This window comes from Glycomyces endophyticus, from assembly GCF_039531525.1.
Taxonomy (GTDB): Bacteria; Actinomycetota; Actinomycetes; order Mycobacteriales; family Micromonosporaceae; genus Glycomyces; species Glycomyces endophyticus.
This window is the reverse complement of sequence record NZ_BAAAQF010000016.1, coordinates 1-54955: the sequence shown is the minus strand read 5'-3', so window position 1 is coordinate 54955 and position 54955 is coordinate 1. Positions and strand designations below refer to the sequence as shown.

Genomic DNA, 54955 nt, shown 5'->3' with positions numbered 1-54955 from the left:
AGGCCGCCGCCCCGGCGACGCCGGGCCCCGTCGACGTCCCCGCCGCCCCGGCGCAGGTCCCGCCGCCCGCCTTCGAGGCGCCCGCGCCCGCGTCGCCCCCGCCCGGCCCGCAGTTCGACGAGGACGGGACGCAGATCCTGCGCCTCGGCCCCTCGCAGCCGCAGCCGCCCGCCGCGCCGCCCGCGCCGGACCCGGTCGAGGAGAGTACCCAGGTGCTCCCGCCGCAGGGCATCTCGGGGTTCAACGCGCCCGCGCCGTACGGCGAGCAGCCGCCGGCCGCGCAGCAGCCCCCGCCGTCCCCCTCGGCCTGGCCGTCCCCGCCGCCGAACCCGCTCGCGAACCAGGGCCAGCAGCCCGGCGCGGTCCCGCCGCCGCCGATGCAGCCCTACCAGCAGCAGCAACCGCCGCCGCACCCGCAGCAGCCGGTCTACCAGCCACCGGCCGCGCAGCAGCCCCCGCCGCCGCCCGTGCACTCGGACGACACGCAGAAGCTCATCATCGGCGCGCACAACCCGTACAGCGAGCCGCCGGCCCCGCCGTCGGCGTACGGCTCGCCCGCGCAGCCGGCCCAGTCGCAGCCGCCGCTGGCCCCGCAGTACACGCAGCCGGGCCTGGCGACCGGCTCGGTCCCGCCCGGCCAGTACCCGCCCGCGCCGGCCGAGACCGGTGGCGGCGGCCGCAAGAAGGGCCTCGTCCCGATCCTCGCGGTCGTGGGCGTCCTGGTGCTCGTCGGCGCGGCGGTCGGCGTGTACTTCCTGCTGTTCGCGGCCCCGAAGTTCGAGGACGGCGGCTGCGTCCGCCACACCTCCGGCGACCAGGCCGAGGCGATCGAGTGCGACGAGGCCGTCGACGGCGAGGACTACGAGATCGTGGAGAAGGTCGGCGACGGCCAGGAATGCGCCGACCAGGGCCGCGAGACCCTCACCGTCGGCGAGGACGTCTACTGCCTGAGCCTCCTCGGCCAGCCCGCCGAGGACGAGGGCGCCGAGGAGTCCCCCGCCGACGAGTAGCCCGGCAGCAGCCGCATACCGGCTGAAAAACCGATATATGGCGATAAATCCGGTCTAAGGGACCCCTGGTGCAAAAATACTCCTAGGGTCCGACACGACGCACAGGGCCGACGGGCGCATCCGTCGGCCCTCGCCGCGTTGTGAAAAGCGTTCGCGAACGCGTCCACCGGGGCGTCGGCGCAGGCCGCGCGAGCTAGGCTCGCCGGGTGACATCGTTCCCGAAGGCCACGTCCCGCGTCCGCGCCGCCCGGCTCGAAGGCCGCGGCTGGCTCAACACCGGCGGCGCGCGGCTCGACCTCGACGGCCTTAAGGGCAAGATCGTCGTCCTCGACTTCTGGACGTTCTGCTGCATCAACTGCCTCCACGTCCTCGACGAGCTCCGCCCGCTCGAGGCGAAGTACGGCGACGCGCTCGTCGTCGTCGGCGTCCACTCCCCGAAGTTCGAGCACGAGCGCGACCCGCAGGCGCTCGCCGCCGCCGTCGAGCGGTACGGCGTCGAGCACCCCGTCCTCGACGACCCCGACCTGAAGACCTGGGACGCCTACGCCGCCCGCGCCTGGCCGACCCTCGTCGTCATCGACCCCGAGGGCTACGTCGTCTCCCACATGGCCGGCGAGGGCCACCTCGAGGCCCTCGACGCGATCGTCGGCGGCCTCGTCGCGACCCACACCGCCAAGGGCACCCTCGAGCCCGAGGGCGGCCCGTACGTCCCCGCGCCGCCCGCCGAGACCGCGCTCCGCTTCCCCGGCAAGGCGATCGAGCTGCCCGGCGGCGACGTCCTCGTCTCCGACTCCGCCCGCCACCGCCTCGTCCGCCTCGCCCCCGACCTCGCCACCGTCACCGGCGTGATCGGCACCGGCGCGCGCGGCCGCGTCGACGGCGCCGCCCCCGAGTTCAACGAGCCGCAGGGCCTCGTCCTCCTCCCCGCGGACGTCGCCGCGGCGGTCGGGTACGACCTCGTCGTCGCCGACACCGTCAACCACCTCCTGCGCGGCGTCCGCCTCGCGACCGGCGAGACGACCACCGTCGCCGGCACCGGGAGGCAGTGGCGCACCGACGCCGGGACCGACGCCGCCCTCGGCGTCGACCTCTCCTCCCCGTGGGACCTCGCCTGGTTCGACGGCAGGGTCGTCGTCGCCATGGCCGGCATCCACCAGCTCTGGTCCTTCGACCCCGCCGCCGGCACCGCCGGCGTCTACGCGGGCACCACCGTCGAGAGCCTCAAGGACGGCCCCCTCGACCAGGTGTGGATGGCCCAGCCCTCCGGCCTCGCCGCCGACGGCGACCGGCTCTGGATCGCCGACTCCGAGACCTCCGCGCTCCGGTACGTCGAGCACGGCGAGATGCGCACCGTCGTCGGCCAGGGCCTGTTCGACTTCGGGCACGTCGACGGCCCCGCCGCCGACGCCCTCATGCAGCACCCGCTCGGCGTCGCCGTCCTCCCCGACGGCCGGATCGCCGTCGCCGACACGTACAACGGCGCCCTCCGCGCCTACGACCCCGCCACCGGCGAGGTCGCGACCCTCGCGTCCGGGCTCGCCGAGCCCAGCGACGTCGTCGTCCTCGGGGACCGGGTCGCAGTGGTCGAGTCCGCCGCGCACCAGCTCACCGTCCCCGACCTGTCCGAGGCCGCCGTCGCCGGGCAGCACCACCGGGTCACCCGCAAGCGCACCGCCGTCGCCCCCGGGCGGCTCCGCCTCGACGTGCTCTTCGAGCCCGCCGCCGGCCAGAAGCTCGACCACACGTTCGGATCGCCCGTCCAGGTGACCGTGACCGCGGACCCGCCGCACCTCCTCGCCGCGGGCGCGGGCCGCACCGAGGACCTCTCGCGCGAACTCGTCCTCACCGACGGCGTCGAGCAGGGCGTCCTCCAGGTCGTCGCCCAGGCCGCGACCTGCGACGCCGAGGCCGAGCACCCCGCGTGCCACCTCACCCGCCAGGACTGGGGCGTGCCCGTCACCGTCACCCGGGACGGGGTGTCGACCCTGAACCTCGTCCTGCGATCCTGAACCGGGCGGTCCGCGTTTTTCGCCGCGCCGCAGGCGTGTCATGAATCCGTGCGCGGCTCACGGCGCATTACGTTGTTCCGGATCGCACCATTGACCGCAGGCACACCAGGAAGGACGCCGCAGTGACCTTGGCTCCGGTCGAAGCACGCCACGCCGAGTACGAGCACTGGCTCGTGCTCAACGCCGCCGACCAGATCGTCACCGTCGGACGGCTGCTCGAGCAGCAGGTCCGCACCCTCGAATACCTGACCCCCGACTACCTCGGCAGCCTCGCCGAGTTCGAACCGGACCTCTCCGGTATTCGATCGAACGGATAGCCGAACCCGGCCGTTCGGTCGATATTCACCGGTATCGATCGGAGTAACGTCGGCCCGGACGCGACGGGCGGCGCCCCAAGGGCCGCGGGCAGGATCCGCGGCGGCGGGCCCGCCGCGCCAGGGCCGTCCCGGCGCAGGCGCGCCCCACGGGACCGCCCGCGAGGGCGGACCCACCGGGGGCGGGCCGTCGAACGGGCACTCAACGGGCACTGAGCAATACCTGGTATCACCGCACCGGGACGGCTCCCTCCGCGCCGCTACGCTGAAAGCGAAGTCGCGTCCCGGCGGCGCGGCCGCGTCGCCCCGCGCTGATACGGTCGATGCGTGGAATCTTTCGAGCGGCCCTTCGGTGACGAGTCCGGCCCGGTCCAAGCCCCGATGCACCCCGCGTGGATCCGCATCATGCCGTGCAGCATCGAGCTGTTCCGCACCGTCCCCTCGCTCAACCCGTTCCCCGCCGGCTGGTGGGCCGACGCCTTCCCCGAGGACGACATCTGGAACGAGCCCGTCTGGTGCGACCCGGGCGACGTCGACGACTGGATCGCCGAGGCGTCCGAGCACCACCTCGGCGCCTCCGCCGAAGTCGTCGAGAAGGAGGCCCGCGAGGAGTACGACCGGGCCACCGCCGAGCGCTCCGAGCGCATCGACACCTTCACCACCCACTGCCGCCGCGCCGGACTGCCCGTCCCCCACACCGTGCGCGACCTCCTCGAGTTCCTCCTCGCCCTCGGCCTGTACCGGTCCGAGCATCGCGACGGCGTCCTCCACGTCGCCCCCCAGCTGTACATCAACCCGTTCGACGTCCTCTCCTTCGACAAGCTCGAGGCCATCGAGGAGGCCGCCGACCAGCGCGGCGACCTCGAAGAGCTCACCGCGATCGCGATCCGCCGCGTCGGCGGCGTCGACTACGAGTTCGACGACGAGGGCCGCTTCACCCTCCCCGGCAACGCGAAGTCCGCCACGGTGCAGGTGACCCTCGCGGCGCTCGCCGAGGACGCCGGCGTCCCCGCGCCCGTCGTCCGCGGGATGCTCATGGAGCTCGCCGAGGACGGCGACGTCGCCGGCTCGGTCGACCTGGGCGCCGTCCCCGTCGCCGACGAGTTCACCCTCACCGCCTCCGACGACCTGCTCGGCGGGTACCCGAACGACGAGCTGCTGCCGCCCGAGCACGCCTGAGCGCGCCCCGCGGGGCGTGACCGCCACCGCACTCCATTCACCGCCAGTTCACCTGATGGCCGCTCGTCGTGCACCTGCATGGCGTTCCATGAGGGCAGGACACGTTAACAGCGGTTGACGATCGGTGATTGGAGCACGCGTGACCGTGAACGAGACTGGTGCCAGGGCCAAGGCGCCCCTCGCGGGCCTGGCCCCGCAGGGCCGGACGGCCTCGCCCGTCGCCACCGAGACCGTCATCGAGCTCAAGGGCGTGGGCGTGCACTACGGGAAGGCGCACGCGGTCCGCGACGTCTCCCTCCCGGTCGCCCGGAACCAGATCACCGCGATGATCGGCCCGTCGGGCTGCGGCAAGTCGACCGTGCTGCGGTCGCTCAACCGCATGAACGACCTCATCCCCGGCGCCAAGGTCTCCGGCGAGATCACCTACCACGGCAAGGACATCTACGGCTCGGGCGTCGACCCGATCGCCGTGCGCCGCCACATCGGCATGGTGTTCCAGAAGGCGAACCCGTTCCCGAAGTCGATCTTCGACAACGTCGCCTACGGCCTGCGCATCAACGGCATGAAGGACAACCTCGCCGACCGGGTCGAGCAGGCCCTGCGCGGCGCGGCCCTGTGGGACGAGGTCAAGGACAACCTGAAGAAGTCCGCCCTGGCCCTGTCCGGCGGGCAGCAGCAGCGCCTGTGCATCGCCCGCGCCATCGCGGTGCAGCCGGAGGTCCTGCTCATGGACGAGCCGTGCTCGGCCCTCGACCCGATCGCCACGGCCCGCATCGAGGAGCTCATGAACGAGCTCGTCAAGGACTACACGATCGTCATCGTCACGCACAACATGCAGCAGGCGGCGCGCGTCTCCGACGCGACGGCGTTCTACTCCGCCGACGTCGACGACGCGGGCGAGCGGTTCGGCTTCCTCGTCGAGTTCGACGAGACGCAGCGCCTGTTCTCCAACCCCTCGGACCCGCGCACCGAGGACTACATCACCGGCCGCTTCGGCTAGGTCTTCAGCAGTACGCCGGAACGGCGGCGCGGCCCCGAGGCCGCCCCGCCGTTCCGCTTCCCGCGCGCAGACGGCGGCNGGGCGGCCCCGATGGGCCGCCCCGCCGCCGTCGCCTCGTCAGACGTCGTCGCCGCAGAGGATCGCGGAGGTGCGCCCCTCGGGGTCGGTGACCTGCCAGTACCAGGAGCCGCCGCAGGTGGCCTGGTCGGCGGCCTCCTCCTCGGTCATCGCGACGGGCGTGTCGAGGTTGACGACCCCGACGACCACGTACTGCGCGAGGGAGGAGCCGCAGCCGACGGTCCACCACGAGTCGGCGTCGTAGAAGCAGTCGCCCTCGGCCGGGACGTACGGCGTGTTCTCGGGCTCGCTCGGGTCCGGCGCGCCGGTCGCCTGGATGCAGTACAGCGAGTCCAGGGTGCCCGAGGAGTACACGTAGTGCCAGTTCGACCAGGCCTCGCCCGGGTGGAGGACGGCCCAGTCGTCGCCGCACAGGGCCTTCGCGGCCGTGAAGTCGGTCAGGTTGCCCTCGTCGTCGACGGCCACGTCGGTGACGTCGTAGGACTGGGCGGTGATCTCCCAGAACGCGGCCGCGTCGGCGCAGTCGATGAGCTCCAGGCCGTCGCCGTAGCCGTCCTCGGCGATGACCGGCTCGTACGGCAGGCACTGGCCCACCTCGGAGTCGGTCTGCGCCTCCTCGGTGGCCTCCTCGCTCGCGGACGCCTCGTCGGAGGGCGACGCCTCCTCCTCGGTGGTCGGGTCTGCGGCGACGTCCTTCCCGTCGTCCTTGTTCATGTTCAGCACGACCAGGAGCACCCCGCCGAGGATCAGGACGAGCACGCCGACGACGACGCCGCCGATGAGCCCGTAGTTCCGCTTCGGCGGCTCGGGCGGCAGCACCGGCCCGCCGTACGGCGGCGGCTCCGCCCCGTATGGGGGCTGCCCGCCGCCAACCTGGCCCGCGGAGTACTGCGGGCCGGCGCCGAACTGGGGCGGCTGCGGCTGCTGCGGCTGGCCCCCGTACGGGCTCGGGCCGCCGTTGAAGGGCGACTGGTAGCCGTACCCGGGGGTCTGCGGCTGCTCAGGCGGTGGGCCGTAGTTGGGAGGGACCGTCATGCAGCCCACGCTATAGCCCTTTGTCAACAGCGGCCACTCGGAGGGGGGAACCCGTGCAGGAAAGTCGCAGGTCGCGGGGTGGAACGGGCCCGTACGGCCCGGCCCGTCACCGGTGCGTGGTGACGCACCTCGCGGCGGCTTCGTCGCCGGGGCCCGGTTCGGGCCCGGTCAGAGCACCTCGGGGAGGACGAGGACCTTCTCGACCGTGTAGTCCTCCATCGCCGACCGCACGCCCTCGCGGCCGACGCCCGAGGCCTTGACGCCGCCGTACGGCATCTGGTCGGCCCGGAACGAGGGCACGTCGCCGACGACGACGCCGCCGACGTCGAGGGTCCGGTGGGCGAGCATCGCCTGCGGCAGGCTCTCGGTGAACACGCCCGCCTGGAGCCCGTACCGGGAGTCGTTGACCGCCGCGAGCCCCGCCTCGAACCCGTCGACGCTCACCAGCACCAGCACCGGCCCGAACACCTCCTCGCGCAGGACCTTCGCGTCCGCGCGCACGTCCGCCAGGACCGTCGGCTCCACCAGCGCCCCCCGGCGGGGGCCGCCGCCGCACAGCACCTTCGCGCCCTCGTCGACGGCCTCGTCGATCCACGACTGGACCCGCTCGGCCGCCTCGGCGCTCACCAGCGGCCCGACCTTGCACGAGGGGTCGTTCGGGTCGCCCGAGGGCAGGGCCTCGACCTGCTCCACGATCCGGTTCGCCATGTCCGCGTAGGCGGGCGCCTCGATGAACACCCGCTGCACCGCGATGCACGACTGCCCGGCCTGGTAGTTCCCGAACATCGCGATCCGCTCGGCCGCCCAGTCCCGCTTCGGGTACTCGGCGGCGACCAGCGCCGCCCCGTTCCCGCCCAGTTCGAGCGTCACGTGCTTCTCGGGGACGCGCGCCCGCACCAGCTTGCCCACCGGGGCCGACCCGGTGAACGACACGACCTTCAGCCGCGGGTCGTCCACGAGCTGCTCCGCCCGGTGGTTCGGGACCGGCAGCACCGACAGCATCGCCGGCGGCAGGTCCGTCTCCGAGAACAGGGCCCCCAGGTGCAGCGCGGACAGCGGTGTCGCCGGCGCCGGCTTCAATACGATCGGGCAGCCCGCCGCGACCGCCGGGGCCACCTTGTGCGCCACCAGGTTCAGCGGGAAGTTGAACGGGGTGATGCCCAGGACCGGGCCGCGCGGGAACCGGCGCACCAGCGCCAGCCGCCCCTCGCCGGTCGGGTCCGTGTCGAGCCGCTGCACGTCGCCGCCGAACCGCCGCGCCTCCTCGGCCGCCCACCGGAACGTGGAGACGGCCCGGCGCACCTCGACGCGCGCCCACGCGATCGGCTTTCCCGACTCGGCGGTGATGAGCTCCGCGCACGTCTCCGCCTCCTCGTCGAGGCGCCGGCGCACGTGCTCGAGCGCCTCGGCCCGCACGTGCGCGGGCAGCGCCGCGCACTCCGCGGCGGCCCCGGCGGCGGCCGCGACGGCGGCCTCCACCTGACCCGCGGTCGCCCACGAGGTGGCGCCGACGGGCGAGTCGTCGTAGGGGTGGGTGACGAAGAACTCCTCCTCGCCGTGCTGCGGACGACCTGCCACCCAGATCGGCGACACGGGACGGAGACGTTGCGACATGGCTCCAGCCTACGGGTTCGGGTCGTCGCGCCGCTGCGTTCGGGGCCCGCGAAATCCGCCCGGTTCCCGCGCCCCGCACCGCTGTCGGGCCCGCATCGGACCGGTGACCGGCCCCGCAACCCGGGTGCGCCCATTTGCCCGACCAAGGCATGATGAGGGCATGAGTGAACAGCAATCAGGTGCGGGGTATCCGCAGCAGCCCGTCTCCGCGCAGCCCGGGCAGCCCTACGCCCAGGCCCCCTACGCGTCCCCCCAGGCGCAGTACCAGGCCCAGCAGCAGTACGCGGCGTACGCCCCTCCGGCTCCGTCGCTGTTCGACAAGCTGGGCGTGCCCTCGCTCCCGGCGATCCTGGGCCTGTCCGGCCTCGGCGCCCTGGCCCTGTCCGGCCTCATCACCGGCACCTCCGACTCCACCGAGCTCCAGGTCGACGTCGCCTCGCACCTGTTCGGGCTCCCGTCGGTGCTGACCGCGGTGATCGTGATGTTCGCGCTGGCGCTGTTCACCGGCGAGCGGTTCCGCTCGCTGTGGAAGGCGCTGACCGTGGCCGGCACCGCCGTGTTCCTGGCCGGGTTCCTGTACGACCTGCTGTCGCTGCCGGACGGCTCGTCCGGCTCGGACGCGTCGGCGTGGATCGGGGCGCTCCTGCTCATCGGCGCGTACGCGCTGTTCGTGTCCGGTGCGCTGATGGTGCCCGGGAAGGCCGTCGCCGGCCCGGCCGCCGCGCCCGCCCCGGCGTACCCGACCGGCCAGCAGCCCGCGGTCCCGCCGGCCGCCCCGCAGACCCAGCAGAACCAGTGGCCCCAGGCGCCGCAGCAGTAACCGCTCCCCGAGCAGCCGAAGAGGCGGCGCGACCGGACTCGTTCGAGTCCGCGGTCGCGCCGCCTCTCTTCGTGCGTATTGGATATCGCGTCGTCCGCCGACATCCGAAGTCTTTGCTCCAGGGGCCGCTCCGAGGCCTGGACTCGAGGCGAGGCCGGGCGGCGGGAGCGGTGACCGGCCCGGCGCAGTGGAGGCGCCGGTCCGTTCTGGATATGGAGATTGCGGAGATCGGTCGGGCGGGCCCGCCGGCTCACGGCCGACGCCCGTTCGTGCTGGCACGATCCGGGGTCCCCGTGGGCCGCAGTGCTAACTGCTTCTTCGGCGGGAGCCAGTCATCCTCGCGGAGATCGTCTTCGTCTCCGTCGTACCGATCGTCGGCATAAGCGGCGTACGGGTCCGGCTCCTCTTCAGGAGGAGGCTCAATGTCGTCGACCTCGTCCTCACGACCGGTGCCCAGCTCGCGCTCGAGCGCGCGCAGGTCGGTGTTCGGAGCATGGTACTTGAGCTTCCGGGCCACTTTGGTCTGCTTTGCCTTAGCTCGGCCGCGCCCCATATGGCTCGACCCCCTCGCACAGAAATCATCGGGGCAGCCGTTACGGCGCCCCGGAATGCTTGCAATCTCTTCGTGGCTCCTACGGTACAGCCTCGCGGCGCCGGACTGCATCCCGGCCCATGAGTTGGATGCCACAGATTACCGGCGATGACCACCAGACCGGGACGAACATCCGTCCGAATCGCGAGATTCGTTCTCACCGTCCGGAACCGTCCCGCGACGCTGCGCATGTGACAATTCGGTAGATCCTATAGGATGTGCCGCACATCCCATAGGACCGGCCCGGCCGCCCCGCGACTAGCGGAACACCCGCAGCCGCTGGAGCCGCCCGACGGCGGCCATGCGCTCCTCGGCCAGGGCGTTCGCCGCGGCCACCGGGGTGGTGCCCTCGCCCTTGGCGCGGTCGAGGATGCGGCCGGTGGTCTCGAAGATCCCGGCGGTGCGCCGCTCGGCCCGCTTGAAGTCGAACGCGCCGTCGTACTCGTCGGCGACCTGGATGACGCCGCCGGAGTTGACGACATAGTCGGGGCAGTAGAGGACGCCCGCGCGCTCCAGCTCGTCGGCGATCTCGGGGGACGCCAGCTGGTTGTTGGCCGCGCCGCAGACGATCTCGGCGTCGAGGGCCTTCAGGGTGCCCTCGTTGAGGACCCCGCCGAGGGCGCAGGGGGCGTACACGTGGATGCCGGAGGCGATGAGCTCGTCGGCGTCGGCGACGAGGCGCACCTGCGGGTACCGCTCCTGCGTCCACCGGATCGCCGCGTCGTTCACGTCGCACGCGACGACCTCGGCGCCCGCGTCGAGCAGGTGCGGGAGGAGGTGGCGGCCGACCTTCCCGAGCCCGGCCACGCCGACGGTGCGCCCGGCGAGGTCCACGGCGCCCCAGCGGTGCTGGGCGGCCGCGCGCATCGCCTGGAACACGCCGAAGGCGGTGAGGATCGAGGAGTCGCCGGCGCCGCCGGCCTCGGGGCTGCGCCCCGACACGTGGCGGGTCTCGCGCGCCACGTGGTCCATGTCCTCGACGTAGGTGCCGACGTCGCACGCGGTCACGTAGCGCCCGCCGAGCGACTCGACGAACCGGCCGTAGGCCCGCAGCAGCGCCTCGCTCTTGTCGGCGAGCGGGTCGCCCCAGATGACGGCCTTGCCGCCGCCGTGGTCGAGCCCGGCGATCGCGTTCTTGTAGGCCATGCCCTCCGACAGGTGCAGCACGTCGGTGAGGGCCTCCTCCTCGGAGGCGTACGGGTAGAAGCGGGTGCCGCCGAGGGCGGGGCCGAGCGCGGTGGAGTACACCGCGATGATCGCCCGGAGCCCGGTGTCCGGGTCGTGGCAGAACACGACCTGTTCGTGGCCGGTCGCGTCGAAGATGCTCATGGCTTGCTCTCCAGTTCTTCTCACAGGGGGTTCGGGCCCCGGAGCGCGGTGCGCGCCGGGCGGCGCCCCAGGGGCGCGGCCGGGTCTCGGCCGCTTCCTCGTCGTAGCGCGGGTATGCCTACGCCACCAGCATATGACTATGGAAGTATCTGCCTCGTGCACGCACCGAACGCGTCCTATCTGCGCGTCTACGAGCCGGCCGCAGCCTTCGCCGACGCCGGCTACTGGCGCGCGTACGCCGCTTCGGGGCGCGCGGTCGACCCGCTCGAGGGCCCCAGGGTCCGACGGGAAGCACTGTACGAGCGCATCGGATGGCCCTGGCGGGGCGTCCCCTCCTTCGGCCGCGAGGCCTACATTGTCGACCGCGGCGAGGGCGACCCGCTGGTGTGCCCCTGGAACCTCCGCTACCGGATCGCCTCCGCCGCCCTGGAAGTGCGCCGCCTGACGCCCGAGGCCGTGGCCGAGGCCCTGTTCCCGCCCGAGTTCCTCTCCTCCGCCGCCGAGGTCGTCGCCCTCGACGACGGCGCCGACCGGCACGAGGCCCCCGCCGACGCCCACGAGCACGTCGCCTCCTGGTCGGTGCCGCTGCGCTGGTTCGCGTGCGTCCGCCCCGAGGACCGCGAGCTGGTCATCCAGCCCGGCCTCAGCCTGCTCCGCTACCGCACCCCGATCGCCAAGTCCCGCACCGGCCTCGCCGTCGCCCGCAACCTGGTGCGGGCCGAGTTCGGCGAGGGCGCCGAGCTCGCCGAGGCCCTCACCGAGACCGGCCGGTGGCTCGACGGCTTCCACCGCGACTCCGTCGTCGAGCTCGACTACGGCGGGCTCGTCTCCCGGCTCGGCCCCGAGGAGCTCCGCGAGGAGGACTCGGTCGACCTCACCTGGCAGGCCCTCGACCACCTCGGCGCCTCCGAGCCCGAGGAGGCGCAGGAATGCTATGCGCGCCTTGTCGACCGCTGGCGTGATCGTCGTCTCGCGGAACGGCTGAACTGACCTCGCGTCCCGTCCGGGCCCGAGCCCGCTGCCAGCTCGTTCGCTTGTGGAGTGATCACTCGGATGAGCGGTCCGAGCGGAAAGTCCAAGCAAAATCGGCCGTTCGGCCTATGTCGGACATCTACGACAGGCCGGACGATTGCAGAAGGAACGAATCAAGGCTCGGCAGCCGGTGATTCGCAGCCCGTGTGTGGAGGAGAACGAACGATGACGACAGAGCTGAACCTTCCGGTGGAATCCGAAGCCCTGCTCACCCCCTCTGAGGTCGCCGCGATGTTCCGCGTCGACCCCAAGACCGTGACGCGCTGGGCCAAGGCCGGCAAGATCTCCGCGATCCGGACGCTCGGCGGCCACCGCCGCTACCGCGAGTCCGAGATCCGGGCGCTCATCAACGGGGACATCCCCGTGCAGCGCGAAGCCGCCGACTAGCCCCCCGACCACGCCTCCCGCCACCGACCAGGCGACGAGGCCCGAGGAACCAGACCGAGGCCGGACCACCCTTCCGGCCGACGCCCCATCGAAGCCGCGGTCGACGGCACCGGTCGACCGACCGGCGAGGCAGCGGGCCCTCCCTCAGGGCCCGCCCCGACGACCGCACGCGGAACGCGACGCCGGCCGCAGGACCCCTGAACCAGGTCCCGGCCGGCAAGGCGCCCCCGCGGACCCCGACCCCCTGCAGCCGCCGCGCCCCGGCGGCTGCCGCCGTCTCCGGACCGCCCCGCCCCGGGCATGGCAGCGCCCCGGCGGCCACGGGCGGAACGCGCCGCGCCGACTCCGCCCGGACCCGGGCATTACGGATGCGACGGCGCTGACCGCATGCGACGCTTGCGGTGTGTCCCGTCTGAGGAGTCTCGCGGTCGCCGCGGCCGTCACCGCCACGGTCCTGCTGTTCGCGCTCGCGGTCCCGCTGCTGAACAAGGCCGTCTCCCCCACCGCCGACGTCGGCGGCGAGGAGTTCGTCCTCGCGGGCGTCACCGTCACCGCCCCCGACGACACCCGGATGCGCCCCGGCCAGTACCGGCCCGGCTCCGGCCGCGCCGAGTTCCTCGTCGGCGGCGCCGAGGTCGACGTCGCGGTCGCCGGCCCCTACGGCTTCGACGCCGAGTACCTGGCCGACGAGATGGCCCGCCTCCTGGAGGCCCAGCCCGGCGTGCGGCTCACCGAGCCGCGCGCGTGCGCCGCCGACGGCGTCGAGGGCGCCGGGCGGGGCTTCACCACCGAGACCGGCGCCGGGTTCGCGTGCGCGTTCGTCCACGGCGACACCAGGGCCGAGGTCACCGCCCGCGGCTCCACCCTCGACCCCGGCACGGTCGACCGCGTCGACGAGCTCATCGCGCAGCTGTCCTTCGAGGCGGTCTGATGCCGCGCCCCGACCCCGCCTCCCCCGTCCAGTGGGCGGCCGCGCTGCTCATCGGCGCGGCCGCGATCCTGCTGCTGTACAACACGCTCCCGGTCGCGCTCGCCTACCCGCGCGCGGGCACGGCGGCGCTGGTCCTGTTCTCGCTCTTCGCGGTCCCGTTCTGGGCGGTGCGCCGCCGCGTCGCCGCGCGCCTCGCCCTCCCCTGGGCCGCGCTCCTCGTCGGGGGCCTGTGGGGCGCGACCGTCGCCGTCATGGCGTCCCTGTTCGGGTCGCGGGCGCTCCACGGGCTGCTCGCGACCGCGCATGGCCCGGCGTGGGCGGAGCGGTGGGCGCCGGTCCTGGCCGCGCCCGTCGTGGAGGAGGTCGTCAAGGCCGCCGGGGTGGTCCTGGTGGTGGCGATCTTCTGGGGCCGCCTGCACGGCGTGCTCGACGGGATCGTCCTGGGCGCGTGCTGCGGCGTGGGATTCCAGATCGTGGAGGGGTACGCGTTCGCGATGTCGAGCACGGTCCTGAACCGGGCCGGGGACGCGGTCGAGCCGGTGGTCGCGGTGTTCGTCGTCCGCGGCGTCCTGGCGGGCCTGTGGAGCCACGCGGTGTTCACGGCGATCGCGGGCGCGGGGATCGCCTACGCGGCGACGCGCCGGACCCGGCGGGCCGCGTGGGCGGCGGCCGCGGCGGTCGCCGGCACGGTGGTGCTGCACGCGGTGTGGAACTCGCCGCTGCTGCGCGACGGCCTGGGCCTGGGCGTGCTCGGGGTCCTCGGCGGGATCCTGCTCAAGGGCCTGCCGGCGGTGCTCGTCGTGTGGTGGCTGGTGCGCTGGGCCGAGCGGACGGAGGCGCCGGTGGCCGCGGCGGCGGACGCATAGCAATGCCGCCCGGGTCTGAGCGCGCGGTACCCCGGCGGCATTGCCGTTGCCCGGTCGCGTGCGCCGCTTCCGGCGCCCGCTCCTGCGCGGCCCGCTGTTCGGGCGGCCGGTCCGCGGTCGACGCGACGGTTGATGGCGCGAGCCGCGTCGTCGTGTTCCTGGCCGGCCGCTCGGGGGCGGCCGCGCGGTAGGCGGTCGGTCCCGGCACCGGCGGTGAGCCGGACCCGGAGGTCCGCCCGGTGCCCCGCCGCGGTGACCGGCGGGGTTGGACCCGGGGCCGCCGGTCCCTGGGGACCGGTGCCGACCGAGCTTCGTGAAGTTCTCTCAACTCCCACGCTAGCAGCGGCCGGAGGGTTTGTCACCGACTCGGGAGTTCGAATCGGCCGGTCTCGTCGGTGCCGATCAGGCCGTCCTCGATCAGCTGCGCGACGGCCTCGCCGACCATGCGCGGGTCGGTCCAGACCGCGTCGACGCGGGCCCGCTCGACCGGTCCGTCGGCGTCCCGCAGCAGCTTCATGATCTCGCCGCGCACGTGCCGGTTGGTGCCCTGGTACCGCTGGCGCTTGCGGCTGGGCCCGGCGGGGATCTCCTTCCCGGAGAACCCGCAGGCGTCGCTCACCGGGCACGCGCCGCACTCGGTCCTCCGGGCGGTGCACATGAGCGCGCCGAGCTCCATGAGCGCCAGGGAGACCCGCGCGGCGGTGGGGGCGTCCTCGGGGAGGAGGGACGCGGCGGCGGCGAGGTCGGCCTTGGAGGTGGCGGTCCCGGCGTCGGGGCGGCCGCCGAGGCGGGCCACGACGCGGCGGACGTTCGTGTCGACGACGGCGTGGCGGCCGCCGTAGTGGAAGACGGCGACCGCGGCCGCCGTGTAGTTCCCGATCCCGGGGAGCTTCTCGAGCTCGGCCGGGTCGGAGGGGACGGTCCCGCCGTGCTCCTCGGCGACGATCCGCGCGCACTCCTGCAGGCGCAGGGCCCGGCGCGGGTAGCCCATCCGGTCCCAGGCGCGCAGCACGTCCGCGGTGGGGGCGGCGGCGAGGTCGGCGGGCTCCGGCCACCGCGCCATCCACGCCTCCCACACCGGCGCGACGCGTGCGACCTGGGTCTGCTGGCTCATGATCTCGGAGACGAGCACCCCCCACGCGGTGGTCCCGGGCCGCCGCCAGGGCAGCTCGGTGCGGTGGTGGGCGTCGAACCAGGGGAGGAGGCGCTCGGCCAGCAGGTCCGGGGAGGGCAGGGCCGGTTCGGTCGTCTCAGTGGCGGCGCGCATGGACCCATTGTCGGCGCGGGGTCCGACACCCGCCCCGGCGGGTGCGGCGCGGCGGCGGTGCGTGTAATTCCGCCCGGGCGGGGCCCGGCTGCGCTAGCGTCCCCGCGTGCAGGGATTCAAAGGCAGGTTCGTGAAGGGCTCGGAGCCGGAGTCGGTCTACTGGCGGCGGCGGGGCATCGTCGCCGGGGCGGTGCTCGCGCTCGTCCTCCTGGCGGTCGTGGGCGCGAGCGCCCTCGGCGGCGGCGACGAGGAGGACGCGGGCGTCGAGGCCGATCCCGCCCAGCAGGAGTGGACGCCGCCGACGTCGACCGCGTCCGCGCAGCGCCCCTACATCCCCGAGCCGTCCGAGTCGCCGAGCCCCTCGCCGTCGCCGACCGCCGCACCGGTCGAGGCGTGTCCGGCCGAGGAGCTGATGCTCCAGGTGGTGGCCGCGTTCGACGAGGTCCGCTCGGGCGCGGAGGTCCCGGTGAGCGTCCTGGTCGCGAGCGGCGCCGACACGCCGTGCACCGCGGACCTGCGCTCGGTCGCGGTGGAGCTCGCCGCGGGCTCCGACGTCGTCTTCTCGACGGCGCACTGCGAGACCCCGCGGGGCGAGGAGGTCGAGCTGAGCGGCGGCGCGGGCCAGACCGTGGAGTTCACCGTCGACGGCCTCGCCTCGGACGAGGGCTGCCGGGGCGCGCGCCGCGAGCTGCCCGCCGGGGACTACGAGCTGCGCGCGCGCCTGGGCGATGCCGTGTCGTCCCCGGCCGCGCTGCGCCTCACCTGATCACAGGTACCGGTCGAGGATCGAGACCTCGGCGAGGCGGGTGAGCGACTCGCGGATGCTCTGGGCCCGTCCGGGCCCGACGCCGTCGACGTCCTGGAGCTCCTCCACGGTCACGCCGAGGAGCTCGGGGAGGGCCCCGAACCGGTCGACGACCCGTTCGATGACGGCCTCGGGGAGCCGCGGCACCTTCGCGAGCATCCGGTACCCGCGCGGGCTGACCCGCCGGTCGAGCACGTCGGGGGAGTTCGGGTACCCGAGCGACCGGGCGACCGCGATGAGGTCGAGCAGCTCCGGGGAGCTCATCTGGTCGACGGCCCGGAGCGCCTTGCGGTGGTCGGCGTCGTCGGGCAGGTAGTCGCGGACCACGAGCTCCCGGTCGGTGTCGACGCCGGCCATGAGCTCGTCGAGCTGGAGCGCGAGCAGCCGCCCGTCGGTGCCGAGCTCGATGACGTGGCCCTCGACCTCGTCGGCGATGTGGCGGGCCATCTCCAGCCGCTGGAGGACGGTGACGGCGTCGCGCACGGTCACCAGGTCCTCGATCTCCAGGCTGGACAGGCTCGCCGCGACCTCGTCGAGGCGCAGCTTGTACCGCTCCAGGGTCGCGAGCGCCTGGTTCGCGCGGGAGAGGATCTGCGTCGACGGCTCCACCAGGTGGTGGATGTCCCCCATGTACAGCCCGATGGTGTGCATCGACTGGCTGACGGAGATCACCGGGAGCCCGGTCTGGATGGCGACGCGCTCGGCGGTGCGGTGCCGCGTCCCCGACTCGTTCGAGTGGATCGACGGGTCGGGCATGAGGTGCACGCCGGCGCGGACGATCCGCGCGCCGTCGGTGGTGAGGACGACCGCGCCGTCCATCTTGCACAGCTCGCGCAGGCGGGTCGCGGAGAACTCGATGTCGATCTCGAACCCGCCGGTGCAGATCCGCTCGACGATCGCGTCGCAGCCGACGACGATCAGCGCGCCGGTGCGGCCGCGGAGGATGCGCTCCAGGCCGTCGCGCAGGGCGGTGCCGGGTGCCATGGTGGCCAGGGTCGCGCGCAGGCCCTCGTCCGGGATCGACGCCACGGGTACCCCCAATGCTGGACGGTCCGCCGGCGGTCGCTGCCGGACGGTTGAGACGACCCCGCGCTCAGGGGCGGAGCGGTCGGGTCGACTCCAGTGTACGGATCGGCCGCCCGGGGCAGGGACCGGCATTTGGGGCAAGCCGCGCATCCCGTCCGGCCGTGATCGCCCGGACGGAGCTGTTGCGGTGGGGCCGACGGGGTTTCGCCGGCGGCGAACAGCCGCCGCGGGCGGAGCGGCGGCGTGTCTCAGAGGCGGTCGACGACCTGGACGTGACCGGGCGCGTACGACGCGAGACGGGCGAGCAGCTGCTGCGGCTCGGGCGCGAAGTCCTTGCAGCGCACCGCGAGGTCGAACCCCGCGACCAGGCCCTCGGTGGCCCGGTTCGCCTCCCGCAGCACCGACCGGCCGAGGAACCCGGGCCGGTCGGACCCGCCCCGCCCCAGGTACACGTCGGCCGCGAACAGCAGGTACGAGGTGCCGCGCCGCTTCGCGCCCACGTGGATCGCGGCCAGCTCCTCGACGTTGCTCCACGGGATCATGAGGGCCTTCCCGAAACTGGGGCGCACCCGCAGCCCGAAGTGGTTGACCATGAGCTTCGGGGGCCGCACCAGCGGCACCAGGAAGCAGACCGCGCCGATGACCGCCATGACGGTGAAGAACCCCGGGAGCGCCGCCACCGGGTTCGGCTCGCCGGTGTCGAGCACCGCCGGCTCGGTGCGCACCAGCCAGGACAGCGCCGCGATCCCGGCCGCGCACGCCAGCGCGTACAGGGCGAGGGACGAGATCCGGCGGGTGGGTGAACTGCGCTCGACGACGACCCATTCCGAGCTCCTGCGCACGGCTCACCTCCGATCCGCAACTGTAGTCAGCCGCGTCGAATCGCGCCACGGCCGAACGGCGGAACGGGAAGCGGGCCCCCGTCAGGTCCGCAGCCACACCGCCGCGTCCGGCGGCAGGAGGCGGCCCGCCGGCCCGCCGAGCTCGGCGCTGGCGACGAGCGGCGCCCCCTCCGGCAGCGCGGCGGGGCGGCCGCTCAGGTTGACGACGCACGCGAACCCGGGGTCGCGGGCGAACCCGAGGACGCCCTCCCCGAGGTCGAGCCAGCGCATCGGGCCGTCGCCGAGGGCCGCCTCGCCGCGGCGGACGCGGAGGGCGAGCCGGTAGAGGGAGAGCATGGAGGCGGGGTCGCCGAGCTGCCGTGCGGCGGTGAGGTCGCGCCAGTCGGCGGGCTGGGGGAGCCAGGAGCCGCCGGCGCCGAACTCGAACGGCGCGGCGTCGCCGCCCCAGGGGAGCGGCACCCGGCAGCCGTCGCGGCCGAGGTCCGCGCCGCCGGTGCGCCGGAACACGGGGTCCTCGCGGGCCGCCGCGGGCAGGTCGAACACCTCGGGGAGGCCGAGCTCGTCGCCCTGGTACACGTACGCGCTGCCGGGCAGCGCCATGCTGAGGAGGGCCGCGGCGCGGGCGCGGCGGACGCCGAGGGCCCGGTCGGAGGGGACGTCGTGGACGCGCTTGACGAACCCGGTGTCCGCCCTCCCGTAGCGGGTGGCGTGCCGGGTGACGTCGTGGTTGGAAAGCACCCACGTCGGCGGGGCGCCGACGCCCGCGTGGGTCGCGAGGGTGCGGTCGACGACCTCGCGCAGCGCCCCGGCGTCCCACGCGCACTTGAGGAACGCGAAGTTGAACGCGGTGTGCAGCTCGTCGGGGCGCAGGTACATGGCGAACCGGTCGGGGTCGGTCACCCACATCTCGCCGACGAACGCCCGGTCGGGGTACTCGTCGAGGACGCGCCGCCACGCCCGGTAGATCCCGTGGACCTCGGGCCGGTCCTTGTCGGGCTGCGGGCGGGGCCCGTCGGACCCGAACCCGGGCGCGCCGGTCTCGCGGACGGGCCGGTCGGGCAGGCCGGCCTCCTTGACGAGGCGGTCGGCGACGTCGATCCGGAAGCCGTCGACGCCGCGGTCGAGCCAGAACCGCAGCACCGCCTCGAACTCGGCGCGGACCTCCGGGTGGTCCCAGTTCAGGTCAGGCTGGGCGGCGTCGAACAGGTGCAGGTACCACTGGCCGTCGCCGAGGCGGGTCCAGGCGGGGCCGCCGAAGCGGGACCGCCAGTTGTTCGGCTCGTCCCGGAAGTGGAACCGGGCCCGCTCGGGCGAGCCGGGGGCGGCGGCGAGCGCCGCCCGGAACCACGGGTGCCGGTCGGAGACGTGGTTGGGGACGATGTCGGCGATGATCCGCAGGCCGTGCCGGTGCGCGGCGCGGATGAGCCGCTCGGCGTCCCAGAGCGTCCCGAAGACCGGGTCGATCGCGCGGTAGTCGGCGACGTCGTACCCGCCGTCGGCCATCGGCGAGACGTACCACGGGTTGATCCACAGGGCGTCGACGCCGAGGTCGCGCAGGTACGGCAGGCGCGACTCGATCCCGGCGAGGTCGCCCACGCCGTCGCCGTTCCCGTCGGCGAAGCTGCGCGGGTACACCTGGTAGACGACGGCGCCCCGCCACCAGCTCACGTCAGGCCCCAGTGGACGGTGACGCCGTCGAGGCGGGACCGCTCGGCGGCGAACGCCATGCGGTGGCTGTCGAGCGAGGCCTCCAGGTCGGGCGCGGCGCCGCCGTCCCGGCCCTCCTCGAGCGCCGTGACGAACGCGTCGATCAGCGCCTCGTCGCCGCCGGAGTGCCCGCGGTGGTCCGGCTCCCCGGCGGCCGTGACCGGCCCGGCGTGCACCTCGAACACCCGGTGCCCCATCGGCTCCCGCGTGAAGCGCCGCCCCGGCCGGGCCTCCGGCAGGTCGGGCATCGCGGCGGCGGGCGAGAACAGGTCCACCTCCAGGGCCCCGGTGCGCAGGTTCCCGGCGATCTCCCCCGCCGTCCCCGTCAGCCGCACGGTGCGCGTGTTCTGGCCCGTGAACGCCGAGGTCGACAGGACCGCGGTGAGGCCGCTCGGGAACTCGGCCACGGTCTGCTGGTGGTCGACGACGTCGTTGTCGGAGTGGAACACGCACCGCCCGTACGGGCCGCGGCGCAGCGCGTCCATGCGGCCCCGCGGCGACGGGTCGTCGCCGAGGAGCGCCACCGGCCAGCCGTCGGTGCCCGCCAGGGCCTCCGCGTAGTAGCGGGGCGCGTAGAACGGGCACGAGTCCGCGGCCGGGCACCCGTCGAGGCAGTACGCGGGCGCGCCCTCGGGGGCGTGCTCGGGCCGGAAGTGCGTCAGCGACCCCGTCGACGCCACGGTCGACGGCGGTTCGCCCGCGAACCACCGGATGATGTCGAGGTCGTGGCAGGTCTTCGCGAGCACCATCGGGCTCGAGGACGCGAGGTTCCGCCAGTTCCCGCGCACGTACGAGTGCGCGAAGTGCCAGAACCCGATGTTCTCCTCCACGCGGATCGTCACCAGCCGCCCCACCGCGCCCGCGTCCGCGAGCCGCCGGATCGTCCGCCAGAACGGCTGGAACCGCATCACGTGCCCGATCCAGATGCGCGCCTTCAGGTTCCGGGCCGCCGCCGCGAGCCGCTCCAGGTCCTCCTCCGTGGTCGCCGCGGGCTTCTCCAGCAGCACCGGCAGCCCCGTCCCCGCAGCCGCGAGCGCCGCCTCCACGTGCAGCCGGTCCGGCAGCGCCACCACGAACGCGTCCACGCCGCCGGGGTCCGCGACCAGGTCCCGCCAGTGCGCGTACCGCCGCGCCCCCGCGACCCCGGCCCGCTCCCCGAGCCGGTCCCGCCGGTGCGCCACCGGGTCCGCGACGGCCGCCACCGCCGTCCGGTCCGGATGGGCGAGCGCCCACCGCGCGTACGTGTCCGAGCCCCGCGCCCCGGCCCCCAGGATCCCCAGCCGGATCATGCCCTCACCCCTTCTCCGCGCCCGACGTCAGCCCCGTCACCAGGAGCCGCTGCGCCAGGAAGAACCCCGCCACCACCGGCACGGTGATCGCGATAGACCCCGCCATGAGCACCGTCGTCGGCACCGAGAACTCGGTGAGCTGCGCGATCCCCAGCGACACCGTCCACCGCTCCCGGTCGGCCACCAGGAACAGCAGTGCGAACAGGTACTCGTTCCACGCGATCATGAACACGTACAGGGCCGTCGCCGCCACCCCCGGCAGCGCCATCGGCAGCACCACCCGTCGGATCAGCGCCAGCCGCCCGCACCCGTCGATCATCGCCGCCTCCTCCACAGAGGACGGTACCGCGACGAGGTAGGTGCGCAGCATGTACAGCGCCACCGGCACCGTCTGCGCCGTGTACACGAACACCAGCCCTGCCAGGCTCCCCGTCAGCCCGACCCGGCTCAGCAGCACGAACAGCGGCACCGCCAGCACGATCCCCGGCAGCAGGTACACGCCCAGGAACACCACGTTCACCGCGTCCCGCCCGAAGAACCGCAGCCGCACCGCCGCGTACGCCCCCAGGACGCTCAGCACGATCGCGAGCGCCGCCGTCGCCACCGCGACCTGCACCGAGTTCCACATGTTCCCGCCGAGCCCGTACTCGGCCATCGCCGTCGGGTACGCGTCGAACGTCAGCTCGCCCGGGGCGGGGAACAGGTCCAGCGGCGCCGACACCACCGACTGGAACGGCCGCAGCGACAGCAGCACCCCGTACAGGAGCGGCCCGGCGGTGACGGCCACGGCGGTCGCGATGACGGCCCAGCGCAGTACCGCGAGCACGCGGTCCTCGGTGTTCCTCATGCTTGCTCCCGCTTGATCATCCAGGCGTAGACCGCGACCACGACCAGGAGCATCCCGGTCATGAGGAGGCCGGTGGCGCTGGCGGTGCCGATGTTCGCGCGCACCACGAGTTCGGAGTAGACGCGCACGGCCAGGACCTCGGTGCCGCCCGCGCCGCCGGTGAGGAGGTAGATGTCGTTGAAGTTCTGGAAGGACCACAGGAACCGCAGCACCGCCAGGAGCGCCATGACCCCGGCGAGCTGCGGGAGGAGGAGGTGCCGGAAGGTGCGGGTCTTGCCGGCGCCGTCGATCTGGGCGGCCTCCTCGATGTCGCCGGGGACGACCTGGAGGCGCGCGGTGATGAACAGGAACGCGAGGGGGAACGTCTTCCACACCTCGAACGCGATGACGGTGGTGAGCGCGACGGGGACGGTGAACGGGCCGGCTTCGCGGCTGGTGGTGGTGAGGAACGCGATCGGCTCGGCCCAGCCGAGCCATTCGGTGCCGACGGCGTTGACGAGGCCGTAGCCGGGGTTGAGGAGCGTCTTCCAGATCGTGGTCGCGGCGACGACCGGGAGCACGTAGGGGACGAGGACGAGCGCGCGCACGAGTCCGCGGCCGCGGAACGGGTGGCGGAGCGCGAGGGCGACGGCGAGTCCGACGAGGACGGCCCCGGCCGACGACGCCGCCGCGTAGACGACCGTGGTGGTCGCGGCGGACCAGAACCGGGGGGAGCCCCACACGGTGGCGAGGTTGTCGCCGGTGAACTCCAGCTCGTCGAGGTACAGGCGGGGGATGTCGACCAGGCGGACGTCGAGGAACGCGAACAGGACCACCGCGAGGAACGGCAGCACCGCGAACGCGAGCACCACGGCCATGGTGGGCGCCACCAGGAGCCGCCCGTGCAGGTCCTCGCGGCGCGACATCGTGAGCGGCCTGCGGCGCCACGGCCCCGGTGCCGCGGTGCGGACCGAACCGGGCCGGGTGGACTTGGCGGGCTGCGGATCGGCGGGCACGCGAACGGCCTGCCGCGGCGCCGGGGAAGGGCCCCCGGTCTCAACGGTGCCCGAAGGGTCCGACAGCCGTTCGCCGCCGGTGTTCGAATCCCCGGCCGCAGGCATCAGCCGAGGTCCTGCTGCGCCGCCTCGACGGCGGCCGCCATCGCGGCGGCCACCTCGGCCGGGTCCGCGCCCTCGAACAGGGACTCGGCCTCGGTGGCGAGGATCGTCTGGGAGAACACGATCCCGGCGAGTTCGGCGTCGCCGGTGCCCCAGCCCCAGCGCGTGAACTCCTCGGCGCCCGCGGCCATCCGGTCGACCAGCTCGGGGCCGTACACCTCGCCGATCGAGACCTCCTGGGCGTCGTCGTTGCCGAACGGCAGCTCCGCCCACGCGTCGAGGTACTCGGTCGACCCCGCCTCGGGGCCCGGCCTGACCGGGATGCGGCCCTCGGTCGCCGACGCGAGGTTCTCGACGTAGCCGTCCGAGAGCATGAACTCCACGAACGCCGTCGCGTCCGCGGTGTTCGCGCCCGAGGGGATGCCGTAGTTCGTGGTCTGCCCGTACACGGCGGGCGTCTCGGAACCGTTGCCGGTGAACGTGGTCAGGTATGCGGTGTGCTCGGCCAGGAACCGCGGGTCCTCGGCGCACTCCTCGCAGGTGACGGGGTTGTCGACGTCGAGTCCGGCCGCCTCGTCGACGAAGTGCGAGGAGAACAGGACCATGGCCGCCGAGCCCGACAGGTACGCGGCCCGCGCCGCCTCCACGTCGACCTGCGCCGGCCCGGCCGCCGCCGCGAGCCGCTGGTAGACCGCCAGGCCCTCGACGCACTGGGGCGAGTCGATCGCGACCTCGCCGTCCTCGGCCAGGTCGCAGCCGAACGGCAGCAGCATCGACTCGATGCCCTCCTGGGTGTACACGTCGCCCGGTGTCGTGCCGATCGCGATGCCCGCCAGGCCGTCCGCCTGGAGCGCCTCGGCCGCGTCGGCGAGGTCGGCCACCGACTCGGGGGCCTCCAGGCCCGCCTCGGCGAACAGGTCGGTGCGGTAGGCGATCATGTGCCCCCAGCCGTCCGACGGCACCGCGTGCAGCGAACCGTCCACAGTGACCATGTCGAGGGCGGCCTGCGAGAAGGTGTCCGCGCCGAGCGCGTCGACGACCTCCTGCGGGGCCTCGTCGTCGAGCAGGCCCTGCGCCGCCCACGCGGCGGTGCTGGAGGGGTTGTGCGCGATGACGTCGGGCACCTCGCCGGAGGCCGCGCCCGTGACGAGCGTCTGCCCCATCTGGTCCGGTTCGAGGGGCACCATCTCCACCTCGATGCCGGTGGCCTCGGTGAACGCGTCGACCACCGGCTGCTGGGCCGCGATCCGCTCCGGCGTCGTGTACGGGGTCCAGAAGACGATCGAGCCGTCGCCCTCCGCGGACTCCTCGGGGCTGCACGCCGACGCGGTCAACACCAGCGTCGCCGCCGCCATGCAGGTCATCATCGTCCTCATAGCCGCTCCTAAGGGGCGAATCGGCGCGAACAGCATCCAATCCGCACTATAGCGGCCGAGGGTGGTCGAACGGTACCCCTGCGTGCGTGCCAACCCGGTGTCGTCGCAGCCGGTCCCGTGCCGCGGGGTGCCGGGTCGTCGCCGCACGGAACCGTTGCGGGGCGGCGCTCCAGGCCGGGGTCAGGCGTCGGTGAAGAGCATGAAGTCGACGACGAACCGCGTGACCGCGCCGTCGGCGTCGCGGCCGACGAAGGTCGGGTAGAAGCCGTCGCCCCACCCGGAGCCGACGACGGTGAGGTTCCCGCCGGTGGCGGGGTCGACCACCGCGGAGACGAGTCCGGGGACCGGCCGCTCGGGGAGCGGCTTCGGGATGAAGACCTCCTCGACCCGGCTGAACTCCCACTGCCACAGCGCTTCGCAGGTCTGGAGGTCGGTGATCGTCGCCCGGCCGGAGTCGACGGGGAAGCCGAAGTAGCCGTCCTCGTCCTCGAGGTCCTCCACCCGCTCCCCGGCGGCGGTCGCCATCTCCCACGACACGGTCGGGTTCGCGCCGATCCGCAGTTCGAGTGCGACGTTGCGGCGCTCGTACTCCTTGCCCCGCTTGTGCTGCACGGCCACCCAGGCGTACATCGGGTACTCCCCGGGCGGCACGGTGAGGTCGAACGGCTCGTCGTCCTGCGTCGGGTACCCGTCGCTGGCGAGGAGCCGCCCCGAGGGGAGCCGCGCCGGCGCCAGCTCGTGGACCTCGACGGTGAACTCGGCGCGCTTCCAGCGCCGCCGGTGCCCCTCGGTGAGCAGCGCGTCGAGGTCGGGTTCGTACGGCATGTGGCGGTCCTAACGAGGAGGGGCGGGTCAGAATCCGAGTTCGATCTGCGCGCCGTCGGGGAGGTCCTTGGTCTGCTGGTAGACGTCGCCGCGGAACCGCATGAGCTCGACCTCGGGGATCGGGTTGAGCTGCTCGATGTCGTACTCGCCGCCCAGGAAGAACGGGACGACCGGCGCGAGCCGGGTGGCGAGGGGCAGCGGGCCGCGCTCCTCGGTCCACGCGTCGGCGACCGGCGCGCCGGTGAGGAAGTCGACGTCGGCGAGGATCTTCGCCGCCCACCCGCCGATGTCCTTGGCGAGCAGCTCCCGCGCGGCGGTCTCGGGGTCGAACGAGTAGATCCCGCTGCGGTGCAGGCCGAACTGGAACCCGAACACGTCCTCGGCGAAGAACAGCAGGTCGTCGCCGACGCCCTTGTACTCGTGGCGCCAGGTGTCCGTGGCGTTCCACCAGAGGCAGTCGCCCTGCACCCCCGGGGACCAGGGGCGCACGTACAGGGCCGGTCCGAAGGCGTAGAAGCCGTTCCGCCTCCCGATGAGCGGCCTGAGCGGCTCGGGGACGTACTGGATCTCCTCACCCGGAGGCGGCGCGGCCAGGGCGCCGCCGCCTTGCGCGAGGAGGTCGTTCAGCGCTTGCTGCGACATCGTTCGTGCTCCTCATCCTCTACGGCGGATCGCCCGGCCGCCGGTAGGTGTCGATCCAGACTCTAGACCCCTGCGGCAGCCCCGCCCACCCGTGCCGGAGCTTGCTGCCCGCGCCGGTGTTGTCGCTCGGGTCGAGGTACTTCACGCTCGCGCCGAGCCCGCCTTCCTTCGTCGACGCGAACGGATACTCGTCGCGGTCCTTCCCGCGCCTGAGCGGCACCCTGAACAGGGACAGGTTCCGCCGCTTCCGCTGTTTGACCTCATTGGAGCTCTTGGTGAGGATCCGCGGATGGCCCTTCTTCTGCGCCTGCCGGATGTGCTTCGCGGACTCGGGGTACTTCTTCGGGTCGATGAAGATCCGCTTGTCGTAATGGCCCTTCGGCGGCGTCTTGAGGTCCTTCACCGGCGTCAGGTTCTTGCGCCGCTTGCGCGCGAGCATGAGCCGCTTCACCACCGGCATCGCGAGCCGGCGGGAGGCCGCGGCCGTCCCGGCCGCTCTGGTCGCCCTAGCCATGGCTGGTCACCCGCCTCACATCAGGAGCCGCATGACGGCCTCTTGGAGGAGGTCCGCCACGATCTTGCGGCCGAGGGCGTACAGGGCGGGGAGCGCGGCCGAGGCGATGCCGAAGGTGGCGGCCGCGGCGGCTATCGCGGCGGCGATCTGCACCGCGAGGATGGCGAGCTGGACGATCACGGCGATCTTCAGGGCCAGGACCACCGCGGCGCAGACCATGAGGGCGGCACCGGTGAGGTACATGCCGACCGCGCCCTCCTGGAGGAGCTTGGCCGGGCTGTCCTCGCTCTCCCACCAGGTCTTGAACGCCTCCAGGGAGTCGCCGACGTTCTCGGAGAACATCGCCTGCACGTCGCCGTCGGCCTTGGAGAGGACGCCGTCGATGTCGCCGGGCAGGTCCATCCACGCGTTGCCGACCTCGAACAGGGTGTCCTCGTTGGACATCGGCCAGTTGAAGCCGAGCATGTTGAGCAGTTCGCCGAGAGCCGAGGGCAGGTTGATGACCATGTGCGCGTCACCCGCTTCCCAGGTCGCCGAGCAGCTGCTCGAAGATCGCCCGGACGCCGTCGTCGCCGTCGCGGTGCGCGGTCGCCCACTCCTGCACGTCGGTCCCCGCCTCGGCGAGCTCCTCCGCGGCGGAGCCGATGGACTCGTCGAACGCCTCGACGATGACGTTGTGGATCTCGCCGATGATCCCGCCGATCTCGTCGTTGCCGGCGCCCTCGGCGGCCTGCGGGGCGATGCGCTCGCGGAACGCCTGCCAGACGGCGGCCAGCTCCTCCGAGCTGACGCCGAGGCCCTGGGCGGTGCCGTCCAGGCCTTCGGGGTCGATGCTGATGCGGTCCACGTCAGGCGCCGTCCCGCTCGGCGGCGCGCGCGTGCGCCTGGAACAGGCCGTCCAGGAACGAGTTCATGCGCTGCGAGCTCTCCTGCTGGAGCTCGCCGAGGCTCTCGGTGACCTCCTGGAGGTCGGCGGCGGCGGCCGCCCCGACGCTCTCCCGCAGCTTCGTCAGCGCCTCGTTGGCGGCGCGGGAGACCTCCTGGTTGAGGACCTCCGAGCCGAGCCGCATCGCGACGGGGGAGATGCGGACCTCGATCGTGCCGGGGAACTTCGCCGCGACGACGACGAGTCCGTCGGCGGCCTCGGCCTCGATCGGCTCGGCCTCGGTCTGGCCTTTCTGGATCTCGTCCACGCGCTTGGCCGCTTCGAGGGTCTGCTGCAGCGCGTCGGTGAGCCCGCTGAAATCCGGGGTCGTCACATGGGCCTCCACGGGGCGACTTGTCGACTTGAGGAGGATTCATGATAACTCGGTGTCACAACCTCTGCGGTGCATTGCGACTGCGCCCGGAGTGATGAAAGTAGACGTATTGATACTGCTGTGCCGCAATGCGTCCAGGCGGTCGACCGGTGTGCCCTGGTCTGGCGCTACCGGTCGCCGTCGAGGTCGGTGCGGTGGCGAACGATCGTGAGATCGTCGCCGTCCCATGCCATCTCGTAGAGCTTGCCGCGGGCGCCGGTGAAGGGGCGGTGGAGGACGAGCATGAGCGCACCGTCGAACGCGGTGAAGAGCATCCCGTGGCCGGAGTCGCCGCGCACGAGCGGTTCGCGCTGCTCCCAAGGGCCTTCGAGGCGCCCGGACGGCGAGACCGCCCAGGTCTGGACGTAGTCGCCGTCGATGCCGCCGTCCGTGAGGCGGTTCTTCTCGTAGGTGGACCAGAGGCAGACGAGGGCGCCGCCGGGCGCGCGGTGCAGCTGCGGGCCGTCGGTGACGTAGGGCGCGATCTGGTGCGGGACGCCGGCGGGGAGCTCGCGGGTGATCCAGGAGGCGTCGGAGCCGCGGAAGAGGACCACGGGGTCGCCGGCGACGGCGTCGAGGGCGTCGGTCAAGGGGAACGCCTCGATCGTGCCGTCGATGCGCTGGAGCCATTCGTTGGCGTACACCATCCACGGCTTCCCGGCGTCGTCCGTGTAGAGCGTCCCGTCGAGGGTCATGAGCTCCGCGGGGAGGACCGGCGCCGCGGGGTCGAGCATCCGGAAGGGGCCGGCGAGGTCGTCGGCGGCCGCGACGATCGTGGAGCGGCGGTGGTTCGCCACCGGGAACGGCGTGCCGTACTCGCCGGGGCGCGGGACCGGCAGGGGCGCGTCGGCGTCGTGCAGCGTGGTGAACAGGTACCAGCGGCCGTTCCAGCGGTGGACCTCCGGCGCCCAGGCCCCCTGGGCCGCCCACGGGGCGTCCTCCTCGGCGACGAGGAACACCGGGACGGGCTCGGCCCAGTCGCGCAGGTTCGGGGACCGGTAGACCATCGTCCCGACACCGGGCGTGCCGCTGGAGTCGAGGTTCGAGGTGTACAGGTGGTACAGGCCGGACTCGGCGTCGGCCACGACGAACGGATCGTGCAGCGGCATCTCGGGCAGGCGCAGCGGGAAGGCGGTCGGCTCGCTCATGAATGCAAACGCTATCAAGTGGATGTCCCGGCGGGAACCGGTGATGTCGGCGGCCGGTCCGCGCGACGATGTCACAAATCCCCGGCGAATCTTGTCCCAGCTTGCGACGGGACGGCACCGGCCGCCCCGCGGAACCGGAGGTGTGCAATGAAGATCGCTGTCATGGGCGGAACCGGGCTCATCGGATCGCAGGTCGTCACGTTCCTCGGCGAGGCCGGGCACGAGGCGGTGCCGCACTCGCCGTCCACGGGCGTCGACCTCGTCAGCGGCGAGGGGATCGCCGCGGCGCTCGAGGGCGCGGGCGCGGTCGTCAACCTGACGAACTCGCCGACCTTCGACGAGGCGTCGATCGCGTGGTTCCGAACGAGCATGGACAACCTGCTCGCCGGGGCGGCCGCGGCGGGGGTCGCGCACGCGGTGATCCTGTCGATCGTGGGCGTGGAGCAGGTTCCGGAGCTCGACTACTACCGCGCGAAGGTCCTCCAGGAGGACGTCCTCAAGGCCGGGCCGGTGCCGTACTCGATCGTGCGGTCGACGCAGTTCTTCGAGTTCGTGCCCGCCGTCATGTCGTGGACCTCCGACGAGGCGACGGTGCGCCTGCCCGCGACGCGGGTGCAGCCGATCGCCTCGGCGGACATCGCGAGGGCCGTCGCCGACACCGCCGCCGGCGCCCCGCTGAACGGGACCCGCGACGTCGCCGGCCCCGAGGTGTTCACGCTCGACGAGCTCGGCCGGATCACCCTCGAAGCCAAGGGCGACAAGCGGAACGTCGTCGTCGACGACACCGCCGGCATGTTCGCGGCGGTCAAGGGCGACGCCCTCATCGCCGGAGAGGGCGCCCACCTGGCGACCCTCACCTACCGAGAGTGGCTCGCGCAGTAGGACCCTGGCCTCGCCCGGCTGACCCCCTGGGCCGCCTGGCCGACCCCGGCCCGCCCGGCGTCAGCCGGGCGGGCCTGCGCGGGGATCGCCCGGGGCGCGGTCGGTCCGCTCGGATCGGAATCTGCGGGGTGAGGTCGGTCCATTCGAGTCGAGGGTTCGCGGGGCAGGGTCGCTCCGCTCGAATCTGGGATCCGCGGGGGAAGTCGGTTTGCTCGGATCGGAATCTGCGGGGCGGGGTCGCTCTGCTCGAATCTGGGATCGGCGGGGCGAGGCCGGTTTGCTCGAGTCGGGAATTCGCGGGCGGCCCCGGGGCGCTTCCGCCGGGGCCGCCCCGCCGCACGGGCGCTCCAGCCGACTCGCGACAGAGGAGGGCCCCTCCCCCCGCCCCCACCCACCCCGCCCCCGGTACTTCAGTCTTCGAACGCGTGCAGCTTCTCGCGGGCCACGAGCCAGAGGATCTGGTCGATGCCCTCGTCGGTGGCGTCGAGCGTGAGGGCCGCGTAGACGCCGCCGTTCTGGCGCAGGAGCGCCCAGGAGCGGCCGCCCAGATCGGTCCAGTCCACCTCCACGTCCTCCCAGAGCCACTCGAGCGCCTTGAGGAACTTCGCGACCCGCTCGGCCCCCACCAGCGGCTTGCGGGCCACCCTGACCGCGCCGTTCCCGTCGGCGGTGTTGACCACGTCCGCCGCGAACAGCCGCTCCAGCTCCCCCATGTCACCCGACCTCGCGGCCGCCATGAACGCCTCCAGCAGCGCGCGCTGCCCGACCCGGTCCGGGCGCGAGCGGCGCCCGTCCGCGATGTGCCGGCGCGCCCGGCTCACCAGCTGCCGCACCGCCGCGGCACTCGTGCCGATCACCTCCGCTATCTGGTCGTACCCGTAGTCGAACGCCTCCCGCAGCACGTACGCCGCCCGCTCGTTGGGCGACAACCGCTCCATCAGCAGCAGCGTCGCGTACTCGACCGCCTCGCCGCGCTCCGCACCCAGATACGGGTCCGCGGCCGCGTCCACCGGCTCGGGCAGCCACGGACCGACATAGGTCTCCCGCCGCACCCGAGCCGACTTCAGCGCGTTGATCGACAACCTCGTCGCGATCGTCGCCAGGAACGCCCCCGGCTCGGACACCGCCTCCCGGTCGTAGGCCTGCCAGCGAACCCAGACCTCCTGCACGAGATCCTCGGCCTCACTCGCACTGCCGAGCATCCGGTACGCGATCCCGAACAGGCGCGGCCGCACCGCCGTGAAGACGGCCGCCGCCTCGTCCAGGCCGCCCGCGCGCTCCGACTCTTCGACTGCCACCCGGCAATCTAAGCGCATGGAAGCGGTTTCGGCGATCAGGCCGTGAGCGAACGCCGTTTCGCCGCCCACCCGCGCGGCCGCTCCGCCCCGTTCGCGATGCCCGCGAAGTCCGTGGCGTCCGCGACGTTCGCGACGTTCGCGATGCCCCCGGCTTTCGCGGCTCCTGTGGCTCCCGAGCGCACCGATGCCCCGACGCCGCGGCCGCTGCGCCGGGCATCAGGCCACGATCGCCGTGACCCGCGGCCGCGCTACGGCTGCCCGGTCAGGGGATCAGCACCACCTTGCCGTTCACCTCCCCCGCGACCGCGCGGTCGTGGACGGCCGCCGTGTCGGCGATCGACACCCGCTCGGCGACGTCGATGCGCAGCTCGCCCGCGTCCACGAGCGCCACCAGCTCGGCGAGCTTCGCGGCGTCGCTGCGGACCTCGACCCGTTCGACCCGGACGCCGCGGCCCGGATCGTCCGGGCCCGGTGTGGTGGCGCTGGCGAAGGCGCCGCCGTCGGCGACCAGGCCGACCAGGGCGGCGGTCTCCTCGGGGGTGGAGCGGACCAGTTGGAGGACCGCGTCGAACCGCTCGCCGTCGAGGGCTTCGAGGACCGGGCTCTCGGTGTGGTCGACGATCCGGTCGGCGCCGGCGGCCTTGACCCGGTCGAGGCTGCGGGGGCTCGCGGTCGCGGTGACGATCGCGCCGGCCCGCTTGGCGAGCTGGACGGCGTAGCCGCCCACCGCGCCTCCGGCGCCGTTGATCAGGATCGACTGGCCCGCTTGGAGACCGAGGTGATCGAACAGGGCCTGGCGGGCGGTGAGCCCGACCGCGGGCAGCGCCGCGGCGTCGGCCAGCGGGACCGCCGCGGGGGCCGCCGCGAGGAGGGCCGCCGGTGCGGCGACGTACTCGGCGGCCGCGCCCGGTGCGACCGGCGGGAGGAACGCGACGACCCGGTCGCCGGCCCGCCAGCCGGTGACGCCCTCGCCGGTCTCGGCGACGACGCCCGCGAGGTCGATGCCCGGGGTGTGCGGGAGGTCGACCGGCATGACGGCGGTCATCATCCCGGCGCGGATGGCGACGTCGAGGAGGTTGAACGAGGTCCCGGCGACCTCGATGACGACCTCGCCCGGGCCCGCGGTCGGGCGGTCCGCCTCTTCGAGGGCGAGGACGTCGCTGCCGCCGTAGGAGTGGTAGCGCACGGCTTTCATGAGGAGCTCCTTCGCGTAGTTGCTTTGAATTCGAAGTTTCTGTGCCCAAGCGTAGAGTGCTTTGAATTCGAAGTACAAGGGCTGAGGCGGGTGATGGTCGACACATTGCTACGAATTCGAAGCAGGTAGGATGCGGGGGTGACCGTCCCCGACTTCGACCTCGGCGACCTCCAGCTGCCCGAACCGCGGCAGCTGGAGGCCTACTTCGCGCTCACCGAGGCCGTCAGCCTCCTGGAGCACCACGTGGAGCAGCAGCTCCGCGCCGAAGGCGGGATCAGCAACGTCCAGTTCCAGCTCCTCATGGCCCTGAACGGCGCCGGGCAGCTGACCATGACCCAGCTCGCCGACGGCGTCGTCTACAGCCGCAGCGGCCTCACCTACCAGGCCGCGCTTCTGGAGAAGGCCGGCCTGGTCACCCGCGGGCCCAGCCCCGACGACGAGCGCGCCACTCTCGTCGCCATCACCCCCAAGGGCCGCGAGACCGTCGGCAAGGTCCTCCCCGGCCATATCGAGGTCACCCGCCGCCTCCTCTACGAGGCCGTCTCCCCGGCCGACCTCGACCGCCTGCGCGCCACCATGTCCCGCGTCCGCGACCACATCCGCGAGGAGCCGCCGCGCTCCGCCGCGCCGCGCCGCCGCCGGACCGCCGGGGGCTGAGCACGGCGAAGGGGGCGCCCGGAACGGACGCCCCCTCTCGCTCGCAGCGCTAGATCATCGGGTGGCGGATGATGTTCTCCTCGCGGCCCGGGCCGACGCCGACCACGGAAACCCGTGCGCCGCACAGCTCCTCGAGGCGCTCGATGTAGGTCTGGGCGTTGCGGGGGAGCTCGTCGAACTTGCGGCAGTGGGAGATGTCCTCGAACCAGCCGTCGTGCATCTCGTAGACCGGCTTCGCGTGGTGCACGTCGGTCTGGGTCATCGGCATCTCGTCGACGCGCTCGCCGTCCACTTCGTAGCCGACGCAGATCGGGACCCGCTCGAGCTCCGAGAGGACGTCGAGCTTGGTGACGAACAGGTCGGTGATGCCGTTGACGCGCACCGCGTACCGGCCCAGGACCGCGTCGAACCAGCCGCAGCGGCGGCGCCGGCCGGTGGTGACGCCGTACTCGCCGCCCTTCTTGAGCAGGAACTCGCCGAACTCGTCGAACAGCTCGGTCGGGAACGGGCCCGAGCCCACGCGGGTCGTGTACGCCTTGATGATCCCGATCGAGGTCGTGATCCTGTTCGGCGCGATGCCGGTGCCGACGCAGGCGCCGCCCGTGGTCGGGTTCGAGGACGTCACGAACGGGTAGGTGCCGTGGTCGACGTCGAGCATCGTCGCCTGGGCGCCCTCGAGGAGGACGTTCTTGCCCGCTTCGAGCGCCTGGTTCAGCAGGAGGCGCGTGTCGGCGATGTACGGCTTCAGGCGCTCGGCGTACCCGAGGTACTCCTCGACCACGGCCTGCGGGTCGATCGCCTTGCGGTTGTACACCTTGACGAGGATCTGGTTCTTCTCGCGGAGGATCTGCTCGAGCTTGATCGAGAGGATCTTCGGGTCGAGGAGGTCCTGCACGCGGATGCCCTGGCGCGCCACCTTGTCGGCGTACGCCGGGCCGATGCCGCGGCCGGTGGTGCCGATGCGGGCGCCGCCCAGGTACCGCTCGACGACGCGGTCGAGGGCCCGGTGGTGCGGCATGATGAGGTGCGCGTCGGCGGAGAGCTTCAGGTTCGAGACGTCGACGCCGCCCGCGGTCAGCTCGTCGAGCTCGGAGATGAGGAACTTCGGGTCCACCACGACGCCGTTGCCGATCACCGGCACGACGCCCGGCGTGAGGATGCCGACCGGGACCAGGTGGATCGCGTACTTGGTGCCGTCAGGCGTCACCACCGTGTGGCCGGCGTTGTTGCCGCCCTGGTAGCGGACGACGAAGTCCATCTCGGCGCCGAGCAGGTCGGTGACCTTGCCCTTGCCCTCGTCGCCCCATTGCGTTCCTACGACCGCGATCGCCGGCATGTGCCCATCCTCCCGGGAAGTTGATCACCCGATTACCTGCCAAGCCTACTTGCATTCGTTTATCTGGGGTCTCAGCAGGCCCAAGCACTATGAAGCGGGTCCCCGTCACACCGTAGAGTCGGTCCGGTGAACGTCGTCGTGTTGACACTCGTGGAGTCGGACTGCTCGAACCCCGGGCCGCGCACCCAGGCGCTGCACCTGGCCGACGAGCTCAAGGCGCGGGGCGCCGCGGTGCGGTCCGTGGAGGCGCGCACGCCTGAGGACGTCGACGCCGTCGTGGCGGACCCCGACGAGCGCATCGTCCTCGCCGCCGACACGGACGAGCAGGTCAACGCCGTCGTCGCCCGGCTGACGCGCCTCGCCATGCCCGCGCCGAGCCAGCGCCCCGAGGGCCTGCCCGACGGGCGCACCGTTCCCGACCTCCCGCCGCTCGCGGTCCTGCCGCTCAGCGGCACGCCCGGCATCGTGGTCCGCCTCGGCCTGCCCGAGAAGCCCGCCGACGTCGCCGAGGCCGTCGTCTCGGGTGAGGTGCGCCGCACCGACCTGATGCGGCACGACGGCGGCGGCGTCGCCGTCGACGGCGTGCGCCTCGGCGGCGGCGACCGGCCGTGGCGCGGCGTCGTCAACCTCGACGACGTGGTGCTCGCCGACGGGAGCGAGCAGATCCTCGCCTGCGTCGTCGCCAACGCCGACGGGTACGCCGCGGCCGACGACATGGTCCTCGCCGAGCCCGATCCCGCCGACGGGAAGATCGACGTCGCGGTCGCCGTGCCGGTCACCGTGGGCCGCTTCAGGAAGCGCCTGCGCATCGAGGTGCGCCGCGCCCGGGGCCGGGCCGTCGCCGTGCACCCCGCCGGCTCGGTGACCTACATCCAGGACGGCCTCGCCGGGGAGCTCGGCCGCAAGCGCACCTGGTGGGTCGAGCCCGGCGCCGCCGGCTGGTACGACACGCCCGGGCGCTGAGCCGGGCGGTTCTCGGCGGTTCCTGGACGAATCGGGCAGGCGAAGCGTCCCCCGGATCAACAGTGCCGTGCCGGTGTGACAGCCGTCCGGAGCGCAAGGGGCGGCGCCGGTTCCGGGTCGGGCGTCCGATGGCGCGGGGCCGGGCCGCGGCGAGGGCGGAAGCCGTCGATGCGAGGCCGGTTCGCGGGCGGTGCGGGCCGCGCCGTATCGACCGCTGTGCCCGACCTCGCCACCTGATCGAAATCCGATCGTTATCTGGGTGAGGCATGCTGGTCAGCGCCCACCAGGCAGCGTTCTCGAATCGACAGCGCGGGCGCTGACCCGGCGGACGGCGAACATGGAGGTGGCGTGCAGTGGCGGCGGAGTACTCGAGTTTCGTGGCCATCGGCGACAGTTTCACCGAGGGGGTCGGCGACCCGGATCCGGACGGCGACCGCGATCGCGGCTGGGCCGACCTGTTCGCGGTGCGCGCCGCCGCGGCCTGGCCGGGCTTCGCGTACGCGAACCTCGCGATCCGCGGCCGCCTCTTCGACCGCATCGTCGACGAGCAGGTCGTCCCGGCGATCAAGCAGAGCCCCGACCTGGTGTCCTTCGCCGCGGGCGGCAACGACGCGCTGCGCCCCGGGTTCAACCCGGTCCAGCTCGCCACCCGCCTCCACGAGGTGGTGCGCCTGTTCAAGGCCTCCGGCGCCGAGGTCGTCCTCTTCACCTGCGCCGACGTGACCCCCCACATCCCCGGGATGGCGATGCTGCGCAAGCGGTTCATCACCACCAACGACGCCTACAAGAAGGTCGCCAAGCGCCACGGCGCCGTCCTCGTCGACCTGTGGGACGACCGGGCCTTCGACGACCCGCGCCTGTGGTCCCAGGACCGCCTCCACCTGAACACCCTCGGCCACAAGCGCGTCGCGCACGACGTGTGCCTGGCCCTGGACGTCGAGCCGGACCCGGCATGGCTCGACCCCCTCCCCGACCTCCCGCGGCCCCGCCGCGACATGAACGGCGTCCAGTGGGCCGGCCGGCACCTGGCCCCCTGGGTCAAGCGCCGCCTCACCGGGAAGTCCTCCGGCGACACCGTCCACCCGAAGCGCCCCGAACTCACCAAGGTGAAGTGACCCCATGGCCATCATGTTCAAACTCCTCGCGGTCATGGTCGTCATCCTGACCTGCGCCTTCTTCTTCGGCATCCTGTTCAGGAAGGGCCGCGGCCGCTGACGCGAGCCCGCCTCGGCGAATTCGCGTGCCCCACTTCGGGGGTGGGCGTGGCGGTTCCGGCGGAGACAGGGCATCATGGTTCATTGTGGGACTCCTCCAGCGTCTGTTGGGGCGCCGGGACACACCAGATTCAGTGCCTGATCCCGCCGCCCAACCCGAACCTGCCATCGAGCCCGAGACGCCGCCCGAGCCCGGCGCGTCCTCCGGGGCTCTCGACGATGCCGCCCCCGGCAACGGCCCGGACCCCTCGCCGGTCGCCTTGGAGGAGGACAGCATCGCTCCCGCAACGCCCGTGACCGGACTCCGGCTCGTGCCCGACCTCGAACCCGAGACCCCCGACCCGGAACCGGACCGGCCCGCCGTGCCCGCGCAGGCCGACCCCGGCGACGCGATCTTCGTCCCCGAGCGCCCCCGCCGGGAACTGCTCACACTGGACAAGCCCGAACCGCCGCGCCCCGGCACCGGCCGCGACGAGATGATGCCCCGCATCGACTCCGAGGACCTCGACATCGCCGGGTCCCCGCGCGCCGACCTGCGCGCCGCGGGCCTCGCCGTCCCCAAGATGCACCAGCTGGTGCGCCGCGGCGACACCGCCATGTGGGCCTTCGCCGTCCGCGCCTCCGAGGCGCTCCGCTGGTGGCTCGACATCCGCCAGGCCGCCGATCAGACCGGCTGGATGCCCGTCCTCCTCGGCCCGCCCGAGGAGTGGCGCGACAACGGCGAGGCGATCATCCACGAGGGCGACGACGAGCTCGCCCGCGCCGACGAGATCGACGCCGCCGAACTGCTCCACGAGAAGGGCGCCGAGGCCGGCGAGCCCGCCCGCGGCGTCCCGATCCTGCCGCGCCGCGGCGACTCCGACTTCGCCACCCCGCAGCACGAGGGCCTCCTCGGCCTCGTCGCCACCGACGCGGGCTGGAAGATCCCGGCCATGTTCCCCTGGAAGGGCTCCACGAACTGGGAGCTGTACGGCGCCGAGCACGCGGCTGTCCTCCGCAGCTGGAACCGCCGCTTCGAGGCCGAGCTCGTCGCCATGACCTACGACGTCGTCGAGCTGTACGTCCCGCACCCGCCCGCCCGCGAGGAGGCCATCGCGGTCGCCTCCGAGGCGTACGCGTACTGCCCCGACCTGCTCGACTCCGGCGTCCCCACCCTGGAGGACCTCGCCGAGCACATGATCCGGTCCAAGGCCTGGTACTTCAGATGGGCGTAGCCCCATCTGAACCGGCGGCGCAGCAGGTGGGCGTAGCCCATCTGAACAGGCGGTGCAGCAGATGGGCGTAGCCCGTCTGAACGGACGGTGCAGCAGATGGGCGCAGCCCGCCTGACCCGCGGGCGCGGCAGAAGACCGGGCTAGCCCCTGCGGGCGGCCTCCATGCGGGGGGCCAGGCCGTCGAGGAAGCGGTCCAGGACGTACCGCATCGCCTGGTGCGCGGTGATGTTCCAGGCCTGCTCGTCCTTGAACCGCCCGACGTACCGGTACCGGCCCGACTCGATCGCCCGGTCCAGGTACGGCGCCTGGACCTCCCACCACTCGTGCTCGTTCGCCTCCGGGGCCTCCTCGGCGCTGTCGCGCATGAGGTACTGCCGCGCCGTGCCCGTCACCAGGTTCATCACGGCCGTGATGACGAGGTTCATCTCCCGGTCGGGCAGGTCGTGCCCCTCGAACGCCGACAGCGCGAAGTCGTACCCCGCCATGGAGTCCGGCCCGAACACCGGGCGCCGCTGGTTGATCTCCAGCAGCCACGGGTGGTCGTCGTACGCCTGCCACGAGCCCTCGGCGAGGAGCTCCAGCCGCTCGCGCCACCCCAGCCCCGCCAGGTCGGGCTCCTCCCCCTCGAAGCGGGAGATGCGGTCGACCATGAGGTCGATGAGCTCCTTCTTGCCCGGGACGTACCGGTAGATCGTCATCGCCCCCACGCCGAGCTCGGCCGAGACGCCGCGCATCCCGAAGCACGAGCCCTCGCGGTCGGCCACCGCGATGGCGGCCTCCACGATCCGGTCCACGGTCAGCCGCGGCTTCGGCCCCGGGCGGCTCGGCTGCGGCTCGAACTCGCGCCAGAGGAGCTCAAGGCTGCGTTGGGGGTCGCCCGCCCCCGTCTGTGGTGTCGCCATAGGGGCCTCATGATATCGCGCTTGCTAACCGGGTACGGCGTATGCTATTACTGGGTACAACGTACCCGATTCAGGGAGACCAGGCAATGACCACCACGACCGTCGAGGCATCGGGCCTCGGCAAGCGATTCAAGGACACCGCCGCGCTCGACGGCTTCGACCTCGCCGCCGAGGCCGGCACCGTCCTCGGCCTCCTCGGCCCCAACGGTGCCGGGAAGACCACCACCGTCCGCATCCTCACCACCCTGCTGCGCCTCGACTCCGGCCGCGCCGCCGTCGCCGGGTTCGACGTGGCGAAGGACGCCCGCCAGGTCCGCCGCCGCATCGGCCTCACCGGCCAGCAGACCGCAGTCGACGACCTCCTCACCGCCCGCCAGAACCTCGTCCTCTTCGGGAAGCTGTTCCGGCTCGACAAGTCCCGCGCCCGCGAACGGGCCGACGAGCTCCTGGCCCAGTTCGGGCTCGCCGACGCCGCCGACCGGCAGGCCAAGGGCTTCTCCGGCGGCATGAAGCGTCGCCTCGACCTCGCCGCGAGCATGATCCTCGCCCCGCAGGTCCTGTTCCTGGACGAGCCGACCACCGGCCTCGACCCGGCCGGGCGCCGCGAGGTCTGGGACGCCGTCTCCGGCCTCGCCGCCGACGGCACCACCGTCGTCCTCACCACCCACTACCTCGACGAGGCCGACCGGCTCTGCGACCGCATCGCCGTGATCGACCACGGCCGCAACCTCGTCGACGACACCCCCGCCGGGCTCAAGCGCCGCATGGGCGCCGACCGGCTCGAGATCGTCGCCGCCGACCCCGCCGACCTGCCCGCCCTGGAGCGGATCACCGCCGCCGTCGCCGACGGGGAGGTCACCGTCGACGAGGGCGGTCCCACCGTCTCGGCCGCCGTCAAGGACCCGGTCGCGGCCCTCACCGCCGCCGCGACCGCCGTCCGGGACGAGGCGATCACCGTCGCCGACATCGGCCTGCGCCGCCCCACCCTCGACGAGGCGTTCCTCGAACTCGTCGGCCGAACCGAGAAGGAGACCGGACGATGACCGCGCTCGCCCCGCTCCCCGACGAGACCCTCGCCGGGCGCGTCAAGTGGACGCTTCACGACTACCGGGCCATCGTCGGGCAGGAGTTCACCCACCTGATCCGCGAGCCCGCCAACTTCGCGTGGGGCCTCGGGTTCCCCATCGTCATGGTGCTGCTGTTCGTGTACGTCTTCGGCTCCGCCATGGATGTCACCGGCCAGGGGGCCGGCGTCGACTACGTCGCCTACGCCATGCCCGGCATGTTCGCCATGACCATGGCCTTCGGATTCATGAACACCGCCATGGCCGTCGCGTACGCCAAGGAGAAGGGCATGGTCGACCGCATCAGGTCCATGCCCACCGCCTCCTCCGCGGTCGTGGTGGGCCGCAACATCTCCGACACCATCCACGCCGTCGTCGACCTGCTCGTGCTGTTCCTCATCGCGCTCGCCATCGGCTGGCGCAGCGGGGGCTCCTTCTGGGAGACGCTGGGCGCGTTCGCGCTCCTGATCTGGCTGCGGTTCGCGCTCATCTGGATCGGCGTCTGGATCGGCCTCCTGGTCAAGAACGTCGAGCAGACCGGGAACCTGTTCGCCCTCGCGTTCCCGTTCGGCATGGTCTCCTCGGTGTTCACCCCGCCCGAGCTCATGCCCGGCTGGCTCGGCGCCATCGCCGCCTGGAACCCGGTGTCCGCCACCGCCACCGCCATCCGCGAGCTGTTCGGCAACCCCGTCGCGATCGGGTCCTCCTGGCCCGAGCAGCACGCACTCCTCGCCGCGGTCGTGTGGCCGCTGGTCATCACCGCGGTCTTCCTCCCGCTCGGGGTGCGGCGCTTCCGCAACCTCGGACGCTAAGGGCCTGAAGGAAACAGGAAGGCGGGCCCGCGCTCTGCGGCGCGGGCCCGCTCCGCGCGTGTGAGAGCATGGGCACCATGTCCGAAGCCTCGCAGGAGTTCACCGCCTCCCTGGGGGACGGCGCCGAGCTGCGCCCGCTCGTCCCGGCGCACGCCGAGGAGACGACCGTCCACATGGACCGCGGCCGCGAGTTCATCGGCCGGTACGTCGCCATCGCCGACGTCTGCGCCGACGTCGAGGGCACCAGGGGGTTCCTGGAGACCTACGCCGCCAAGGCCGCGGCCGACGCCGGACGGATCTGGGGGATCTGGCTCGACGGGACGCTGGTCGGCGGGGTCCTGTTCCGCACCATGGACTTCCGCATGCAGACCGCCGAGGCCGGCTGCTGGCTCGAGCCCGCCGCCACCGGCCGGGGCCTGGTCACCCGCGCGGTCGCGGCCATCGTCGACTGGGCGGTCGAGGAGCGCGGGATCCACCGCGTCGACTGGTGGGCCGCCGTCAGCAACACCGCCAGCCTCGCCGTCGCGCAGCGCCTCGGCATGACCAGGGAGGGCGTCCTGCGCGAGGTGTATCTCCACCGCGGGGAGCGGTACGACATGGAGGTCTGGTCGGTCCTGGCCCCCGAATGGCGCGCCGCCCGCGGGGCCTGACGCCGCGGATATCGGTTCCGCATCGATGACCGCCAATGGTGGGAGCGTTTGCGAATTGCCGGGTGGAATAGACGCATTTATTCACCTCATTACGAGTCGTATGTCCTTTCGGAGGACTGACAGCGCTTCCAGACTGCGCTAACGTTCCCTCCACTGCGAGGGCGCGCCTCCGCGGCGGCGACCCCGCCGCGCCGGACCTCTCGCGTACCGGCGACCGGAGCGGCCCGACACGGCGGCTCCCCACCTCTCGCGTTCGCGATCCGACCCGCGCGGACCACCCTCGGACGACCCCTTCGAAAGCAGCACCCACATGACCAAGCGGAGACACCTTCCCGCCCTCGCCGCCACCGCGGCCCTGGCGACCGCCGCGTGCACCGACGACCAGGAGCCGGCGTCCGGCGACGCGGCCGGACTCGGCATCGACGAGTTCCCCCGCGCCGAGACCCTCTACTCCACCGGCACCGCCTGGGGTCCCCCCGGCGACTTCAACCCGATCACCCCCGGCCAGGTCACCGGCCTCGGCGGCCTCGGGTACGAGTACCTCTTCCACTTCGACACGCACGAGCAGCGGCTCACCCCCTGGCTCGCCGAGTCCGGCGCGTGGATCGGCGAGCGCGAGTACCTCCTCACCCTGCGCCCGGGGATCGACTGGAGCGACGGCGAGCCGTTCACCGCCGCCGACGTCGCGTTCACCCTCGAGCTCGGCAGGATCGAGGGCGTGCCCTACGGCAGCGTCTGGGACTGGCTCGAGTCCGTCGAGGCCACCGGCGACCTGGAACTCGTGTTCCGCTTCACCGAAGCGCGCCATCAGGAGTGGGACAACTTCCTGTACACCAACGAGATCGTGCCCAAGCACGTATACGAGGCGTACACACCCGAGGAGCTCCTGACCGGGACCCTCGACGACGACCCCGTGGTCACCGGGCCCTACCGGGTCCACAGCTACGACGAGGGCCGGATCGCCTGGGCCAGGCGCGACGACTGGTGGGCCGCGGAGGCGCTCGGCGCCGAGGCGCGGCCCCGGTTCATCGTGGACCTGGTGACGCCCGGCAACGCCGACATCCTCAACATGCTCCTCGACGGCAGCCTCGACCTGGCGAACAACTTCATGCCCGGCGTCGCCGACTACCTCTCCGGGGACCCGGCGCTGACCACGTACTTCGACAAGCCGCCGTTCATGATCCCGTTCAACACGGCGATGCTCATCCCGAACACGACCAGGAAGCCCCTGGACGACCCCGAGTTCCGGCGGGCGGTGGCCTTCGCGATCAGCCCCGGGCAGATCGTGGACGCCGTCTACGGCGGCATGGTGACCGAGGCGCACCCGACGGGACTCCTGCCAGTCTGGGAGCGCTACTACGACGCGGAGGCGATCGGTGACGACGCCTTCGTCTTCGAGCCGTCCCAGGCGGTCGCGATCCTCACCGACGCCGGGTACGCCGACGCGGACGGCGACGGCTTCGTGGAGGACCGCGACGGCGAGCCGTTCTCCCTCCAGCTCATCGTGCCCGTCGGCTGGACCGACTGGGAGGCGGCGGCGCAGTCGATCGCCTCCGACCTCGTGGACGCCGGGATCGACTGCACCGCGGTGTTCGTGGACGCCGCCGAGGTCGACGCCGCGCGCGAGAGCGGCGACTTCGACCTCCTCGTCAACAACAGCAGCCGGATCACGAACTCGCCGTGGAGCCACTTCAACCACCTCTACGAGCTGCCGGTGGCCGAGGTCCAGCGCAACGGCAACTTCTCCCGCTGGGAGAACGAGGAGGCCTGGGACCTCACCCGCGAGCTGTCGACCCTCGCGGCCGAGGACCCGCGCTACCTGGAGGTCGTCGCCGAGCTGGAGCGGATCACGGTGAACGACCTGCCCGCGATCCCCGTCTGGTACAACGGCGCCTGGTCGCAGGCGAGCAACGCGGTGTGGACCGGCTGGCCGACCGCCGAGCTCGCGCCCGGCGTCTACCCGAGCTTCTGGAACGAGATGTGGGGCCTGGGCACGGTCCGGATGCTGGGCGGGATCGCCCCGGTCGAGTAGCCGCGGGCCCGCGCCGCCGTGCGGGCGGCGCAGACGGGCCCGCCCCGCCACCCGAAAGGCGGCGCGGGCCCGCGTCGTTCCCCCGGTCCTAGAACCCGATCCAGGCGGTCTGGCCGTAGTCGCCGCCGAGTTCGTTGGCCTGCAGGCCGGCCGAGGAGAGGCTCCACAGCTGGCCGCCGACGACGAGGGCGCGGACGACGCCCTCGGCGTAGGGGTCGGCGACCTCCTGCTCGATCCAGGCGGCCTCCTCCAGGGCGTCGGTGCCGACGGCGAGAACGAGCACGCCCGCGGTGTAGTTCGAGTAGTCCTCGCCCCAGTCGGTGACGGGCAGGACCGCGACGGACGCGTCCTGCCAGTACAGGAACGCGTGCGGGTCCCATTCGACGGCGGAGCTCGCGTTCGGGCGCAGGTACTGGTCGAGGACGGCGGCCTCGTCGGCGGCGGTGTCGAAGAGGCTCACCTGGAGGCCGGTGGTGACGCCGTCCTCGGTGGCCTCCTGGCCGACGCCGAGGAGGCGGCCGTTGCCGACCGGGTGGAGGTAGGCGGAGTAGCCGGTGATCTTGAGCTCGCCGGTGACGACGGGGTTCGCCGGATCCGAGAGGTCCACTGTGTACAGCGGGTCGGTCTGGCGGAACGTCACGATGTAGGCGGTGTCGCCGATGAAGCGGACGGCGTAGATCTGCTCGGTGACGCCGAGGTCGGTGACCGACCCGGTCTCGGTGAGCGAGTCCTCCCCGACGGCGAACACGGTGACGGTGGACTTGGAGTCCTCGGGCGCGACCTCGCCGCCCCACGCGCAGTCGGCGGCGGGCCCGCACCCGCCCCACCAGCCCCACATCGCCTGGTTCTCGGTGGTGGCGACCCGCAGGTGGCCGTCGTACTCGCTCAGCGAGTACTGGTTGAGGAGCGAGCCGGGGACGGTGGCCTCGCCGGCGAGGAGCGGCTCGCCGCCGGTGAAGTGGAACCGGTAGATCTCGGTCTCGGCCTCGGGTTCGTCCTCGCCCCAGCCGTAGTCGTAGTGGGCGAGGTAGAGGCTGTCGGCGGTGCCGTGGACGGTCTCCCCGTCGGCCATGACGGTGTGGGGGGCGACGTCCTCCCACCCGCCGGAGGTCGGGAGGCCGAAGACGGTGACCGCGGAGCCGCTGAACCGGTCGGGGTGGGCGATGTCGGCGCAGTCGACCTCGCCGGCCTCGCCGTTCACGCTGTAGGAGGGGACCCAGTCGTCCAGCGTCGTGTCCCGAAGGGCCGCTTCGAGGTCGGCCGCGTCCCCGGCCCCCGCGTAGAGGACGTCGTAGACGGGCTGGATGAGCGGCTGCGAGGACACCGCGAAGCGCAGCTCGCCGCCGACCATGCGGGCGTCCACCATGGACCCCTCCATGGTGAAGGTGTCGAGGACGTCGAGCGTGGCGGGGTCGAGCCGGTCGAGCCGGAACTCGCTGTAGTACAGGTCGTCGGCCTCGACGTCCTGCGTGTACATCGCGAACAGGCCGCCGTCGCCGAGGAACAGCTCGTGGCTCCATGACATCTCGTCGAAGGCCCGCTCGGCCGCGACCTCGCCGGAGCGGGTGTCGACGGCGCGGAGGGTGTTCTGGACGACGCTGTACACGAAGGTGCCGTCGGTCTTGACGATGTCGGGCTCGTCGACCCCGGCGACCTGGTTGTTGGTCTGGGAGTACGCGTCCGCCGACTGCCCGGAGGCGCCGCCGGCGTCGCTCGCGGCGGCCATGTCGCCCTCTTCGCGGGCGACGTCGTCCTCCGCGAAGCCGCTCGCGAAGTACTCGCCGCGCTGCCACTCGGCCATCATGGCGAGCGCGGCGTCCTGGATGCCCTCCAGGGCGTCGTCGCAGCCGCCGTAGGTGGCGAGCTGGGCGGAGGCGGGGACCCAGGGGACGGTGTCGACGACGCGGTCGACGTCGCCCTGCTGCGAGGTGCACCCGGCGGCGGCAAGGGAGGCCGCGCCCGCGAGTGCGATGAGGAGTTTCGCTTTCATGCCGGTCGGACGCCGCGGGCGGGGCCGCGGTTCCCGCCGGGCGCGAAAAAGGGCCCGGGGAGGCGGCCGCCTCCCCGGACCCCGGCCGGGCGGTGTCTCAACCCTTGGTGCCGCCCGAGGTCAGGCCGCTGATCAGGTGCCGTTCGGCGAACGCGTAGAACACGAGCGCGGGGAGCATCGCGAGCATGACGAACGCGAGCACCTTCGCTGTGTCCGAGGCGTACTGGCCGCTGAACTGGGTGACGCCCAGCGGGAGCGTCCACCAGGTCGACTTCTGCAGCACCACGAGGGGGAGCAGGAACGAGTTCCAGGAGCCGACGAGCGCGAGGACCGAGACGGTGGCGAGCACGGGGCGCGCCATCGGCAGGAGGATGCGGGTGAAGAACAGCCACGGCCCGGCCCCGTCGATGGTCGCGGCCTCCTCCACCTCGCCCGGGATGGAGCGGAAGAAGGTGCGCAGGATGATGATCGTCAGCGGCAGGCCGAACGCGGCCTGCGGCAGGATCACGCCGAAGGGGCTGTTGAGCAGCTCGAAGCTCCGCAGGATGATGAACAGCGGCAGCACGGCCACCGCGAACGGGAACATCATGCCGGCCGCGAAGAGCGTGAACAGGCCCTCGCGGCCGCGGAAGGCGTAGCGGGCGAACACGAACGCGACCATCGCCGAGCAGATCACCACGATGAACGTGGTGACGAGCGCGATGAACACGGAGCTGAAGACCTGCTGCCAGAACGCGCCCGAGGCGAGGACGTCGGTGTAGTTCTCGATGTTCCACGGGTTCGGCAGGCCCAGGGCGTTCTCGCGCAGCTGCTGGTTGTCCTTGAAGCCGCCGAGGAGCGCGAACAGGATCGGCGTCGCGACGAACGCGGTCGTGATGAACGCGGCGACGTAGAAGCCGGTGTGGCGCAGCAGGCGCGCGCGGCGCGTGGTGACCTTCATGAGCGGCTCCCCCCGGCGGTGGTGATGGACCCCTGGAGGTCGCGGTTGAGGACGTATCGCTGGTAGAGCAGCGCGAACACGAGGCTGATGACGAACATCGCGATCGACAGCGCCGAGGCGTAGCCGATCTGGTTGCGCTGGAAGCCCTGCTCGTACATGGTGATCGCGAGCGTCTCGGAGGCGTGGAACGGGCCGCCGCCGGTGAGCACGTACACGAGGTCGAACAGCTGGACCGAGCCGATGACGGACAGGAACACGATCATGCGCACCGTGGGGCCCATGAGCGGCAGCGTGATGCTGCGGAACGCCTGCGCGCCGGTGGCGCCGTCGATGGAGGCGGCCTCGTACAGCTCGTCGGGGATGTTCTGGCGCCCGGCGAGGAACAGGATCATGTGGAATCCGAAGAACTTCCAGGTGAGGATCCCGAAGATGACGAACATGATGATGTTCCGGTCGGAGAGCCAGCCGATCTGGGCGTCGACGCCGAGGTTCGCCAGGAACGAGTCGGCGAACCCGCGCCGCGGCGAGAACACCAGCCGGAACAGGACCGCGGTGACCGCCTCGGTGAGGACGTACGGCACGAAGAACAGCAGCCGGAACGCGGTGCGCCCGGGGAACCGCTGGTGCAGCAGCATCGCGAGGCCGAACGAGATCGGCAGCTGCACGAGCAGGGAGAGGACGACGATGAGGGCCAGGCGCCACAGGTCGCCGAGGAAGACCTCGTCCTGCACCAGGTTCCGGAAGTTCTCCAGCCCCACGAACTCGGTGGGGACGCCGCCGAGCCCGTTCCAGCGGAAGAACGCCACGTACGCGGCGAACAGCACCGGGAGGATCACGAACAGCAGGAACAGCATCAGGCCGGGCGCGATGAACGTGGCGAGCGTCCCCGCGCCGGGGCGCCCGGACCGCCGGCGCGAACCCGCGCGGCGGTCCGGGCGCCCCGTTACCGGGGAGACCCGAGGGGACTCCTTGAGTGTCACGCCTCGGCCGCCCAGGCCTCGTTGACCATCGCCACGAAGTCCTCGGGGGTGAGCTGGCCGAGCAGCAGGCCCTCGGTGGCGTCGTTGATGACGCCGCCGATGGCCGGCGGGTAGGCCTGGTCGAGGTAGAGCTGCGTGCCGGTGGCGGTCGCGAGGGCGTCGACGACCTTCTGGGTGTCCTCGTTGAGGTCGGGCGCGACGGCCGCCACGTCGGCGGCGACCGGGGTCAGGTTGCCCTCGGCGATCGCGCGGGTGTAGTTCTCGGGCTCCATGAGGGTGCACAGGAAGTCGAGCGCCTCGTCGGGGGCGTCCGCGGCCACCGCGTAGCCGTTGCCGCCGCCGAGCCACTCGGTGGTGGTGCCGGTGCCGCCCGCGACCGTCGGGAACGGGAAGAACCCGAGGTTCTCGGGGCCCTCGGTGCCGGAGTTGTCGCGCTGGGCCTGCGGGGCCCACTGGCCCATGAGCTCCATGGCGGCCAGGCCTTCGCCCATGACCGCGGACTGGCCGTCGGCCTCGCCGTAGACGGCGGACTCGAAGCCGGGCTGGAACGGCTCCAGCGCGGCCAGGTCGGCGACCATCTGGCCGGCCTGGACGAAGCCGTCGCCGGAGAAGTCCCCGGCCTCGGCCGCGGACGCGAGGCCGTCGAGGCCGACGGTGCGCATCGCCAGGTAGGTCCAGTAGTAGTGGCCGGGCCACTTGTCGGCGCCCGCGAGGGCGATCGGGGTGATGCCCTCGTCCTTGAGCGCCTCGACGGCGGCGAGGAACTCGTCCCAGGTGGCCGGGGGCTGCGTGATGCCGGCCTGGGCGAAGAGGTCCTCGTTGTACCAGAAGCCGACGACGCCGGCGTCGAACGGCATGCCGTACAGCTTGCCGTCGATCGTGTACGGCTCCAAGGCGATCGGGTTGATCTGGTCGATGCAGTCGAGCTTCCCGGTGAGGTCCTGCACGAGGCCGGCCTCGACCTGCTCGGCGAGGACGCCGCCGCCCCAGGTGTGGAACACGTCGGGCACGTCGCCGGACTGGGAGGCGGTGCCCATGCGGTCCTTGAACGCCTGGTTCTCGATGGCCTGCACGTCGATCGTGACGTCGTTGTCGGCCGCGAAGTCGTCGGCGAACTCCTGCCACGTGGACATGAGCGGGTCCTGGTTCTGGATGTGCCACCAGGTGATGTCGGCGTCGCTCTCGCCGCTGTCGCCGCACGCGGCGGCGGTCAGCGCGAGCGCGGCGGCCGCTCCGGCGGCGACGAGCGCCCGGGGCCGGAGAAGGGGGTTTCGCATCGAGGGTCTTCCTTTCGAGGGATGAGGGATCGGTCCGTCGGGGGCCGGACGGGCGGCGCCGGGGCGCGCGACGGCCACGGCACCGCCCATCCGAAACTTTCGGGACAAGTATCGGAAACTTTCGATGCGGTCATCGTACCTGCGACCTCAGAGAAAGTGAAGGGGGTCTCTATGCGCAGCTCGCGAAGGTCGCCAGAGTGACCGTTCACCCAGCTCGGCGGGGGTCGGCGGAGGCGATGGAATTGCACGTCGGGTCCGGAACAGATCAATCGAACGGAAATCGAACGCGCGTGGCGGGGGAAGCGAAACGGCCGCCCCGGAGACCGGGACGGCCGTGGAAGTCGTCGTGGAGCGGGTGACGAGAATCGAACTCGCCTCTCAACCTTGGGAAGGTCGCATTCTACCAATGAACTACACCCGCGAACTCCGCCTGAACGGAGCCGCACCGAGTATACAAAAGGCCCGACGGGCCTTCTCGGTGCCCCACGGGAGGTGTGCCGGCAAGCGGTTCCGGTCCGCTCCGGGCGGTCCGCGGACCGGTCGGAGCCGGGCGGCCGTCTCCGGCCGCCCGGCCCCCGCTCAGACCGCTACTCCCAGCCGGCCAGGACCTCGTCGATCGCGCCGGCGAAGCCGGCGATCTCGGCGTACACGCCCGGGTTGCCGGCCTCGGCGCAGCCGTAGCCCCAGCTGACGATCCCGACGAGCACCTGCTCCCCGCCCGCGGGGGTCATGATCGGGCCGCCGGAGTCGCCCTGGCAGGAGTCGACGCCGCCGTTCGCCAGGTCGCCCGCGCACAGCATCGAGGCCGCGTCGACCTCGCCGGGGTAGGCCGACTCGCAGTCGGCGTCGCTCACGAACGGCACCTCGACCCACTCGGCGACGACCGGGTACTCGGAGCCGGTGTTCCCCCACCCGGCGGTCTCGAGGGCGTCGTACGCCGCGGCCTCGGTGCCGAGCGCGATCGGCTCGACGTCGACCGGCTCGGCGAGCTTGAGCAGCGCCCAGTCGTTCGCCATCGCGACCGGGTCGTTGAACGAGTCGGCGACGTGGAGGTCCGCGACGGCGGTCTCCACGACCGCATCGGACTCCAGGTCGACCGAGCCCGAGAAGACCACGAGGTCCCCGGCCGAGGCGTCCTCGACGCAGTGCGCGGCGGTCAGGACGACGTCCGCGGCGATCACGGAGCCGCCGCAGAACTGCCGCTCCCACGGGGTGCCCTCGCCGGGCGAGCCGAGGCCCACCAGCCACGGGTACTGGCCCTCCTCCGCGGGCTGGCCGCCGATGATCTGGGCCTCGAAGTCGCTCTCGGGCGCGTCGGTCGCCGCGTTGGCGGCCGTGCCGGCCCACGCGAGGGCCGCGGCGCCGAGTCCTGCGGCGACGCCGGCGCCGAGCCGGATCAGGTGCTTCCTCTGCTTGTCCACTGTGATCCTTTCGGGGTGGATGTGAGGGTTGGGCCGTTTGGCCGTCCTGTCCGAAAGGCGCTATCGGCGGCTTTAGTGGTTGCCTGCCGGTTGCGTTGGCAATTCAGTGAATCAGTGTGGAAGGTCGCTTCCGAGCTCGCGGCCGAGGTGGATCGAGCCCTCCTCCTGGCCGTAGTAGCCGAACGCCGGGACCGGCGTGTACCCGAGCAGGCCGTACATCGCGACCGCCTCGGGCTGCATCGGGCCGGTCTCCAGGATCACGCGCTTGCGGCCCGCGGCCGCCGCGGACGCCTCGACCGCCGCCACGATCCGCTTCGCCAGCCCCTGCCGGCGCGCGGACGCGCGCACGAACACGCGCTTCATCTCGGCGTCCTCGCCGTGCGAGCGCCAGCCGCCGCAGCCGACGGGCTCGCCCGCCTCGTCGTACACCACGATGAAGTCGCCGTTCGGCGGCTCGAAGTCCGCGTCGGCGAGCTCGGTCATGTCGCCCTCGCCGTAGCGCACGACGTACTCGGCCTGCACCTCGCCGCAGAGGGCGCGCGCGACCGGGCTGGAGTAGGGGGTCCTGGAAAGCGTGAACTGCACGGCCCCAAGACTTGCACGACCGCGCGTCACCGCGCCAGCGCTTTTCGTCACGTTTGCCACGGGCCTTCCGAATCCCCGCAGGTCGGGCCCGCGCCGCCCCCGCCGCGGCGGCCGCTCGGACGGCGCCCCAGTTCAGGGCCCCGAAACCCTGTCCGAACGGAGGATGTTCCCGAGCCCGTTCGGCGCCTAGGTTCGACCGAACGCACCGACTTCGCCGTCACCCGGGCGGCGACGTCCTCCACGCCCGGTAGCGCCGCGCCGACCACTACGATCTTCTCAACGGCGATGGTCGAAACGGGTCCGGCACTCCGGGCTTCGCACCGTCGGCGGCCGGGGCCGGTGCTGACGACACCCCCGGCCGGTGCGAGGGCGCGGCGATCCCCTCCGGCCCGAAGGGCCCGGGTGCCACCGCGGCCGAACCGGGGACCCCACGAGGGGCTCCCGGCCGAGTGCGGGCTCCGCCCGCGATCCCGGTGGGAAGGAGGCATGCATCCACATGCGCACTACGCAGCGCCGCAGGTCGGCCCCGGCTCGGGGGGACCTGTGGCGGGGCTGGTCCGCGCCGTCCGTGCGGTCGGCGTTCACCGCCGCGTTCGCGGTCGTGGTGGTCCTGGTCGGGCTCCGCCTGTCGGTCCGCGACGACTCCCACGCGGTGTCGTGGCTGGCCCTGCCTCCGCTGGCCGCCTCCGCGTTCCTGCCGTGGCGCTGGGTGGCCGGGGTCGGGGCCGCGAGCATGGCGCTGGCCTTCGGGTACCTGTGGCTGCTGCACGACTTCTCCATGGACGGCGTGGCCGTGCACGGGGTGGACTTCCTCGTGGTGGCCGTGGCCGTGGTGATCGCGGCGGCGGTCGCGGTGGTGCGCGAGCGCGACGACGACCGGCTGCGGCGCCTCGCGCAGCTGGCCTCGGTGGTGCAGCAGGCGATCCTGCGGCCGATCGGGGAGCGCTTGGGGCCCTTCGACATCGCGGCCCGGTACGTGTCGGCGCGGTCGGGCGCGGAGATCGGCGGGGACCTCTACGAGGCCCTGGACACCGAGTACGGGGTGCGGATCGTCATCGGCGACGTGCGGGGCAAGGGGCTGGACGCGGTGCGGCTGTCGTCGACGGTGCTGGGCTCGTTCCGGCACGTGGCGTTCGAACGGGCGGACCAGCGGTGCATGATCGCCGACCTGGACCACGCGGTGGCCCGGAACGGCGGCGACGAGGACTTCGTGACGGCGATCCTGCTCCAGGAGCGGGGCGGGACCCTGGAGATCCTGAACTGCGGCCACCCGCCGCCGATGCTGGTGCGCGACGGGGTGGCGACGTACCTGGAGCCGGAGTCGATGGCGCCGCCGCTGGGCCTGGGCCCGTCGGCGCAGGAGCTGACGGTGCGGCTGCAGCCGGGGGACCGGATCTTCCTGTACACGGACGGCCTGGCGGAGGCGCGCAAGGACGGGGAGTTCTTCCCGATCCGGGAGCGCGCGTGGAGCCTGATCGGGCACGGGAACACCGGCGACGGGCTGGCGTCGCTGGAGACGGCGCTGCGGCGCTGGGTGGGCGGTCCGCTGACGGACGACATCGCGCTGCTGCTGCTGGACTACCGCCCGGAGGCGGACTAGGGGCGGCCGGTCCGGCAGCGCCTGAGGGCGGCGAGCCGGGAGCGGGCGCGGCGGCGCCTGGTGAGGCGCACGGGCAGGCGGCGGCTCACTGCGCGGCCTCCTGGGCGGGGACGGGCAGGGGGAGCCGGAGGACGCGGTGGAGGACGGGCCGGGCGCGGCGGTGGCGGCCGACGTAGGTCGGTCCGACGCGGGCGGCGAGCTGCGAGGCGACGGCGCGGATCATGGGGTGCTCCTGGTGGTGCGCGGTGGTGGTCGGCGGAGGTACCGTCTGCCGGTGCGGTGACGTCGCACAGGCGGTCTGATGCCCGGTTCAACGAGGCACGAGTGCGCCGGTTACGGCGTGTGCGAGGAGACCTCCACGATCACCCGATCGAACGACGCCGGGGCGGCGAAGTGTCGGGTATCCGACCGCGACACGCTTGCCGACCTGCGCGGGGGCGCGGGATCCTTGAACAGATTACTGACGGGTAATATGATGGGGGTTACCACCGAGTAATGGAGGACCCGCAATGACGCACTTCCGCCACAACCTCCGAGACCTGGAGTTCAATCTCTTCGAGGTCTTCGGAGCGGACAAGATCCTCGACCACCAGGCCTTCCCGGACCTGGACGAGGCCACCGCCCGAGAGATCCTGGCGGAGCTGGCCCGCCTCGCCGAGAACGAGCTGGCCTCCAGCTACGTCGAGGGCGACCGCAACCCGCCCGTGTTCGACGCCGCGACGAACTCGGTGACGCTGCCCGAGTCGTTCAAGAAGTCGTACCGGGCCTTCATCGACGCCGAGTACTGGCGCCTGGACCTCCCCGAGGTCCTCGGCGGCACCTCCGCGCCGCGCATGCTCTGGTGGTCCCTCGCCGAGCTCGTGCTCGGCTCCAACCCCGCCCTGTGGATGTACGCCGCGGGCTCCTCGTTCGCGCACAGCGCCTACCGCGAGGGCACCGCCGAGCAGCAGGAGTGGGCGAAGCTCTTCGTCGAGAAGGGCTGGGGCGCGACCATGGTCCTGACCGAGCCCGACGCGGGCTCCGACGTCGGCGCCGGCACCACCAAGGCGCACCTCCAGCCGGACGGCTCCTGGCACATCGAGGGCGTCAAGCGGTTCATCACCTCGGGCGACCAGGACATGACCGACAACATCATCCACTACGTCCTCGCCCGGCCCGTGGGCGTCGAGGGCGCGGGCGGGCCCGGCACCAAGGGCCTGAGCCTGTTCATCGTCCCGAAGTACCTGTTCGACCCGGCCACGGGCGAGCTCGGCGAGCGCAACGGCGTCAAGGTCACCAACATCGAGCACAAGATGGGCCTCAAGGTCTCGGCGACCGCGGAGCTCACCCTCGGCGAGAAGTCCCCCGCGAAGGGCTGGCTCCTCGGCGACAAGCACGAGGGCATCCGCCAGATGTTCCTCATCATCGAGTACGCGCGGATGATGGTGGGCACCAAGGCCATCGCCACGCTCTCCACCGGCTACCTGAACGCGCTCGACTACGCCAAGAGCCGCATCCAGGGCGCCGACCTGCTCCAGTCGACCGACAAGACCGCGCCGCGCGTGCCGATCATCAAGCACCCGGACGTGCGCCGCTCGCTCCTGCTGCAGAAGTCCTACGCCGAGGGCCTGCGCGCGCTCGTCGCGTACACCGCCTCCTGGCAGGACAAGGCCGTGCTGGCCGAGGCCGACGGCGACGACGACGCGGCCGAGACCGCCAAGCGCGTCAACGACCTCCTGCTGCCGCTCGTCAAAGGCTGCGGCTCGGAGCGCGCCTACGACCTGCTCTCCTCCGAGTCGCTCCAGACCTTCGGCGGCTCCGGGTACCTCCAGGACTACCCGCTGGAGCAGTACGTGCGCGACGCGAAGATCGACACGCTCTACGAGGGCACGACCGCCATCCAGAGCCTCGACTTCCTGTTCCGCAAGATCATCAAGGACAACGGCGAGTCGCTCATGGTCGTCGCCGGCGAGATCATGGAGTCCACGCAGGACGGCCACGCGGACCTGGAGGACGTGCGCGCGCGCGTGCTCCGCGCCCTCGGCGACGCCCAGGGCATCATCGAGGCGCTCCAGCCCTCCCTGATGGCCGCCATGGGCGACGAGCCCCGCGACCTGTACAAGGTCGGCCTCCACTCGCGGCGCCTGCTGCTGGCCGTCGGCGACCTCGTCGTCGGCTGGCTCCTGCTGCGCCAGGCCGAGGTCGCACAGGCCCGGCTCGACGAGGGCGCGGACGACGACTTCTACCGCGGCAAGGTCGCGGCGGCGAAGTTCTTCTCCCACGAGGTGCTCCCGCGGGTCACCGCCGACCGCAAGATCGTCGAGGCGGCCGACCTGGTCCCGATGGACCTCCCCGACGGGGCGTTCTGAGCAGCGGTTCGCACGGCTCGCGCCGCACCCCCCGTGGGTGCGGCGCGAGCCGTTTTCTACGAGACGGTCCCGACGGTGAAGAAGAACGCGCCGTCGTCGCCGCCCTCGGTGCCCGCGAGCGCCGACTCCATGCCGTGCAGCGCCCCCCGCAGGTACTGGAGGTTCCGCCACATCGAGGCGTGGAAGTCCAGGTACCGCGCCGCGGCCTCGGCCGCGCCCGGCGCGGTCCCCAGCGCCGGGGCCCGGCTCAGCGTCCCGGCGGCCAGCACCGGGACCACCGCGCCCTCCAGCTCGTCGATGAGCTCCAGCAGGAACAGCCGGTACTCCTCGACCGCCGCCGGGTCGTACACGCGCTCGCCCATGGTCTCGCTCCTTCTCCCGCAGTCGGTCAGTTGTAGGGGTCCTCGCCCGGTCTGACATAGCCCCAGGCGTTCCCGGTCTCCCGGTGGGCGAGGCTCGGCGGCCCCTCCTCGCCCTCGTCGTCATCGTCGTCCTCGTCGGGCCGCCCGCCCCCGCCCTCCGCGCCGGCGGCGCGGAGCGCGCCCCGCGGCCCGGCGGGCCCGTGGAACAGGCCGCCACCGCCGCCCCTTGGCCCGGCCGGGCCGCCCGCCGCGGCCCCCGGCGAGGCCGCCGGTCCGAACAGGCCCTGCGGGGCGCTCCCGCCCGGGACGGCGACGCCGCCCGCGCGGCCCCCGGGCCCCGACCCGACCGCGCCG

The 54955-nt window shown here is 72.7% G+C and carries 53 protein-coding genes, 1 tRNA gene and 1 pseudogene; 22 read left to right on the top strand and 33 right to left on the bottom strand.

What is annotated here, in order from left to right:
• From ABD419_RS18655 to pstB, 5 genes and pseudogenes are all read left to right on the top strand, one after another.
• A pseudogene (locus tag ABD419_RS18655) lies at positions 1 to 1010 on the top strand (hypothetical protein); the annotation flags it as partial.
• A gap of 206 nt (positions 1011 to 1216) precedes the next feature.
• Positions 1217 to 3019: an NHL domain-containing thioredoxin family protein gene (locus ABD419_RS18650; RefSeq protein WP_344489386.1), complete on the top strand. Its 1803-nt coding sequence runs from the start codon at positions 1217 to 1219 to the stop codon at positions 3017 to 3019.
• A 122-nt stretch (positions 3020 to 3141) separates the two neighbouring features.
• Positions 3142 to 3336 carry a hypothetical protein gene (locus tag ABD419_RS18645; protein WP_344489384.1) on the top strand — a complete coding sequence of 65 codons (195 nt, stop codon included), beginning with the start codon at positions 3142 to 3144 and terminating at the stop codon, positions 3334 to 3336.
• A 324-nt stretch (positions 3337 to 3660) separates the two neighbouring features.
• Positions 3661 to 4512, top strand: a complete 852-nt coding sequence (locus tag ABD419_RS18640; RefSeq protein WP_344489381.1) for a DUF6042 family protein — start codon at positions 3661 to 3663, stop codon at positions 4510 to 4512.
• Between the two features lie 139 nt (positions 4513 to 4651).
• The gene (pstB, locus tag ABD419_RS18635) at positions 4652 to 5512 is read left to right on the top strand and encodes a phosphate ABC transporter ATP-binding protein PstB (RefSeq protein WP_425556120.1); all 861 of its coding nucleotides are present in this window, start codon (positions 4652 to 4654) and stop codon (positions 5510 to 5512) included.
• 117 nt (positions 5513 to 5629) lie between these two features.
• On the opposite strand, the gene ABD419_RS18630 is transcribed toward pstB, so the two are convergent.
• Both ABD419_RS18630 and ABD419_RS18625 read right to left on the bottom strand, forming a co-directional pair.
• Entirely contained in the window at positions 5630 to 6625 is a 996-nt protein-coding gene (locus ABD419_RS18630) for a hypothetical protein (protein ID WP_344489378.1), read from the bottom strand.
• Positions 6626 to 6793: 168 nt separating this feature from the next.
• Entirely contained in the window at positions 6794 to 8239 is a 1446-nt protein-coding gene (locus ABD419_RS18625; protein WP_344489375.1) for an aldehyde dehydrogenase family protein, read from the bottom strand.
• A gap of 160 nt (positions 8240 to 8399) precedes the next feature.
• Between ABD419_RS18625 and ABD419_RS18620 the strand changes: the two genes are divergently transcribed.
• Positions 8400 to 9059 carry a hypothetical protein gene (locus tag ABD419_RS18620; RefSeq protein WP_344489372.1) on the top strand — a complete coding sequence of 220 codons (660 nt, stop codon included), beginning with the start codon at positions 8400 to 8402 and terminating at the stop codon, positions 9057 to 9059.
• Between the two features lie 250 nt (positions 9060 to 9309).
• On the opposite strand, the gene ABD419_RS18615 is transcribed toward ABD419_RS18620, so the two are convergent.
• On the bottom strand, positions 9310 to 9612 hold the full coding sequence (locus ABD419_RS18615) for a DUF3073 domain-containing protein (protein WP_425556118.1): 303 nt from the start codon (positions 9610 to 9612) through the stop codon (positions 9310 to 9312).
• A 297-nt stretch (positions 9613 to 9909) separates the two neighbouring features.
• On the bottom strand, positions 9910 to 10980 hold the full coding sequence (locus ABD419_RS18610; protein WP_344489369.1) for a Glu/Leu/Phe/Val dehydrogenase dimerization domain-containing protein: 1071 nt from the start codon (positions 10978 to 10980) through the stop codon (positions 9910 to 9912).
• A gap of 156 nt (positions 10981 to 11136) precedes the next feature.
• Here ABD419_RS18610 and ABD419_RS18605 point away from each other — a divergent pair, with 156 nt between their 5' ends.
• The 4 genes from ABD419_RS18605 to ABD419_RS18590 all read left to right on the top strand — a co-directional run bounded on the left by ABD419_RS18605 (position 11137) and on the right by ABD419_RS18590 (position 14196).
• Positions 11137 to 11970, top strand: coding sequence for a DUF8083 family protein (locus ABD419_RS18605; RefSeq protein ID WP_344489367.1), 834 nt, complete (start codon positions 11137 to 11139; stop codon positions 11968 to 11970).
• 207 nt (positions 11971 to 12177) lie between these two features.
• A complete protein-coding gene (locus tag ABD419_RS18600) occupies positions 12178 to 12399 on the top strand; it encodes a BldC family transcriptional regulator (protein WP_112134444.1) in 222 nt (73 codons plus the stop codon).
• A 403-nt stretch (positions 12400 to 12802) separates the two neighbouring features.
• Positions 12803 to 13330, top strand: a complete 528-nt coding sequence (locus ABD419_RS18595; protein ID WP_344489359.1) for a hypothetical protein — start codon at positions 12803 to 12805, stop codon at positions 13328 to 13330.
• Positions 13330 to 14196, top strand: coding sequence for a PrsW family glutamic-type intramembrane protease (locus tag ABD419_RS18590; protein WP_344489356.1), 867 nt, complete (start codon positions 13330 to 13332; stop codon positions 14194 to 14196). Before ABD419_RS18595 ends, ABD419_RS18590 begins: the two co-directional genes overlap by 1 nt.
• Before the next feature lie 358 nt (positions 14197 to 14554).
• Here ABD419_RS18590 and ABD419_RS18585 read toward each other — a convergent pair whose 3' ends face one another.
• On the bottom strand, positions 14555 to 15463 hold the full coding sequence (locus ABD419_RS18585; RefSeq protein WP_344489353.1) for an HhH-GPD family protein: 909 nt from the start codon (positions 15461 to 15463) through the stop codon (positions 14555 to 14557).
• Positions 15464 to 15569: 106 nt separating this feature from the next.
• On the opposite strand from ABD419_RS18585, the gene ABD419_RS18580 reads away from it, so the two are divergent.
• Complete coding sequence (locus tag ABD419_RS18580) at positions 15570 to 16229, top strand: hypothetical protein (protein ID WP_344489351.1); 660 nt, start codon at positions 15570 to 15572, stop codon at positions 16227 to 16229.
• On the opposite strand, the gene disA is transcribed toward ABD419_RS18580, so the two are convergent.
• From disA to ABD419_RS18510, 14 genes are all read right to left on the bottom strand, one after another.
• The gene (disA, locus tag ABD419_RS18575) at positions 16230 to 17426 is read right to left on the bottom strand and encodes a DNA integrity scanning diadenylate cyclase DisA (RefSeq protein ID WP_425556115.1); all 1197 of its coding nucleotides are present in this window, start codon (positions 17424 to 17426) and stop codon (positions 16230 to 16232) included.
• A 116-nt stretch (positions 17427 to 17542) separates the two neighbouring features.
• Entirely contained in the window at positions 17543 to 18136 is a 594-nt protein-coding gene (locus ABD419_RS18570) for a hypothetical protein (RefSeq protein ID WP_344489349.1), read from the bottom strand.
• Positions 18137 to 18217: 81 nt separating this feature from the next.
• Complete coding sequence (locus tag ABD419_RS18565) at positions 18218 to 19816, bottom strand: glycoside hydrolase family 13 protein (RefSeq protein WP_425556122.1); 1599 nt, start codon at positions 19814 to 19816, stop codon at positions 18218 to 18220.
• Entirely contained in the window at positions 19801 to 21132 is a 1332-nt protein-coding gene (locus ABD419_RS18560) for a Gfo/Idh/MocA family protein (RefSeq protein WP_344489343.1), read from the bottom strand. The genes ABD419_RS18565 and ABD419_RS18560 overlap by 16 nt, the downstream gene beginning before the upstream one ends.
• A gap of 4 nt (positions 21133 to 21136) precedes the next feature.
• Entirely contained in the window at positions 21137 to 21979 is an 843-nt protein-coding gene (locus ABD419_RS18555) for a carbohydrate ABC transporter permease (RefSeq protein WP_344489340.1), read from the bottom strand.
• Positions 21976 to 22974 (bottom strand): carbohydrate ABC transporter permease, encoded by a 999-nt coding sequence (locus tag ABD419_RS18550; RefSeq protein WP_344489337.1) that lies wholly within the window; start codon positions 22972 to 22974, stop codon positions 21976 to 21978. Before ABD419_RS18550 ends, ABD419_RS18555 begins: the two co-directional genes overlap by 4 nt.
• A gap of 104 nt (positions 22975 to 23078) precedes the next feature.
• Complete coding sequence (locus ABD419_RS18545; protein ID WP_344489334.1) at positions 23079 to 24452, bottom strand: ABC transporter substrate-binding protein; 1374 nt, start codon at positions 24450 to 24452, stop codon at positions 23079 to 23081.
• 180 nt (positions 24453 to 24632) lie between these two features.
• Positions 24633 to 25277, bottom strand: coding sequence for a DUF4241 domain-containing protein (locus ABD419_RS18540; RefSeq protein ID WP_344489331.1), 645 nt, complete (start codon positions 25275 to 25277; stop codon positions 24633 to 24635).
• A gap of 27 nt (positions 25278 to 25304) precedes the next feature.
• Positions 25305 to 25919 carry an SMI1/KNR4 family protein gene (locus tag ABD419_RS18535; protein ID WP_344489328.1) on the bottom strand — a complete coding sequence of 205 codons (615 nt, stop codon included), beginning with the start codon at positions 25917 to 25919 and terminating at the stop codon, positions 25305 to 25307.
• A gap of 19 nt (positions 25920 to 25938) precedes the next feature.
• Positions 25939 to 26358 carry a NucA/NucB deoxyribonuclease domain-containing protein gene (locus ABD419_RS18530; RefSeq protein WP_344489325.1) on the bottom strand — a complete coding sequence of 140 codons (420 nt, stop codon included), beginning with the start codon at positions 26356 to 26358 and terminating at the stop codon, positions 25939 to 25941.
• Positions 26359 to 26448: 90 nt separating this feature from the next.
• Positions 26449 to 26940, bottom strand: coding sequence for a WXG100-like domain-containing protein (locus ABD419_RS18525; RefSeq protein ID WP_344489322.1), 492 nt, complete (start codon positions 26938 to 26940; stop codon positions 26449 to 26451).
• Positions 26941 to 26947: 7 nt separating this feature from the next.
• Entirely contained in the window at positions 26948 to 27280 is a 333-nt protein-coding gene (locus ABD419_RS18520) for a hypothetical protein (RefSeq protein WP_344489319.1), read from the bottom strand.
• A 1-nt stretch (position 27281) separates the two neighbouring features.
• Positions 27282 to 27692, bottom strand: a complete 411-nt coding sequence (locus ABD419_RS18515) for a hypothetical protein (protein ID WP_344489316.1) — start codon at positions 27690 to 27692, stop codon at positions 27282 to 27284.
• Positions 27693 to 27859: 167 nt separating this feature from the next.
• A complete protein-coding gene (locus ABD419_RS18510; RefSeq protein WP_344489313.1) occupies positions 27860 to 28879 on the bottom strand; it encodes a glycoside hydrolase family 43 protein in 1020 nt (339 codons plus the stop codon).
• Positions 28880 to 29026: 147 nt separating this feature from the next.
• Between ABD419_RS18510 and ABD419_RS18505 the strand changes: the two genes are divergently transcribed.
• Positions 29027 to 29761, top strand: a complete 735-nt coding sequence (locus tag ABD419_RS18505) for an SDR family oxidoreductase (RefSeq protein ID WP_344489310.1) — start codon at positions 29027 to 29029, stop codon at positions 29759 to 29761.
• Positions 29762 to 30171: 410 nt separating this feature from the next.
• Here the strand turns inward: ABD419_RS18505 and ABD419_RS18500 are convergent, their stop codons facing one another.
• Together ABD419_RS18500 and ABD419_RS18495 are read right to left on the bottom strand one after the other, a co-directional pair.
• Entirely contained in the window at positions 30172 to 31077 is a 906-nt protein-coding gene (locus ABD419_RS18500) for an RNA polymerase sigma-70 factor (RefSeq protein WP_425556121.1), read from the bottom strand.
• 244 nt (positions 31078 to 31321) lie between these two features.
• Complete coding sequence (locus ABD419_RS18495; RefSeq protein ID WP_344489304.1) at positions 31322 to 32254, bottom strand: NADP-dependent oxidoreductase; 933 nt, start codon at positions 32252 to 32254, stop codon at positions 31322 to 31324.
• 138 nt (positions 32255 to 32392) lie between these two features.
• Here ABD419_RS18495 and ABD419_RS18490 point away from each other — a divergent pair, with 138 nt between their 5' ends.
• The gene (locus ABD419_RS18490; RefSeq protein WP_344489301.1) at positions 32393 to 32911 is read left to right on the top strand and encodes a MarR family winged helix-turn-helix transcriptional regulator; all 519 of its coding nucleotides are present in this window, start codon (positions 32393 to 32395) and stop codon (positions 32909 to 32911) included.
• A gap of 49 nt (positions 32912 to 32960) precedes the next feature.
• Here ABD419_RS18490 and ABD419_RS18485 read toward each other — a convergent pair whose 3' ends face one another.
• Positions 32961 to 34247 (bottom strand): adenylosuccinate synthase, encoded by a 1287-nt coding sequence (locus ABD419_RS18485; RefSeq protein ID WP_344489298.1) that lies wholly within the window; start codon positions 34245 to 34247, stop codon positions 32961 to 32963.
• A gap of 126 nt (positions 34248 to 34373) precedes the next feature.
• Between ABD419_RS18485 and ABD419_RS18480 the strand changes: the two genes are divergently transcribed.
• From ABD419_RS18480 to ABD419_RS18470, 3 genes are all read left to right on the top strand, one after another.
• Positions 34374 to 35210, top strand: a complete 837-nt coding sequence (locus ABD419_RS18480; protein WP_344489295.1) for a diacylglycerol kinase family protein — start codon at positions 34374 to 34376, stop codon at positions 35208 to 35210.
• A 353-nt stretch (positions 35211 to 35563) separates the two neighbouring features.
• Positions 35564 to 36325 carry an SGNH/GDSL hydrolase family protein gene (locus ABD419_RS18475; protein ID WP_344489292.1) on the top strand — a complete coding sequence of 254 codons (762 nt, stop codon included), beginning with the start codon at positions 35564 to 35566 and terminating at the stop codon, positions 36323 to 36325.
• 233 nt (positions 36326 to 36558) lie between these two features.
• Positions 36559 to 37638, top strand: coding sequence for a DUF4253 domain-containing protein (locus ABD419_RS18470; RefSeq protein ID WP_344489289.1), 1080 nt, complete (start codon positions 36559 to 36561; stop codon positions 37636 to 37638).
• A 140-nt stretch (positions 37639 to 37778) separates the two neighbouring features.
• Here ABD419_RS18470 and ABD419_RS18465 read toward each other — a convergent pair whose 3' ends face one another.
• On the bottom strand, positions 37779 to 38540 hold the full coding sequence (locus ABD419_RS18465; RefSeq protein ID WP_344489286.1) for a TetR/AcrR family transcriptional regulator: 762 nt from the start codon (positions 38538 to 38540) through the stop codon (positions 37779 to 37781).
• 86 nt (positions 38541 to 38626) lie between these two features.
• Here ABD419_RS18465 and ABD419_RS18460 point away from each other — a divergent pair, with 86 nt between their 5' ends.
• The 4 genes from ABD419_RS18460 to ABD419_RS18445 all read left to right on the top strand — a co-directional run bounded on the left by ABD419_RS18460 (position 38627) and on the right by ABD419_RS18445 (position 43098).
• Positions 38627 to 39583, top strand: a complete 957-nt coding sequence (locus ABD419_RS18460; protein ID WP_344489283.1) for an ATP-binding cassette domain-containing protein — start codon at positions 38627 to 38629, stop codon at positions 39581 to 39583.
• On the top strand, positions 39580 to 40416 hold the full coding sequence (locus tag ABD419_RS18455; protein ID WP_344489280.1) for an ABC transporter permease: 837 nt from the start codon (positions 39580 to 39582) through the stop codon (positions 40414 to 40416). Before ABD419_RS18460 ends, ABD419_RS18455 begins: the two co-directional genes overlap by 4 nt.
• 77 nt (positions 40417 to 40493) lie before the next feature.
• Positions 40494 to 41066, top strand: a complete 573-nt coding sequence (locus ABD419_RS18450; protein WP_344489277.1) for a GNAT family N-acetyltransferase — start codon at positions 40494 to 40496, stop codon at positions 41064 to 41066.
• A 310-nt stretch (positions 41067 to 41376) separates the two neighbouring features.
• On the top strand, positions 41377 to 43098 hold the full coding sequence (locus ABD419_RS18445; RefSeq protein ID WP_344489274.1) for an ABC transporter substrate-binding protein: 1722 nt from the start codon (positions 41377 to 41379) through the stop codon (positions 43096 to 43098).
• Positions 43099 to 43186: 88 nt separating this feature from the next.
• Here ABD419_RS18445 and ABD419_RS18440 read toward each other — a convergent pair whose 3' ends face one another.
• From ABD419_RS18440 to ABD419_RS18410, 7 genes are all read right to left on the bottom strand, one after another.
• Positions 43187 to 45088, bottom strand: a complete 1902-nt coding sequence (locus tag ABD419_RS18440; RefSeq protein WP_344489271.1) for a beta-propeller domain-containing protein — start codon at positions 45086 to 45088, stop codon at positions 43187 to 43189.
• Between the two features lie 97 nt (positions 45089 to 45185).
• Positions 45186 to 46028 carry a carbohydrate ABC transporter permease gene (locus tag ABD419_RS18435; protein ID WP_344489268.1) on the bottom strand — a complete coding sequence of 281 codons (843 nt, stop codon included), beginning with the start codon at positions 46026 to 46028 and terminating at the stop codon, positions 45186 to 45188.
• Positions 46025 to 46882, bottom strand: a complete 858-nt coding sequence (locus ABD419_RS18430; protein WP_344489265.1) for a carbohydrate ABC transporter permease — start codon at positions 46880 to 46882, stop codon at positions 46025 to 46027. The genes ABD419_RS18435 and ABD419_RS18430 overlap by 4 nt, the downstream gene beginning before the upstream one ends.
• A 122-nt stretch (positions 46883 to 47004) precedes the next feature.
• The gene (locus ABD419_RS18425; protein WP_344489262.1) at positions 47005 to 48285 is read right to left on the bottom strand and encodes an extracellular solute-binding protein; all 1281 of its coding nucleotides are present in this window, start codon (positions 48283 to 48285) and stop codon (positions 47005 to 47007) included.
• Positions 48286 to 48632: 347 nt separating this feature from the next.
• Positions 48633 to 48706 (bottom strand) — tRNA-Gly (locus tag ABD419_RS18420).
• A 166-nt stretch (positions 48707 to 48872) separates the two neighbouring features.
• Positions 48873 to 49706 (bottom strand): S1 family peptidase, encoded by an 834-nt coding sequence (locus ABD419_RS18415; protein ID WP_344489259.1) that lies wholly within the window; start codon positions 49704 to 49706, stop codon positions 48873 to 48875.
• 111 nt (positions 49707 to 49817) lie between these two features.
• The gene (locus ABD419_RS18410) at positions 49818 to 50291 is read right to left on the bottom strand and encodes a GNAT family N-acetyltransferase (RefSeq protein WP_344489256.1); all 474 of its coding nucleotides are present in this window, start codon (positions 50289 to 50291) and stop codon (positions 49818 to 49820) included.
• A 496-nt stretch (positions 50292 to 50787) separates the two neighbouring features.
• Between ABD419_RS18410 and ABD419_RS18405 the strand changes: the two genes are divergently transcribed.
• Complete coding sequence (locus tag ABD419_RS18405) at positions 50788 to 51891, top strand: PP2C family protein-serine/threonine phosphatase (RefSeq protein WP_344489253.1); 1104 nt, start codon at positions 50788 to 50790, stop codon at positions 51889 to 51891.
• 85 nt (positions 51892 to 51976) lie between these two features.
• On the opposite strand, the gene ABD419_RS18400 is transcribed toward ABD419_RS18405, so the two are convergent.
• Positions 51977 to 52114 (bottom strand): hypothetical protein, encoded by a 138-nt coding sequence (locus tag ABD419_RS18400; protein WP_344489250.1) that lies wholly within the window; start codon positions 52112 to 52114, stop codon positions 51977 to 51979.
• 286 nt (positions 52115 to 52400) lie between these two features.
• On the opposite strand from ABD419_RS18400, the gene ABD419_RS18395 reads away from it, so the two are divergent.
• Positions 52401 to 54239 (top strand): acyl-CoA dehydrogenase, encoded by a 1839-nt coding sequence (locus tag ABD419_RS18395; RefSeq protein WP_344489247.1) that lies wholly within the window; start codon positions 52401 to 52403, stop codon positions 54237 to 54239.
• A gap of 56 nt (positions 54240 to 54295) precedes the next feature.
• Here ABD419_RS18395 and ABD419_RS18390 read toward each other — a convergent pair whose 3' ends face one another.
• On the bottom strand, positions 54296 to 54601 hold the full coding sequence (locus ABD419_RS18390) for a hypothetical protein (protein WP_344489244.1): 306 nt from the start codon (positions 54599 to 54601) through the stop codon (positions 54296 to 54298).
• Positions 54602 to 54627: 26 nt separating this feature from the next.
• The coding region (locus ABD419_RS18385; protein WP_344489239.1) for a hypothetical protein at positions 54628 to 54955 on the bottom strand (328 nt) is incomplete at its 5' end.

Bases quoted from the DNA above. Each gene is read 5' to 3' on its own strand.
- ABD419_RS18505 (WP_344489310.1), top strand. From the start codon at position 29,027: ATGAAGATCGCTGTCATGGGCGGAACCGGGCTCATCGGATCGCAGGTC.
- ABD419_RS18545 (WP_344489334.1), bottom strand. From the start codon at position 24,452: ATGAGGACGATGATGACCTGCATGGCGGCGGCGACGCTGGTGTTGACC.
- ABD419_RS18445 (WP_344489274.1), top strand. From the start codon at position 41,377: ATGACCAAGCGGAGACACCTTCCCGCCCTCGCCGCCACCGCGGCCCTG.
- ABD419_RS18585 (WP_344489353.1), bottom strand. From the start codon at position 15,463: ATGCGCGCCGCCACTGAGACGACCGAACCGGCCCTGCCCTCCCCGGAC.
- ABD419_RS18630 (WP_344489378.1), bottom strand. From the start codon at position 6,625: ATGACGGTCCCTCCCAACTACGGCCCACCGCCTGAGCAGCCGCAGACC.
- ABD419_RS18625 (WP_344489375.1), bottom strand. From the start codon at position 8,239: ATGTCGCAACGTCTCCGTCCCGTGTCGCCGATCTGGGTGGCAGGTCGT.
- ABD419_RS18510 (WP_344489313.1), bottom strand. From the start codon at position 28,879: ATGAGCGAGCCGACCGCCTTCCCGCTGCGCCTGCCCGAGATGCCGCTG.
- ABD419_RS18525 (WP_344489322.1), bottom strand. From the start codon at position 26,940: ATGGTCATCAACCTGCCCTCGGCTCTCGGCGAACTGCTCAACATGCTC.
- ABD419_RS18600 (WP_112134444.1), top strand. From the start codon at position 12,178: ATGACGACAGAGCTGAACCTTCCGGTGGAATCCGAAGCCCTGCTCACC.
- ABD419_RS18465 (WP_344489286.1), bottom strand. From the start codon at position 38,540: ATGGCGACACCACAGACGGGGGCGGGCGACCCCCAACGCAGCCTTGAG.
- ABD419_RS18390 (WP_344489244.1), bottom strand. From the start codon at position 54,601: ATGGGCGAGCGCGTGTACGACCCGGCGGCGGTCGAGGAGTACCGGCTG.
- ABD419_RS18610 (WP_344489369.1), bottom strand. From the start codon at position 10,980: ATGAGCATCTTCGACGCGACCGGCCACGAACAGGTCGTGTTCTGCCAC.
- ABD419_RS18555 (WP_344489340.1), bottom strand. From the start codon at position 21,979: ATGAGGAACACCGAGGACCGCGTGCTCGCGGTACTGCGCTGGGCCGTC.
- ABD419_RS18460 (WP_344489283.1), top strand. From the start codon at position 38,627: ATGACCACCACGACCGTCGAGGCATCGGGCCTCGGCAAGCGATTCAAG.
- disA (WP_425556115.1), bottom strand. From the start codon at position 17,426: ATGCCGGTCCCTGCCCCGGGCGGCCGATCCGTACACTGGAGTCGACCC.
- ABD419_RS18435 (WP_344489268.1), bottom strand. From the start codon at position 46,028: ATGAAGGTCACCACGCGCCGCGCGCGCCTGCTGCGCCACACCGGCTTC.
- ABD419_RS18530 (WP_344489325.1), bottom strand. From the start codon at position 26,358: ATGCTCGCGCGCAAGCGGCGCAAGAACCTGACGCCGGTGAAGGACCTC.
- ABD419_RS18485 (WP_344489298.1), bottom strand. From the start codon at position 34,247: ATGCCGGCGATCGCGGTCGTAGGAACGCAATGGGGCGACGAGGGCAAG.
- ABD419_RS18535 (WP_344489328.1), bottom strand. From the start codon at position 25,919: ATGTCGCAGCAAGCGCTGAACGACCTCCTCGCGCAAGGCGGCGGCGCC.
- ABD419_RS18450 (WP_344489277.1), top strand. From the start codon at position 40,494: ATGTCCGAAGCCTCGCAGGAGTTCACCGCCTCCCTGGGGGACGGCGCC.
- ABD419_RS18405 (WP_344489253.1), top strand. From the start codon at position 50,788: ATGCGCACTACGCAGCGCCGCAGGTCGGCCCCGGCTCGGGGGGACCTG.
- ABD419_RS18400 (WP_344489250.1), bottom strand. From the start codon at position 52,114: ATGATCCGCGCCGTCGCCTCGCAGCTCGCCGCCCGCGTCGGACCGACC.
- ABD419_RS18430 (WP_344489265.1), bottom strand. From the start codon at position 46,882: ATGCTGTTCCTGCTGTTCGTGATCCTCCCGGTGCTGTTCGCCGCGTAC.
- ABD419_RS18620 (WP_344489372.1), top strand. From the start codon at position 8,400: ATGAGTGAACAGCAATCAGGTGCGGGGTATCCGCAGCAGCCCGTCTCC.
- ABD419_RS18500 (WP_425556121.1), bottom strand. From the start codon at position 31,077: ATGCGCTTAGATTGCCGGGTGGCAGTCGAAGAGTCGGAGCGCGCGGGC.
- ABD419_RS18540 (WP_344489331.1), bottom strand. From the start codon at position 25,277: ATGCCGTACGAACCCGACCTCGACGCGCTGCTCACCGAGGGGCACCGG.
- ABD419_RS18560 (WP_344489343.1), bottom strand. From the start codon at position 21,132: ATGATCCGGCTGGGGATCCTGGGGGCCGGGGCGCGGGGCTCGGACACG.
- ABD419_RS18395 (WP_344489247.1), top strand. From the start codon at position 52,401: ATGACGCACTTCCGCCACAACCTCCGAGACCTGGAGTTCAATCTCTTC.
- ABD419_RS18440 (WP_344489271.1), bottom strand. From the start codon at position 45,088: ATGAAAGCGAAACTCCTCATCGCACTCGCGGGCGCGGCCTCCCTTGCC.
- ABD419_RS18425 (WP_344489262.1), bottom strand. From the start codon at position 48,285: ATGCGAAACCCCCTTCTCCGGCCCCGGGCGCTCGTCGCCGCCGGAGCG.
- ABD419_RS18455 (WP_344489280.1), top strand. From the start codon at position 39,580: ATGACCGCGCTCGCCCCGCTCCCCGACGAGACCCTCGCCGGGCGCGTC.
- ABD419_RS18495 (WP_344489304.1), bottom strand. From the start codon at position 32,254: ATGAAAGCCGTGCGCTACCACTCCTACGGCGGCAGCGACGTCCTCGCC.
- ABD419_RS18615 (WP_425556118.1), bottom strand. From the start codon at position 9,612: ATGGGGCGCGGCCGAGCTAAGGCAAAGCAGACCAAAGTGGCCCGGAAG.
- ABD419_RS18590 (WP_344489356.1), top strand. From the start codon at position 13,330: ATGCCGCGCCCCGACCCCGCCTCCCCCGTCCAGTGGGCGGCCGCGCTG.